General features: G+C 58.8%; 59 protein-coding genes (1 of these 59 only partly in view). 25 read left to right on the top strand and 34 right to left on the bottom strand.

Translation table 11 applies throughout. The annotated features are described in order from the left end of the window. Window positions 1–892 carry the 3' end of a DNA mismatch repair protein MutS gene (gene mutS / locus AC2FLX_RS03160; RefSeq protein ID WP_496875377.1) on the top strand. 1,724 nt of this gene lie to the left of the window's left edge, so the window shows 892 of its 2,616 coding nt (coding positions 1,725–2,616); its start codon lies off the left edge, out of view; it ends in the stop codon at window positions 890–892. 63 nt (window positions 893–955) lie between these two features. Here the strand turns inward: mutS and AC2FLX_RS03155 are convergent, their stop codons facing one another. Both AC2FLX_RS03155 and hrcA read right to left on the bottom strand, forming a co-directional pair. Further along, window positions 956–1,519, bottom strand: coding sequence for a nucleotide exchange factor GrpE (locus tag AC2FLX_RS03155; protein ID WP_480750061.1), 564 nt, complete (start codon window positions 1,517–1,519; stop codon window positions 956–958). Between the two features lie 10 nt (window positions 1,520–1,529). Further along, window positions 1,530–2,594, bottom strand: coding sequence for a heat-inducible transcriptional repressor HrcA (gene hrcA / locus AC2FLX_RS03150; protein ID WP_480750060.1), 1,065 nt, complete (start codon window positions 2,592–2,594; stop codon window positions 1,530–1,532). Window positions 2,595–2,705: 111 nt separating this feature from the next. Between hrcA and rph the strand changes: the two genes are divergently transcribed. The 4 genes from rph to AC2FLX_RS03130 are packed head-to-tail and all read left to right on the top strand — an operon-like array spanning window position 2,706 to window position 5,534. After that, complete coding sequence (gene rph, locus AC2FLX_RS03145; RefSeq protein WP_480750059.1) at window positions 2,706–3,419, top strand: ribonuclease PH; 714 nt, start codon at window positions 2,706–2,708, stop codon at window positions 3,417–3,419. After that, window positions 3,416–4,030, top strand: a complete 615-nt coding sequence (gene rdgB / locus AC2FLX_RS03140) for an RdgB/HAM1 family non-canonical purine NTP pyrophosphatase (RefSeq protein ID WP_480750058.1) — start codon at window positions 3,416–3,418, stop codon at window positions 4,028–4,030. The genes rph and rdgB overlap by 4 nt, the downstream gene beginning before the upstream one ends. Continuing rightward, window positions 4,020–5,177: a radical SAM family heme chaperone HemW gene (hemW, locus tag AC2FLX_RS03135; RefSeq protein WP_496810703.1), complete on the top strand. Its 1,158-nt coding sequence runs from the start codon at window positions 4,020–4,022 to the stop codon at window positions 5,175–5,177. Before rdgB ends, hemW begins: the two co-directional genes overlap by 11 nt. 3 nt (window positions 5,178–5,180) lie before the next feature. Beyond that, the gene (locus AC2FLX_RS03130; RefSeq protein ID WP_496745153.1) at window positions 5,181–5,534 is read left to right on the top strand and encodes a YbaN family protein; all 354 of its coding nucleotides are present in this window, start codon (window positions 5,181–5,183) and stop codon (window positions 5,532–5,534) included. Here the strand turns inward: AC2FLX_RS03130 and AC2FLX_RS03125 are convergent. The 7 genes from AC2FLX_RS03125 to AC2FLX_RS03095 form a co-directional block, all read right to left on the bottom strand. Continuing rightward, window positions 5,524–6,420, bottom strand: a complete 897-nt coding sequence (locus tag AC2FLX_RS03125) for a ParB/RepB/Spo0J family partition protein (protein WP_496810704.1) — start codon at window positions 6,418–6,420, stop codon at window positions 5,524–5,526. The genes AC2FLX_RS03130 and AC2FLX_RS03125 overlap by 11 nt on opposite strands. 21 nt (window positions 6,421–6,441) lie before the next feature. After that, complete coding sequence (locus AC2FLX_RS03120) at window positions 6,442–7,245, bottom strand: ParA family protein (RefSeq protein WP_480750054.1); 804 nt, start codon at window positions 7,243–7,245, stop codon at window positions 6,442–6,444. Then, the gene (gene rsmG, locus AC2FLX_RS03115) at window positions 7,238–7,861 is read right to left on the bottom strand and encodes a 16S rRNA (guanine(527)-N(7))-methyltransferase RsmG (protein ID WP_480750053.1); all 624 of its coding nucleotides are present in this window, start codon (window positions 7,859–7,861) and stop codon (window positions 7,238–7,240) included. The genes AC2FLX_RS03120 and rsmG overlap by 8 nt, the downstream gene beginning before the upstream one ends. After that, window positions 7,858–9,726: a tRNA uridine-5-carboxymethylaminomethyl(34) synthesis enzyme MnmG gene (gene mnmG, locus AC2FLX_RS03110; RefSeq protein WP_496810705.1), complete on the bottom strand. Its 1,869-nt coding sequence runs from the start codon at window positions 9,724–9,726 to the stop codon at window positions 7,858–7,860. Before mnmG ends, rsmG begins: the two co-directional genes overlap by 4 nt. 12 nt (window positions 9,727–9,738) lie before the next feature. Continuing rightward, complete coding sequence (gene mnmE / locus AC2FLX_RS03105; RefSeq protein ID WP_480750051.1) at window positions 9,739–11,025, bottom strand: tRNA uridine-5-carboxymethylaminomethyl(34) synthesis GTPase MnmE; 1,287 nt, start codon at window positions 11,023–11,025, stop codon at window positions 9,739–9,741. Window positions 11,026–11,056: 31 nt separating this feature from the next. Continuing rightward, entirely contained in the window at window positions 11,057–12,328 is a 1,272-nt protein-coding gene (gene rho, locus AC2FLX_RS03100) for a transcription termination factor Rho (RefSeq protein ID WP_480750050.1), read from the bottom strand. 124 nt (window positions 12,329–12,452) lie between these two features. Next, window positions 12,453–12,902 carry a CopD family protein gene (locus AC2FLX_RS03095; protein ID WP_496810706.1) on the bottom strand — a complete coding sequence of 150 codons (450 nt, stop codon included), beginning with the start codon at window positions 12,900–12,902 and terminating at the stop codon, window positions 12,453–12,455. Window positions 12,903–13,310: 408 nt separating this feature from the next. Here AC2FLX_RS03095 and AC2FLX_RS03090 point away from each other — a divergent pair, with 408 nt between their 5' ends. The 4 genes from AC2FLX_RS03090 to dnaQ are packed head-to-tail and all read left to right on the top strand — an operon-like array spanning window position 13,311 to window position 16,051. Then, entirely contained in the window at window positions 13,311–13,910 is a 600-nt protein-coding gene (locus AC2FLX_RS03090; RefSeq protein WP_496810707.1) for a Maf family protein, read from the top strand. After that, a complete protein-coding gene (locus AC2FLX_RS03085; RefSeq protein WP_496810708.1) occupies window positions 13,907–14,740 on the top strand; it encodes a shikimate dehydrogenase in 834 nt (277 codons plus the stop codon). Before AC2FLX_RS03090 ends, AC2FLX_RS03085 begins: the two co-directional genes overlap by 4 nt. Beyond that, window positions 14,737–15,330, top strand: a complete 594-nt coding sequence (gene coaE / locus AC2FLX_RS03080; RefSeq protein ID WP_480750045.1) for a dephospho-CoA kinase — start codon at window positions 14,737–14,739, stop codon at window positions 15,328–15,330. The genes AC2FLX_RS03085 and coaE overlap by 4 nt, the downstream gene beginning before the upstream one ends. After that, entirely contained in the window at window positions 15,323–16,051 is a 729-nt protein-coding gene (gene dnaQ / locus AC2FLX_RS03075) for a DNA polymerase III subunit epsilon (RefSeq protein WP_480750044.1), read from the top strand. Before coaE ends, dnaQ begins: the two co-directional genes overlap by 8 nt. A 27-nt stretch (window positions 16,052–16,078) precedes the next feature. Here the strand turns inward: dnaQ and secB are convergent, their stop codons facing one another. Both secB and AC2FLX_RS03065 read right to left on the bottom strand, forming a co-directional pair. Further along, window positions 16,079–16,588 (bottom strand): protein-export chaperone SecB, encoded by a 510-nt coding sequence (gene secB / locus AC2FLX_RS03070; RefSeq protein WP_480750043.1) that lies wholly within the window; start codon window positions 16,586–16,588, stop codon window positions 16,079–16,081. Between the two features lie 54 nt (window positions 16,589–16,642). After that, window positions 16,643–17,143 carry an FxsA family protein gene (locus AC2FLX_RS03065; protein WP_496806857.1) on the bottom strand — a complete coding sequence of 167 codons (501 nt, stop codon included), beginning with the start codon at window positions 17,141–17,143 and terminating at the stop codon, window positions 16,643–16,645. Between the two features lie 108 nt (window positions 17,144–17,251). Here AC2FLX_RS03065 and AC2FLX_RS03060 point away from each other — a divergent pair, with 108 nt between their 5' ends. Genes AC2FLX_RS03060 through AC2FLX_RS03050 form a run of 3 tightly spaced genes read left to right on the top strand, consistent with a single transcriptional unit; the run spans window position 17,252 to window position 19,535 of the window. Then, a complete protein-coding gene (locus AC2FLX_RS03060; RefSeq protein ID WP_480750041.1) occupies window positions 17,252–17,908 on the top strand; it encodes a Tim44/TimA family putative adaptor protein in 657 nt (218 codons plus the stop codon). Continuing rightward, the gene (gene mltA / locus AC2FLX_RS03055) at window positions 17,905–18,948 is read left to right on the top strand and encodes a murein transglycosylase A (protein ID WP_496745174.1); all 1,044 of its coding nucleotides are present in this window, start codon (window positions 17,905–17,907) and stop codon (window positions 18,946–18,948) included. The genes AC2FLX_RS03060 and mltA overlap by 4 nt, the downstream gene beginning before the upstream one ends. Next, window positions 18,948–19,535, top strand: a complete 588-nt coding sequence (locus AC2FLX_RS03050) for a Smr/MutS family protein (protein ID WP_480750039.1) — start codon at window positions 18,948–18,950, stop codon at window positions 19,533–19,535. The genes mltA and AC2FLX_RS03050 overlap by 1 nt, the downstream gene beginning before the upstream one ends. Here AC2FLX_RS03050 and AC2FLX_RS03045 read toward each other — a convergent pair. The 3 genes from AC2FLX_RS03045 to hslU all read right to left on the bottom strand — a co-directional run bounded on the left by AC2FLX_RS03045 (window position 19,532) and on the right by hslU (window position 23,303). After that, window positions 19,532–20,752 carry an MFS transporter gene (locus AC2FLX_RS03045; RefSeq protein WP_496810709.1) on the bottom strand — a complete coding sequence of 407 codons (1,221 nt, stop codon included), beginning with the start codon at window positions 20,750–20,752 and terminating at the stop codon, window positions 19,532–19,534. The genes AC2FLX_RS03050 and AC2FLX_RS03045 overlap by 4 nt on opposite strands. Further along, complete coding sequence (locus AC2FLX_RS03040; protein ID WP_496810710.1) at window positions 20,749–21,855, bottom strand: alpha/beta hydrolase; 1,107 nt, start codon at window positions 21,853–21,855, stop codon at window positions 20,749–20,751. Before AC2FLX_RS03040 ends, AC2FLX_RS03045 begins: the two co-directional genes overlap by 4 nt. A 140-nt stretch (window positions 21,856–21,995) precedes the next feature. Continuing rightward, on the bottom strand, window positions 21,996–23,303 hold the full coding sequence (hslU, locus tag AC2FLX_RS03035) for an ATP-dependent protease ATPase subunit HslU (RefSeq protein ID WP_496810711.1): 1,308 nt from the start codon (window positions 23,301–23,303) through the stop codon (window positions 21,996–21,998). A gap of 191 nt (window positions 23,304–23,494) precedes the next feature. Here hslU and AC2FLX_RS03030 point away from each other — a divergent pair, with 191 nt between their 5' ends. Further along, on the top strand, window positions 23,495–23,890 hold the full coding sequence (locus AC2FLX_RS03030) for a DM13 domain-containing protein (protein ID WP_480750035.1): 396 nt from the start codon (window positions 23,495–23,497) through the stop codon (window positions 23,888–23,890). A 125-nt stretch (window positions 23,891–24,015) separates the two neighbouring features. Continuing rightward, window positions 24,016–24,864: a class I SAM-dependent methyltransferase gene (locus AC2FLX_RS03025; RefSeq protein WP_496810712.1), complete on the top strand. Its 849-nt coding sequence runs from the start codon at window positions 24,016–24,018 to the stop codon at window positions 24,862–24,864. A 24-nt stretch (window positions 24,865–24,888) separates the two neighbouring features. Here AC2FLX_RS03025 and acdA read toward each other — a convergent pair whose 3' ends face one another. Then, window positions 24,889–26,109 (bottom strand): 3-sulfinopropanoyl-CoA desulfinase, encoded by a 1,221-nt coding sequence (acdA, locus tag AC2FLX_RS03020; protein ID WP_496810713.1) that lies wholly within the window; start codon window positions 26,107–26,109, stop codon window positions 24,889–24,891. A gap of 116 nt (window positions 26,110–26,225) precedes the next feature. Here acdA and AC2FLX_RS03015 point away from each other — a divergent pair, with 116 nt between their 5' ends. The 3 genes from AC2FLX_RS03015 (at window position 26,226) to AC2FLX_RS03005 (ending at window position 30,120) form a co-directional block, all read left to right on the top strand. Continuing rightward, entirely contained in the window at window positions 26,226–27,086 is an 861-nt protein-coding gene (locus tag AC2FLX_RS03015; protein WP_480750032.1) for a LysR family transcriptional regulator, read from the top strand. Window positions 27,087–27,314: 228 nt separating this feature from the next. Then, a complete protein-coding gene (locus tag AC2FLX_RS03010) occupies window positions 27,315–28,754 on the top strand; it encodes an adenylate/guanylate cyclase domain-containing protein (protein ID WP_496810714.1) in 1,440 nt (479 codons plus the stop codon). Window positions 28,755–28,878: 124 nt separating this feature from the next. Then, the gene (locus tag AC2FLX_RS03005; RefSeq protein WP_480750030.1) at window positions 28,879–30,120 is read left to right on the top strand and encodes an MFS transporter; all 1,242 of its coding nucleotides are present in this window, start codon (window positions 28,879–28,881) and stop codon (window positions 30,118–30,120) included. 38 nt (window positions 30,121–30,158) lie between these two features. Here AC2FLX_RS03005 and AC2FLX_RS03000 read toward each other — a convergent pair whose 3' ends face one another. Continuing rightward, window positions 30,159–30,515 carry a hypothetical protein gene (locus tag AC2FLX_RS03000; protein ID WP_496810715.1) on the bottom strand — a complete coding sequence of 119 codons (357 nt, stop codon included), beginning with the start codon at window positions 30,513–30,515 and terminating at the stop codon, window positions 30,159–30,161. Further along, entirely contained in the window at window positions 30,505–31,062 is a 558-nt protein-coding gene (hslV, locus tag AC2FLX_RS02995) for an ATP-dependent protease subunit HslV (RefSeq protein ID WP_496810716.1), read from the bottom strand. Before hslV ends, AC2FLX_RS03000 begins: the two co-directional genes overlap by 11 nt. 198 nt (window positions 31,063–31,260) lie before the next feature. Here hslV and AC2FLX_RS02990 point away from each other — a divergent pair, with 198 nt between their 5' ends. Beyond that, window positions 31,261–31,455, top strand: coding sequence for a DUF1127 domain-containing protein (locus tag AC2FLX_RS02990; protein ID WP_480750028.1), 195 nt, complete (start codon window positions 31,261–31,263; stop codon window positions 31,453–31,455). Window positions 31,456–31,556: 101 nt separating this feature from the next. Here the strand turns inward: AC2FLX_RS02990 and AC2FLX_RS02985 are convergent, their stop codons facing one another. The 12 genes from AC2FLX_RS02985 to regB all read right to left on the bottom strand — a co-directional run bounded on the left by AC2FLX_RS02985 (window position 31,557) and on the right by regB (window position 46,669). Beyond that, complete coding sequence (locus AC2FLX_RS02985; RefSeq protein WP_480750027.1) at window positions 31,557–32,378, bottom strand: class I SAM-dependent methyltransferase; 822 nt, start codon at window positions 32,376–32,378, stop codon at window positions 31,557–31,559. Window positions 32,379–32,490: 112 nt separating this feature from the next. After that, window positions 32,491–32,853, bottom strand: a complete 363-nt coding sequence (locus AC2FLX_RS02980; protein ID WP_480750026.1) for a Lin0512 family protein — start codon at window positions 32,851–32,853, stop codon at window positions 32,491–32,493. Then, complete coding sequence (locus AC2FLX_RS02975) at window positions 32,850–33,200, bottom strand: Lin0512 family protein (RefSeq protein ID WP_496810717.1); 351 nt, start codon at window positions 33,198–33,200, stop codon at window positions 32,850–32,852. Before AC2FLX_RS02975 ends, AC2FLX_RS02980 begins: the two co-directional genes overlap by 4 nt. Before the next feature lie 97 nt (window positions 33,201–33,297). Further along, window positions 33,298–34,665 carry an MFS transporter gene (locus AC2FLX_RS02970; RefSeq protein ID WP_496810718.1) on the bottom strand — a complete coding sequence of 456 codons (1,368 nt, stop codon included), beginning with the start codon at window positions 34,663–34,665 and terminating at the stop codon, window positions 33,298–33,300. Between the two features lie 162 nt (window positions 34,666–34,827). Further along, window positions 34,828–35,148 (bottom strand): thioredoxin, encoded by a 321-nt coding sequence (gene trxA, locus AC2FLX_RS02965; RefSeq protein ID WP_480750023.1) that lies wholly within the window; start codon window positions 35,146–35,148, stop codon window positions 34,828–34,830. Between the two features lie 60 nt (window positions 35,149–35,208). Next, complete coding sequence (addA, locus tag AC2FLX_RS02960) at window positions 35,209–38,571, bottom strand: double-strand break repair helicase AddA (protein ID WP_496810719.1); 3,363 nt, start codon at window positions 38,569–38,571, stop codon at window positions 35,209–35,211. Next, window positions 38,568–41,495 (bottom strand): double-strand break repair protein AddB, encoded by a 2,928-nt coding sequence (gene addB, locus AC2FLX_RS02955; protein WP_496810720.1) that lies wholly within the window; start codon window positions 41,493–41,495, stop codon window positions 38,568–38,570. Before addB ends, addA begins: the two co-directional genes overlap by 4 nt. Further along, entirely contained in the window at window positions 41,488–42,174 is a 687-nt protein-coding gene (locus tag AC2FLX_RS02950) for a nucleotidyltransferase family protein (protein WP_496810721.1), read from the bottom strand. Before AC2FLX_RS02950 ends, addB begins: the two co-directional genes overlap by 8 nt. Beyond that, window positions 42,171–43,175, bottom strand: a complete 1,005-nt coding sequence (locus AC2FLX_RS02945; RefSeq protein ID WP_496810722.1) for an aminoglycoside phosphotransferase family protein — start codon at window positions 43,173–43,175, stop codon at window positions 42,171–42,173. Before AC2FLX_RS02945 ends, AC2FLX_RS02950 begins: the two co-directional genes overlap by 4 nt. After that, window positions 43,175–43,645 carry a tRNA (adenosine(37)-N6)-threonylcarbamoyltransferase complex ATPase subunit type 1 TsaE gene (tsaE, locus tag AC2FLX_RS02940; RefSeq protein WP_496810723.1) on the bottom strand — a complete coding sequence of 157 codons (471 nt, stop codon included), beginning with the start codon at window positions 43,643–43,645 and terminating at the stop codon, window positions 43,175–43,177. The genes AC2FLX_RS02945 and tsaE overlap by 1 nt, the downstream gene beginning before the upstream one ends. A 41-nt stretch (window positions 43,646–43,686) precedes the next feature. Then, complete coding sequence (locus tag AC2FLX_RS02935) at window positions 43,687–45,201, bottom strand: PAS-domain containing protein (RefSeq protein ID WP_496810724.1); 1,515 nt, start codon at window positions 45,199–45,201, stop codon at window positions 43,687–43,689. A gap of 70 nt (window positions 45,202–45,271) precedes the next feature. Further along, window positions 45,272–46,669 carry a sensor histidine kinase RegB gene (gene regB, locus AC2FLX_RS02930; RefSeq protein WP_480750016.1) on the bottom strand — a complete coding sequence of 466 codons (1,398 nt, stop codon included), beginning with the start codon at window positions 46,667–46,669 and terminating at the stop codon, window positions 45,272–45,274. A gap of 89 nt (window positions 46,670–46,758) precedes the next feature. Between regB and AC2FLX_RS02925 the strand changes: the two genes are divergently transcribed. The 3 genes from AC2FLX_RS02925 to AC2FLX_RS02915 all read left to right on the top strand — a co-directional run bounded on the left by AC2FLX_RS02925 (window position 46,759) and on the right by AC2FLX_RS02915 (window position 48,295). Beyond that, a complete protein-coding gene (locus AC2FLX_RS02925; protein ID WP_496745206.1) occupies window positions 46,759–47,379 on the top strand; it encodes an SCO family protein in 621 nt (206 codons plus the stop codon). An 85-nt stretch (window positions 47,380–47,464) separates the two neighbouring features. Next, entirely contained in the window at window positions 47,465–48,019 is a 555-nt protein-coding gene (locus AC2FLX_RS02920) for an ActR/PrrA/RegA family redox response regulator transcription factor (RefSeq protein WP_480750014.1), read from the top strand. Window positions 48,020–48,022: 3 nt separating this feature from the next. Further along, entirely contained in the window at window positions 48,023–48,295 is a 273-nt protein-coding gene (locus AC2FLX_RS02915) for a hypothetical protein (protein ID WP_496745208.1), read from the top strand. Window positions 48,296–48,452: 157 nt separating this feature from the next. Here the strand turns inward: AC2FLX_RS02915 and AC2FLX_RS02910 are convergent, their stop codons facing one another. Continuing rightward, on the bottom strand, window positions 48,453–49,046 hold the full coding sequence (locus AC2FLX_RS02910; protein WP_496745210.1) for an HD domain-containing protein: 594 nt from the start codon (window positions 49,044–49,046) through the stop codon (window positions 48,453–48,455). 207 nt (window positions 49,047–49,253) lie between these two features. Between AC2FLX_RS02910 and AC2FLX_RS02905 the strand changes: the two genes are divergently transcribed. Together AC2FLX_RS02905 and ahcY are read left to right on the top strand one after the other, a co-directional pair. Beyond that, a complete protein-coding gene (locus AC2FLX_RS02905; RefSeq protein ID WP_480750012.1) occupies window positions 49,254–49,568 on the top strand; it encodes a hypothetical protein in 315 nt (104 codons plus the stop codon). A 113-nt stretch (window positions 49,569–49,681) separates the two neighbouring features. Continuing rightward, window positions 49,682–51,076 carry an adenosylhomocysteinase gene (gene ahcY, locus AC2FLX_RS02900; protein WP_496745213.1) on the top strand — a complete coding sequence of 465 codons (1,395 nt, stop codon included), beginning with the start codon at window positions 49,682–49,684 and terminating at the stop codon, window positions 51,074–51,076. A 300-nt stretch (window positions 51,077–51,376) separates the two neighbouring features. Here ahcY and AC2FLX_RS02895 read toward each other — a convergent pair whose 3' ends face one another. The 4 genes from AC2FLX_RS02895 to tsaD are packed head-to-tail and all read right to left on the bottom strand — an operon-like array spanning window position 51,377 to window position 54,126. Then, on the bottom strand, window positions 51,377–51,799 hold the full coding sequence (locus tag AC2FLX_RS02895; RefSeq protein ID WP_496810725.1) for an EVE domain-containing protein: 423 nt from the start codon (window positions 51,797–51,799) through the stop codon (window positions 51,377–51,379). Beyond that, the gene (locus tag AC2FLX_RS02890; protein ID WP_496810726.1) at window positions 51,799–52,068 is read right to left on the bottom strand and encodes a YciI family protein; all 270 of its coding nucleotides are present in this window, start codon (window positions 52,066–52,068) and stop codon (window positions 51,799–51,801) included. Before AC2FLX_RS02890 ends, AC2FLX_RS02895 begins: the two co-directional genes overlap by 1 nt. Window position 52,069: 1 nt before the next feature. After that, the gene (locus AC2FLX_RS02885; protein ID WP_496745217.1) at window positions 52,070–53,032 is read right to left on the bottom strand and encodes an NAD(P)H-dependent glycerol-3-phosphate dehydrogenase; all 963 of its coding nucleotides are present in this window, start codon (window positions 53,030–53,032) and stop codon (window positions 52,070–52,072) included. Then, a complete protein-coding gene (tsaD, locus tag AC2FLX_RS02880; RefSeq protein ID WP_496810727.1) occupies window positions 53,029–54,126 on the bottom strand; it encodes a tRNA (adenosine(37)-N6)-threonylcarbamoyltransferase complex transferase subunit TsaD in 1,098 nt (365 codons plus the stop codon). The genes AC2FLX_RS02885 and tsaD overlap by 4 nt, the downstream gene beginning before the upstream one ends. Window positions 54,127–54,222: 96 nt before the next feature. On the opposite strand from tsaD, the gene AC2FLX_RS02875 reads away from it, so the two are divergent. Then, on the top strand, window positions 54,223–54,936 hold the full coding sequence (locus tag AC2FLX_RS02875; protein ID WP_496810728.1) for a uroporphyrinogen-III synthase: 714 nt from the start codon (window positions 54,223–54,225) through the stop codon (window positions 54,934–54,936). 52 nt (window positions 54,937–54,988) lie between these two features. Then, window positions 54,989–55,263: hypothetical protein (locus tag AC2FLX_RS02870; protein WP_496875374.1), on the top strand; the 275-nt coding region annotated here is incomplete at its 3' end.

Genomic DNA, 55,263 nt, shown 5'->3' with positions numbered 1-55,263 from the left:
CGACACATCCCGCGCCTTTGACATAAAAGGCGGCCGTCACCCTGTGGTCGAACACGCCCTGCGCCAACAAGGCGGGGACGCCTTCATCGCCAACGACTGCGATCTGTCGGCCGAGAATGGCGCCGCAATCTGGCTTTTGACCGGCCCGAACATGGCCGGTAAATCAACTTTCCTGCGCCAGAACGCGCTCATTGCCCTGCTGGCGCAAATGGGCAGCTACGTGCCGGCCGACACCGCCCATGTCGGGCTTGTCAGTCAACTTTTCAGCCGGGTCGGTGCATCCGATGATCTGGCACGGGGGCGCTCGACTTTCATGGTCGAGATGGTCGAAACTGCCGCCATCCTCAATCAGGCCGACGACCGCGCGCTGGTCATCCTCGATGAGATTGGCCGAGGCACAGCCACTTATGACGGCCTCTCCATTGCTTGGGCCACGCTGGAACACCTGCACGCATCCAACAAATGCCGCGCCCTGTTTGCCACCCACTATCACGAACTGACAGCCTTGGCCGGCAGCCTCGAAGGCGTCGACAATGCCACCGTCGCGGTGCGCGAATGGGAAGGCGAGGTCATTTTCCTGCACGAGGTCCGCAAGGGCGCTGCCGACCGGTCCTATGGTGTACAGGTCGCCCAGCTTGCAGGCCTGCCGCCCTCGGTCGTCGAACGCGCCCGCGTCGTACTCGACCAGTTGGAGAAATCCGAACGTGAAGGCGGCAGGCAAAAGGCGCTGATCGACGATCTGCCTCTCTTCTCCGCTGCACCGCCACCGCCGTCGCCAATGCCGAAATCCTCGCCTGTCACTGACATTCTCAAGAATGTCCTGCCCGACGAACTCTCCCCGCGCGAGGCGCTGGACCTGATTTACAAACTGAAAGAGGCGGCCAACACCTGACCGCCCCTTCATCTTTTGAAGAATACTCTCGCCGGAGGCTTGGTCGCGCGCCGGCGAAGCCGATCAGCTTGCTGGCATCGACGACACGCCAACCTGCGCCGGGCGCAGCAAACGGTCATGCAGCATAAAGCCCTCGGCTGACACCTGAATGATGTCACCCGCCTTGGTACCCGGCAAAGGTGCCTCGAACATCGCTTCGTGCATCTGTGGGTCGAACCGATCCCCAACCTCGGGCGAAATCACTTGAATCCCATGTTTCTGGAACACGTCGCGCAGCGCGCGCATGGTCAGTTCCACGCCTTCGATCAGTGCCGCCGAAACGTCCCGCTGCTCTTCGGTTGCCGCTTCCAGTGCACGTTTCATGTTGTCGTAGACCGGCAACATGTCGCGCGCCAGCTTTGATCCGCCATAATTCTCGGCATCCCGCCGCGCTTTTTCGCCCCGTTTACGGGCGTTTTCCGCATCCGCCAGCGCGCGCATGAACTTGTCCTTCAGTTCATCCCGCTCGGCGCGCAGCGCGTCCAGCTCCAGCGCCTCTTCGCTGATTTCCGCCAACTCCTCGGCCAGTTCTTCGGCCTCTGCGGTCGCAATATCGTCCAGAAACTCTTCGTTCTTCGGCTCTGCCATCTTTCCACCTCTAGCTCCGGTCGGAAATCAGCTTTCCAACCAGTTGTGCCGTATAATCCACAATCGGCACGATCCGTCCGTAATTCAGGCGCGTCGGGCCAATCACTCCCACCGCGCCGATGATCTTTCGATCAGCGTTCATATATGGAGACACCACCAAAGAGGAACCCGAAAGTGAGAAAAGTTTGTTCTCCGAACCGATAAAAATGCGCACACCCTCGCCGGTTTCGGTCAATTCCAGGAATTCGGCAATGTCGCGCTTGCGTTCCAGATCATCAAACAAGCTCCGGATACGCTCCAGCTCTGCCTCCTGACCGGTACCGTCCAACAGATTCGCTCGTCCCCGCACGATCAGGCGGGCCGAATCTTCGCCATCTCCATCCCAAAGGGCAAGGCCGCTCTCGACGAGTTCGCGCGCCAGCGCATCGATTTCCTGACGCCGCGCGGCGATGTCGCTCTGCATCATCCGACGGACCTCGGTCAGCGTCCGCCCCTCGATCAAGGCATTGAGGAAATTGGCCGCCTCTCGCATCGAACTGGGCGTCTGTCCCGGCGGCGGCGAGAACAACCGGTTCTCTACATGCCCGTCTGAAAACACCAGCACCACCAACGCCCGATCATGCGCCAGCGACACGAATTCGATATGCTTGATCTCGGCCTCATGCTTGGGCGTCAGCACCAAAGATGCACCGTGCGTCACGTTCGACAAGGCCGATCCGACCCTATCTAGCATGCCGCTGACATCGCCCGCATTATCACCCAGGGTGGCGTCCAGCTTCTGCCGGTCGTCCGCTCCCAGATCGCCAACTTCCAGCAATCCATCAACGAACATACGCAGCCCCATTTGCGTCGGTACGCGGCCTGCGCTGATATGGGGGCTGTTCAACAGGCCCAGATACTCCAGATCCTGCATCACGTTGCGAACCGTAGCGGCGCTGACCTTTTCGCTTAACGTCCGGGTCAGGGTACGGCTGCCAACGGGCTCGCCACTGTCAAGATAGCTTTCCACGATCAACCGGAAAACCTCGCGCGACCGTTCGTTCATCTCGTTCAGGATTTTGTTTGCTTCACTCATCAGCGCCTCTTACTGGGTCGCCATTAAATCGCAGGTTCGGGAAAGGTCAATCGGGGTTGCATCGCCATACGTGCGGGCGGTATCCCGAGACCAGCAAACAAAGGATTTCTCATGCGACCCTCAGGACGAGATTTAAGCGAAATGCGCCCGGTTTCAATCGAGACGGGATTCACCAAACATGCCGAAGGCTCTTGCCTGATCAGAATGGGTGACACCCATGTTCTGTGCACCGCAACCATCGAAGATCGTGTGCCGCCTTTTATCAAGGGCTCGGGGCTGGGCTGGGTCACCGCCGAATACGGCATGCTGCCACGCGCGACCAACACCCGGATGCGGCGCGAGGCCGCGTCGGGCAAGCAAGGCGGTCGGACCGTTGAAATCCAGCGGTTGATCGGCCGCGCCCTGCGTGCCGGTGTCGACCGTGTGGCCCTTGGCGAACGTCAGATCACCGTCGACTGCGACGTCATTCAGGCCGATGGCGGAACCCGCTGCGCCTCGATTACCGGTGGCTGGGTCGCGCTCCGCCTTGCGGTTAACAAGCTGATGAAGACAGGCGATGTAATCTCGGATCCGCTGATCGACCCGGTCGCCGCCGTATCCTGCGGTATCTATGCCGGCCAACCTGTGCTTGACCTCGACTATCCCGAAGACAGCGAAGCGGGCGTTGACGGCAATTTCATCATGACCGGTTCGGGTAAGCTGATCGAGGTACAGATGAGTGCCGAAGGTTCGGTTTATTCCCGCGATCAGATGAACCAATTGCTGGATCTGGCGGAAAAAGGCGTCGGTGAACTGGTTGCCGCCCAAAAGGCCGCCACCGCATGATACGGCACTTCGACGGCGACACACTGCTGGTGGCAACCCACAACAAGGGCAAGCTGGAGGAGATGGCGCATCTCCTCACCCCATTTGGGGTCAAGGTTGTGGGCGCGGGCGAGATGAACCTGCCGGAGCCGGAAGAAACCGAGGATACATTCGTCGGAAACGCCCGGATCAAGGCCCATGCCGCTGCCCAAGCCACTGGCCTGCCGGCGCTGTCGGACGATTCCGGCATCACCATTGACGGGCTGGACGGCGCACCAGGTGTCTATACCGCCGATTGGGCCGAAACCGAAAATGGGCGCGATTTCCTGATGGCCATGGCCCGCGCCCATACCGAGCTTGAGAAGCGCAACGCCCCCCATCCTCGCACCGCCCAGTTTCGCTGCACCCTGGTGCTGGCCTGGCCCGATGGTCATGACGAAGTGTTCGAGGGCATCGCTCCGGGCCACCTCGTCTGGCCCATTCGCGGAGCCGAAGGCTTCGGCTATGACCCCATGTTCGTGCCCGACGGCTATGATCAGACCTTTGCCGAGATGGACCGTTGGGAAAAGAACAAGATCAGCCACCGGGCAAAAGCGGTGGAGAAATTCGTGCAGGGTTGTTTTGGCGGATGATTGGCGCAACGGGGGCTTTGGGCTCTATGTGCATTGGCCGTTTTGCGAGGCCAAGTGTCCCTATTGCGATTTCAATAGCCACGTTTCACGTGAAATCAATCAAAACCAATGGCTTAACGCCTATCTGAGCGAGCTCGAACGCTCCGCCGCGGAAACCCCGAACAGGGTGCTCGACACCATCTTCTTTGGCGGCGGCACCCCATCCCTGATGGACCCCGCCACAGTCGCGGCTGTCATAAACAAGGCGCGTGCCCTGTGGCGGCCATCCAACGACATGGAAATCACGCTCGAGGCCAATCCCGGTTCGGTCGACGCGGGCCGCTTTGCCGCCTATCGCGATGCCGGGATCAACCGTGTGTCGATGGGTATTCAGGCGCTGAATGACGAAGATCTCCGCCGCCTTGGCCGTATACATACCGTCGCCGAAGCACGCGCGGCTTTTGACATCGCCCGCAATTGCTTCGACCGCGTCAGCTTTGACCTTATCTATGCCCGCCAGCACCAGACGCTTGAAGGTTGGCGCGCCGAGCTCACTGAAGCCTTGTCGATGGCCATCGATCACCTGTCGCTTTATCAACTGACCATCGAGGAGGGCACCGCATTCGGCGACCGCTATGCAGTCGGAAAATTGCGCGGCCTGCCCGAGGATGACAGTGCCGCCGACATGTATCTTGCCACGCAACAAGTCTGCGAGGCGCATGGCATGCCCGCTTACGAAATATCCAACCACGCCCGCGACGGCGCTCAATCGCGGCACAACCTGATCTATTGGCGCTACGGCGATTACGTTGGCATCGGCCCGGGCGCGCATGGCCGCCTCACATTGGGCGGGCGCAAATTCGCAACCGAAACCGCCTTGAACCCCTCCGCCTGGCTGAATGCGGCTGCGGCGGGCAACGGCGAAAGCGCCAGAACGGAACTGACCACACAGGAACAAGCAAACGAATACCTCATGATGGGGTTGCGGGTGTCCGACGGCCTAGATGTTGATCGTTATCAACTGTTGTCAGGCAAAACTATGCCTTTCGACACGATATCCCATCTGACCGAAATCGGAATGATCGAAACAGAAGGAAATCGCCTGCGCGCAACTCGTGACGGGCGGGCGGTTCTGAACGCGGTCATCCGCGAGCTTCTGGTGGACTGAGCGATGCACTACATCTGGGCCTTCTTGGGATTGACCTGCGTCGCGCTCGCCATGATCGGCGTGTTCCTTCCGCTGCTACCGACCGTTCCCTTCCTGCTGCTCGCTGCATTCTTCTTTGCTCGCTCCTCCTCGCGTCTGCACACCTGGCTGCTGACACATCGCAGCTTTGGCCCCCTGATCGTCGACTGGCAAACCTCCGGTGCAATCAAAACGCGCGCAAAAAAGGCGGCGACCCTGTCGATCGCCGCCGTCTTTTTGCTGTCGCTTGTTCTTGGCGTTCCCTCCCACGTCCTGATCATTCAGGCCGTGGTCCTGGGTGCGGTCCTGATCTTTATCTGGACCCGGCCTAGCGGCTGAGCTTGGCGCATAGATCGTCCAGCTGATCCAGGTTTTCATAGGTCAGAACGACCTGCCCCGTTTCAGTTCCGGCTTTGTGGTTGATCACCACCTTCATCGCCAGAATCGCCGACAGGTCTTTTTCCAATGCACGCGTATCCGCATCCTTATCGGAATCCGGACCTTTTGCGCGGGACTCACCGGGTTGCCTGTCTCCTTGCTGCTGTTTCTTGACCAGTGCTTCAGTGGCCCGCACCGACAATCCGTCCCGCACAACGATCCGCGCCAACTCGGATGGGTTTTCCGCCGTGATCAGCGCCCGTGCATGACCAGCCGAAAGTTTTCCTTCGATCACCAGCGTCTGAACATCCATTGGCAGCGACAGCAACCGCAAGAGGTTGGCAATGTGGCTGCGGCTTTTACCCAGCGCTTCGGCCATCTTCTCCTGCGTATGACCGAATTTCTCCATCAACTGCCGATACCCGGCGGCTTCTTCCACCGCATTCAGGTCGGCCCGCTGGATATTCTCGACAATGGCGACTTCCAGAACCTCAGTATCGTCAAATTCTCTAACGATAACAGGAACTTCGTGCAATTGCGCCAGCTGTGCAGCGCGCCAGCGACGCTCTCCGGCAACAATCTCGTACCCACCGTCGCCGGCTGGCCGCACGATCATGGGTTGGATAATGCCCTTCTCCTTGATCGAGGCCGCAAGCTCGTTCAACTGCTCCTGCGAAAACGTCCGGCGGGGCTGATTGGGATTGGCCCTTACCTTTTCGATCGGCACCCGCATGTCTGGACGACGCAGCTCGGTCGAGGAATGACCAGCACTGTCATGCGACACATCCGCCATCAGGGCAGACAATCCACGCCCCAAGCCCCGGGGCTTGCTTTTCTTGACGTTCATCTGACCCTCCTTCTCTGCTCGCTATGCGGCGACCTTTTTGTGTTTGCTCACCATTTCCCGAGCCAGATGCCGATATGCCATAGCCCCCAGAGAGCCAGAGTCATATTGCAACACCGGAAGCGCATATGATGGCGCTTCGCTGACCCGAACATTTCTGGGTATCTTGGTTTTAAATACCATATCCCCCAGATTGTCACGCGCGTCCTTTTCCACTTGGCGGGACAAGTTGTTGCGGTTGTCATACATGGTCAACACAACACCTTCGATTCTGAGCTCCGGATTCGCAGTTTGGCGGACCTCTCGAATTGTCAGCATCAACTGTGACAACCCCTCCAGCGCAAAGAATTCGCTCTGTAGCGGCACCAGAACGGAATTCGCCGCAATCATCGCATTCACGGTCAGCAAGTTCAGCGACGGTGGGCAATCGATCAGGACATAGTCGAACCCGAACCGATCCATCGCGGTCTGCCGCAAGGCGTCATGTAACAAAAAACTGCGTTTTTCATTCGAAATCAGCTCGATATCGGCAGAGCTCAGATCCACCGTTGCCGGTACGATATAAAGCCCCTGAATCGTCGTTTCCTGAATGACTGTTTCCAGTGGGGCCTCGTCTATCAACAGATCGTAGGTGGTCCAGTCGCGGCTATCGACGCCCAGCCCCGTTGACGCATTCCCCTGAGGATCAAGGTCGACCACCAGAACACGACACCCAATCTCGGTCAGACCTGCTGCCAGATTGATTGCCGTTGTGGTCTTTCCTACCCCACCCTTCTGATTTGCTACCGCAATGATCCGAGGGCCTGCTGGACGATACAGATCAACCACGTGAGACTCCTTTGATTTTCAGGATAACTGCCTGAGGCTCAGTAATACTAGTAATCGGCTCCGCTTCAAATTTCCATTCTTTGCGGGCGTCGGAAACTTCTTTTTTCCAATTCTCGCCTTTCGGTAACAGCGCCGTTCCGTCTTGCCGCAGATGCCTGTTGCAAAACGACAAAAGCGTTTTTAGGTCGGCAAGTGCTCGCGCCGACAGGATATCTGCGTTCAACGGGTCAATCGCTTCGATTCTTCGGCTAAGCACGGTGCAACTGGCTCCGCATTCACGCGCTGCATTGCGCAAAAATGCTGATTTGCGTTGATCGCTTTCGACAAACGTAAACCTTGTTTCAGGGGACGATTCTTTGGCCAAGATCGCACAAATCATACCAGGAAACCCACCACCGCTGCCAAGATCCACCCAATGTCCCTGCACATCGACGCAACGAAAGACCTGCACTGAATCCAGAATGTGCCTGTCCCAAAGCTCGCTCAGGCTGTTCTTTGACACCAGATTGATTTTCGGATTCCAACGTTTCAACAGGTTGGAAAAGATTTCCAACCGCTCCATTGTTTCACGTGAAACATTCAGCTTGTCCGCTAACTCCGGCGTAATCCCGTTCATGCGCCGCGAACTTTCAGATCACGCCTCAGGCGTGCCAAAATCAGCGTCAGCGCGGCGGGTGTCACCCCTTCGACCCGAGAGGCTTGGGCAATGTTGACTGGACGGGCCGCAGCAAGCTTTTGTTTCAATTCATTCGACAGCCCTTCCAGCGCAGAAAAATCGAACCCATCCGGAATTTCATGCGCTTCATCCCGCTTCATGGCTTCGACATCGCGCTGCTGACGCACGATGTAGTTCGCATAAAGCGCATCGCGTTCTATCTGCCGTCGGATCTCTTCCGGTACATCTCTCAGCCCACCTATCAAGGGCAACAGGTCGTCAAACCCGACATTCGGAAAGGCCAGGATCGCCATGCCGTCCCGGCGGTTGCCGTCCTGATTGACGTCGATCCCCGCACCCCGGATTTCCCGAGGGGTAAAGGTTGTCTCGGTCAACTGTCCCTTCGTTCTTTCCAGCTTCTCCAGCTTATCCTCAAACGCCAGCCTGCGGGTTTCCCGCACACATCCCGTCGCGATCCCAATCGGCGTAAGGCGCTGATCGGCATTGTCCGCGCGCAGGGACAGCCGGAATTCGGCGCGCGAAGTGAACATCCGATACGGCTCAGCAACACCACGGGTAGTAAGGTCGTCTATCATGACCCCAATATAGCTGTTTGCTCGGGTGAAATTCAGCGGCTCCTCGCCCCGAACCTCCAGCGCCGCATTCAACCCAGCGACCAAACCCTGTGCAGCGGCCTCTTCGTATCCGGTGGTGCCATTGATCTGCCCGGCAAGGTACAACCCCTGCACATGTGAAAGGGAAAGACGCGGGCTCAAAACCCGTGGATCGACATAATCATACTCGATGGCATAACCTGGCTGCCGGATCTCCGCATTCTCAAGGCCTTTTATCGACCGCACATAAGCCACCTGAACTTCTTCGGGCAACGATGTCGAAATGCCATTCGGGTAAATGGTGTGATCATTTACCCCTTCGGGTTCAAGGAAGACCTGGTGCGAGTCCTTGTCCGCAAACCGCACGATCTTGTCCTCGATCGACGGGCAGTATCTTGGGCCGACACCCTCGATATACCCACCATACATGGCCGAGCGAGATAGGTTTTTTTCAATGATCTCATGGGTCCGCGCGTTGGTGTGTGTGATCCCACAGGCGATTTGTGGCGCCGTTACCGATTTCGACAGGAACGAAAACAACGTCGGTTCATCATCTCCGTCCTGGCGCTCAAGGATGGACCAGTCAATCGTCCGGCCATCCAGGCGCGGCGGTGTCCCGGTTTTCAAACGCGCCAACGGCAGCTCAAAACAATCCAGTCGCTCTGCCAGCTTGACCGAAGGTCGATCCCCCATCCTGCCACCAGGGCGCGAAACATCGCCAATATGAATGATGCCTCGCAGGAACGTGCCAGACGTGAGGATTACGCATTTCGCAGGTATTTCCGATCCATCTGCCAGAATGACACCTTTAACCCGCCCTTGCTCCATCAGAAAATCAACGGCTTCGCCGGTGATGACCGAAAGGTTTTCCTGCCTTGATGTCTCACGCTGCATAGCGGCCCTGTACAACGCGCGGTCCGCCTGAGCGCGCGGTCCTTGAACTGCCGGACCTTTGCGGCGGTTGAGCAGCCGGAATTGAATGCCCGCCTGATCGGCAACACGCCCCATAACACCGTCGAGTGCATCGATCTCGCGAACCAGATGGCCTTTTCCCAACCCACCAATCGCCGGGTTACAGGACATCACCCCGATATCCGTCTCGGACAAGGTGATCAAAGCCGTACGCACACCCATCCGCGCCGCGGCATGGGCAGCTTCGGTCCCGGCATGACCAGCGCCGATGACGGCGACATCAAACTGTGAATGTTTCACGTGAAACACTCCCTACTTTCCAAGGCAGAAACTTGCAAAAATCTCGTCCAGCAAGTTCTCGACATCTATTCTACCAACAAGTGATTCCAAGGCCCGGATTGCCGTGCGCAGTTCCTCAGCCGCTATATCATAAAGGTCGGGGCCAGAGTCCAGTATAGCCAACGCCTCAGTCAGCGCTATCGCTGCCTTCTTCATTGCAACCCGATGCCGTTCCCGCGTGGCTATACCAGCACTGGTAGTTCGATCTACTAATACATACGAAATCTGGGATATCAGCCGGTCGATACCCTGTCCGGTTTTCCCCGAAACGCCCTTTGTTTCGTCCCCACGAACATCCGCCTTGGGCAAGACGTGAATATCACCGGCCTGAAACGGAATACCCAGCCCATCAACCGTCTCGGTCAGGAAAACCCGTAAGTCCGCCGAATCCGCCCGTTGGCGGGCAAGAGCAATTCCCAAACCTTCCACGTGATCGGTTGTTTCGCGCAATCCGGCTGTGTCCAACAGCGTCACCGGTAGACCCGACAAGTCCATACGAACTTCGATCACATCCCGTGTCGTACCCGCATATTCCGAGGTGATCGCCGCCTCCCGCCCCGCCAGTGCGTTCAACAGTGTGGATTTGCCTGCATTCGGCGGGCCAACAATCGCCACTTCGAACCCGGTTCGAATACGCTCGGCGATTCTGACGCCCGCAACCTCTTTTTCCAGATCAGCAATCACACCAGATGCAAGCGCCCGCACTTCAGGCGTAACATCGGTCGGCACCTCTTCGTCGGCAAAGTCGATCACTGCTTCCAACAACGACGCCGCCCGGATCAGATTGCGTCGCCAGCGTTCCGCCAGCTGTCCAAGCTCTCCGGCCAGAACCGTCTGCGCCTGTTTGCGCTGCGCCTCTGTCTCGGCATCGATAAGATCGGCAAGCCCCTCGACCTGCGACAAGTCCAGTTTGCCGTTCTCCAGCGCCCGGCGCGTGAATTCTCCGGGCTCGGCCAGACGCAGCCCCTCCATATCTGAAAGGCAACGCAGCACCGCATTCACCGCGGCCGTACTGCCGTGGATCTGGAACTCGACAACGTCCTCGCCAGTAAAGCTGGCCGGCCCCTGAAAGGTCAGCACCAGCCCCTCGTCCAGCCGCTCTCCATCCGAAGCATTCAGAACACGCGTCCGCATTCCGCGTGGCGGCAGGTCGCCACCCGTCAGCAACCGCGCCGCGTCATGCGCCAAGGGCCCGGACAGGCGGATGACCGCTACCCCGGCCTTACCCTGTGCGCTGGCCAAAGCGAATATCGTGTCCATTCGAAGGCCTCGCGTCTGTCCTGAGACCGGATCAGGTGTTCATTGAATCGAAGAAGTCCGAGTTGGTCTTGGTCTGTTTCAACTTCGACAACAGGAACTCGATCGCATCCGTTGTGCCCATCGGGTTCAGGATACGGCGCAACACAAAGGTCTTGGCCAGATCGCCCTTGTTGACCAGCAGGTCCTCTTTCCGTGTACCCGACTTGAGGATGTCGATGGCCGGGAACACACGCTTGTCGGCGATCTTGCGATCCAGAACGATTTCCGAGTTGCCGGTACCCTTGAATTCTTCAAAGATCACTTCGTCCATCCGGCTGCCGGTGTCGATCAGCGCGGTGGCGATGATGGTCAGCGAACCGCCCTCTTCGATATTCCGCGCCGCACCAAAGAACCGCTTGGGTCGTTGCAACGCATTCGCGTCAACACCACCGGTCAGAACCTTACCCGAGGATGGGACCACGGTGTTAAAAGCTCTACCAAGTCTTGTGATAGAGTCGAGAAGAATAACAACATCTCGTTTATGCTCGACCAAACGCTTGGCTTTTTCGATCACCATTTCCGATACGGCCACGTGGCGCGTCGCCGGTTCGTCAAAGGTCGAGGACACAACCTCGCCCTTCACCGAACGTTGCATGTCCGTCACCTCTTCGGGGCGTTCGTCGATCAGCAGCACGATCAGATAGCATTCGGGGTGATTGCGTTCGATGGAATGCGCGATGTTCTGCAGGATCACTGTCTTACCGGTCCGCGGCGGCGCCACGATCAGCGACCGCTGGCCTTTTCCGATCGGAGCGACCAGATCGATCACACGGGCCGACTTGTCCTTGATCGTCGGGTCCTCGATCTCCATCTTCAGTCGCTCATCGGGGTAAAGCGGCGTCAGGTTGTCAAACGCGATCTTGTGCTTTGCCCGGTCGGGATCTTCAAAGTTGATCTTGGTGACGTTGGTCAGCGCAAAATAACGCTCGTTTTCGTCCGGCGCCTTGATATCTCCCTCGATCGTGTCACCTGTCCGCAACGAGTATTGGCGGATCATATCGGGAGAGACATAGATGTCGTCCGGGCCCGGCAAATAGTTCGCTTCGGGCGAGCGTAGAAAGCCGAACCCGTCCTGCAGCACTTCCAGCACACCATCGCCACCGATGACCCAGCCCTCATCGGCGCGCTCGCGCAGGATCTGGAACATCATCTCGCCCTTACGCATGGTCGAGGCGTTTTCGATCTCAAGCTCTTCAGCCATCGACAACAGGTCTTTGGGGCTCTTGGCCTTGAGATCGGCAAGGTTCAGGGATTCGGTTGTCATGGTTATACGACCCTTGGCCATCATCAGCGTGGCACAGATATGATTTTCAAACAGGAAGACACTCCGCCCGGACGGGCGTGTTGCGCTCTAGATATGTGACTTCCGGGCCGGAGTCAAACCGGCTTCAGAATTTCAGGATCACCGCCAGAACGATCACCACCATCAGAACAGTCGGAACCTCGTTCATCATCCGGTACTGCCGCCCGGTCAGCCTGTTTCGCCCTTCTGCGAAATCCATGTGCCGCGCCATCAGCCAGTGGTGAAACCAGGTCATCGCGATCACCGCAGCCCCCTTGGCCCAGGGCCACGCCCAATCCCAGGCCACTACACCCGGAGTGAACACCATGACCAGCCCTGCCACCCAGGCCACGACCATCGCAGGTCGCATGATAACCCGCAAAAGCTTGTCTTCCATCTCAAGGAAGATCCTGGGTGCCCCTTCCACGTCCTGTGCCTGTTCCACGTGATAAACGAACAGCCGTGGCAAATAGAACAATCCTGCCATCCAGGAAATCACTGCCATGATGTGCAGGGACTTGGCCCAGGGGTACAGCGTGTAAAGAAGATCGGTCATCAGGGTCCTCGCCGCTCGCTTGGCCCTCCCTAATAAAAAAGAATGTAAAGAGAAAGGATGATGGTTTTGAAGGGGGTTGAAAATCCGTGGATTACTTGTTTTCCCATGCGGTTTTCCCCAAGTGGATCAGGCCTTTTCCGGTTTTCCACAGGCTCAGTACAAAGACGAATATTTTGTTTATATTACAGATGTTTATAGCAAATTTCCTGGTGATCCACCTGAGGGTAAACCACATAAAATTCCGGGATATCCCGGTTGTCCAGAGGTCCCGAGTTATCCTTGTCCCGACTGGATAGAAAATGCGCGAATCCCGGATCTTCTAACCGGAAATCCCGGGGTTGCGTGTCAACCGGAAAACCATACAAACCATTCAAACGAACTCATCGCTTTTCCCACGGGGTTTTCCACATGACTATCCCAATCGTCCTTGCCTCCGGCTCTCAAGTCCGCGCGCAGCTTCTCAGGAACGCGGGCGTGCCATTCATCGCGGATGTGCCGCGCGTTGACGAAGATACCATGAAACGCGCCCTTCTGGCGGAACAGGCCTCGCCCCGCGATATCGCCGATGCCCTGGCCGAGATGAAGGCGCGCAAGATCAGCGATAAAAACCCCGATGCGATGGTTCTGGGCTGCGATCAGGTGCTGGATTTCCAAGGTCGTCTCTTGTCTAAGCCCGAAAGCCCCGATGACGCGCTGGCGCAACTCAGGGAAATGCGCGGTCAGCGGCACATGCTGTTGTCGGCCGCCGTCATCTATCAGAACCGCGAACCGGTCTGGCGGCATGTCGGTCAGGTGCGGTTGCGGATGCGTGACAGTTCCGATGCCTATCTGGAAAGCTACGTAACCCGGAACTGGGACAGCATCCGCCATGCTGTCGGAGCCTACAAACTCGAAGAAGAAGGCGTGCGCCTCTTCACCGCCATTGACGGCGACTATTTTAACGTTTTGGGTATGCCCCTGCTGGAGCTGCTCAATTTCCTGACCTTGCGGGGGCTGATCGACCGATGACCAAGACACGGATACCTCTGGCTGGTGTGATCGGACACCCCATCGCGCATTCCCGCTCGCCGAAATTGCACGGTCATTGGCTAAAAACCTACGGATTGCCCGGTCACTACATCCCGATGGACGTGGCGCCGGAAGATCTGGAACAGGTGTTGCGCACCCTGCCCAAGGCCGGGTTCGTGGGCGCCAACGTGACCGTCCCGCACAAAGAGGCCGCGTTGCGGATCGCCGATCACGTAACCGACCGCGCCAGCCAGATCGGTGCGGCAAACACGCTTGTCTTTCAAGCGGATGGCACCATTCACGCTGACAACACCGACGGTTATGGTTTCATGGCGAACCTGTGTGCCGGTGCACCGGATTGGAACCCGGAAAGCGGCCCGGCGGTTGTCTTTGGTGCTGGCGGGGCCGCCCGCGCGGTCATATCGGCCTTGCTCGGGGCCGGAGTACCGCAACTCATCCTTACCAACCGCACCCGCGCCCGTGCCGAACAGTTGCAAGCCGATTTCGGTGACCGCGTTAGCGTGACAGACTGGAACAGGTCCGGTGACGTGATCGGTGGCGCGGGGCTGGTGGTGAACACCACATCACTCGGCATGGTCGGCCAGCCGGACCTGCTCGTGCCGCTGGATGGGTTGCGGCCTGGTACATTGGTGACCGACCTCGTCTATGCGCCGCTCAAAACCCGTTTGCTCGAAGCGGCGGAACAGGCCGGGTGCGCCACTGTCGACGGGCTTGGCATGCTGTTGCATCAGGCGGTTCCCGGATTTGAACAGTGGTTCGGAAAACGGCCTCAGGTCGATGCCGCCACCCGGGCGGCGGCGCTGGCATGAGTTTTGCGCTAGGCCTCACCGGCTCCATCGGCATGGGCAAAAGCACCACGGCCCAGATGTTCACGGACGAGGGCTGTGCCCTGTGGGATGCGGATGCAGCCGTGCACCGGCTCTATGCGTCTGGCGGGGCGGCTGTCGAACCCATGCGCCGGGCCTTTCCCGACGCCATCGAAAACGGCGCAGTCAGCCGAGCCGCCCTGAAACGGATCATCGGCGAAAACCCCGACGCGCTGAAGATCATCGAACAGATCGTCCACCCCTTCGTGGCCACCGACCGGTCAGAGTTTCGCGCGCAGGCAACGGCCGATATCGTTGTCTTCGACATCCCCCTGCTTTTTGAAACTGGTGGTGACGCGGCGATGGACGCCGTGGCCTGCGTCTCGGTCCCGCCCGAGGTGCAGAAACAGCGGGTAATGGAGCGCGGCACCATGACCGAGGCGCAATTCGAACAGATACGGATGAAACAGATGCCCAATGACGAAAAATGCGCGCGATCCGATTTCGTCATCGTCACCGACACACTGGACCACGCGCGCGCTCAGGTGCAGGATGTCGTCAGGCAGATACGGGCGGGGCTGGCAGATGCGTGAAATTGTACTCGATACCGAAACCACCGGGTTCGATCCCGAAAGCGGTGACCGGATCGTCGAAATCGGTGCCATCGAGTTGTGGAACCACGTCGCTACCGGCGAGACTTATCACGTCTATATCAATCCAGAACGGTCCATGCCTGCCGAGGCGTTCGGCGTTCACGGCATCGGCCCCGACCTTCTGGAACCGCCGCAGAACCCCGAACCCGGGCAGATCACGCTTCGCGACAAGCCAATCTTTTCCAAGGTTGGCCAAGGGTTTCGCGATTTCGTGGGTGATGCAAAGCTGGTGATCCACAACGCCGCCTTCGACATGAAGTTTCTCAACGCCGAACTGGGCTGGATAGGGCTGCCGCACATCCCGTGGGAGCAGGCCATTGATACGCTCGCCATCGCCCGCCGACGGTTTCCCGGCTCGCCCGCCTCGCTGGATGCGCTGTGCCGCCGGTTCAATATAGACAATTCGAACCGAATCCTGCACGGCGCGCTGCTTGACTCGGAAATCCTGGCCGAGGTTTATCTGGAACTGATCGGCGGGCGGCAGCCCGATTTCGGCCTGTCCGCCACAGGCACAAATGGCCCACGCGCAGGCGATGCCGAGGCATGGCGTCCGACGGCCCGTCCAACCCCTCTGCCTGGACGGATCACCGAGGCCGAGCAACAGGCCCACGAGGCATTTCTGGAAAAACTGGGCGAGAACGCCCTGTGGAAACGCGCCTGACCGGCAGGCCAGGCGCACAATCCGAACTCAGGCGTCGGCCTTTTGCGCCTGGGCCTGGCGACGCAGCAACTCGTTGCGATAAAGCTGCACAAAGTCGATATTGTCGAGGTTCACCGGCGGATAACCACCGTCGCGGGTCACGTCGCTGACAATCCGGCGCAGGAACGGGAACAGCATGCGCGGGCATTCAATCAGCAGGAACGGATGCATCTGATCCTCCGGCACGCCTTCGACATGGAACAGACCACAATAGTCGATCTCGAACAGGAACAGAACCTCGTCCATCGCCTTGACCTTCGAGGTCAACTTCAGCTTGATCGACACTTCGTACTGATGGTCGGCCTGCCGTTTCTTGGCATCCAGATTGACCTGCACCTGGATCTCGGGCTGCACTTCGCCTGACACGCCCTTTTGTGCCATCACGTTTTCAAAGGACATGTCGCGAATGAACTGTCCCAGAACGCGCATCTGGACCTGAGGGGTTTGCGGGGCTTGTACGCCTTCGGGCTGGCCGCCCTCGGCACTGTTCTCGGTCATTGAAGTACTCCGGTTTTTTTGATCACCGCTGCTTATCAAGTAACCGTTATCGACTCAATGCCGCCGGCTGTCTCGAATCTGCGAAATTGGGTCATTTGCGGTGTTTTGTGGGTGAACCTCGGTAAACTCTCCGTCAATTATGTCTTCTCGATTGAAACGCGCGCCTCTCGAACGAAAATGCGTCCGGGATTGAGGGTGTATTCGTGAGGGTTGAGTGACTTTGCGCAGATAGTTGAAAACCAAAGATCTGACCGGCGGGATCAACAGCGCAATACCAATGGCATCAGTAAAAAACCCCGGCGTCATCAGGAATGCGCCCGCGATGATGATCATGATCCCATGCATGATCGGTTCTGTTGGGTCGGACATTGTCGTAAAGGCGTTTTGCGCGCGTACCATCATTTCCTGACCCTGTGCTCGGATAAGGGCGGTACCTATAATCGCCGTCAGCACCACGATTGCCAGCGTCGGCCACAGCCCGATCCAACCGCCGACTTTGATAAAAAGGGCGATCTCGATGATTGGCACCAGCAAAAAGGCCAAAAACAGATACATTTGTCACGTCCTTTCCCACATGGCGGGTGGTGGACTTGCCGCCATGTGTCCCCTACATAGTGGTTTAAGGCCCTGTGCACAAAGTCTCTGTTCCGAAATGAGGACAAAATGAATTCACCCCTGATCCAGCTTCTGGTGCTGGCCGGCATCGCCGTTTTCCTGATCTTGCGACTCAGAAGTGTTCTGGGCACGCGGGAAGGCTTTGAAAAACCGCCTGTGCCGCGCCAACCTGCGGGCAAGTCGCGCCGTGATTTCGAAGTGATCGAAGGCGGCCCTGATCAGGACATCATCGACCATGTCCCCGAAGACAGCCCAGAGGCGGAACAACTGGCAGCGATGAAACGGGTCGAACCTTCGTTTTCGGTCAGCGAATTCGTTCAGGGCGCGCGCGGCGCTTACGAACTGATCGTCATGGGGTTCGAGCGCGGCAATCTCGACGAGATTCAGCCCTTCCTGTCGGAAGAGGTGTTCGACACCTTCGTCTCGGTGGTGGCCGACCGCGAAGACAAGGGCCTGACGATCGAGGCCGAATTCGTGGGTGTCCGCGAAACCACGCTGTCGGATGCGAAATTCGACAAGGACAGCAACCGCGCCGAAATCACCATGCGCTTTGTCGGCGAACTGACCTCGGTCGTGCGCGACAAGGGCGGTGACATCGTCGAAGGCAGCCCGAATACCGTCAAGCGGCAAAAGGACAGCTGGACATTTGCCCGCGTGATGGGCAGCGACGACCCGAACTGGATGCTGGTCGCCACGGACGCATGATTGCCGGCCTCCGGTCATTTGTTCTGGCGGGTGCCCTCATGACCGCGGCCAGCGGTGCCGGGGCCGAGCCGACATATGACGTCCTGTCCTTCGACGATCTTGACGGCTGGGCGCAGGACGATCACGCCGCCGCCCTGTCCGTGTTTCTCAACACTTGCGAGGATCTGGGCGATCCAGACTGGCAGGCCCTGTGTTCGATTGCACAGATGCATCAGGGCGATGCGGCGCGGTCCTTCTTCGAATTGTTCTTTCGCCCGATCCTGATCCGGGACGGTAAGGACGCGCTGTTCACCGGCTATTTCGAACCCGAACTCGACGGCTCGCTGCACCGAACCGACAGGTTCCGCTATCCGATCTACCGGATGCCGCCCGAGGCGCGCGAAACCTCTCCGTGGCTTAGCCGCCGAGAGCTTTTGACCAGCGGTGCCCTCGAAGGGCGCGGGCTGGAAATCGCATGGGTCGATGACCCGGTCGAGCTGTTCTTTCTGCAAATTCAGGGGTCCGGCCGCATCCGCCTGCCCGATGGCAACTCGCTGCGGATTGGCTATGGCGGCGCAAACGGGCACCCGTACCGCTCCATCGGAATGGAACTGGTAAATCGCGGCATCTTTGCTGCCCATCAGGTCAGCGCGCAGATGATCAAGAGCTGGGTCAGAAAGAACCCGGCTGAAGGCATCGAATTACTGTATCACAATCCGTCTTATGTGTTTTTCCGCAAGCTGAACCGTGTCGCGCCGCACCTTGGCCCGCTCGGCGCGATGAACCGGTCGGTCACCGCGATGCGCACCATTGCCGCCGATCCCGCCTTTACACCGCTGGGTTCGCCCGTCTGGCTGGAAAAGGACGGCAAGGACCCGATCCGCCGCCTCATGATTGCGCAGGATACCGGCTCGGCCATCAAGGGCGCGCAGCGGGCGGACATCTTCTTTGGCACCGGTGACGAGGCTGGCAAGGCCGCCGGTACCCTCAAGGATCCGGGCCGGATGGTGGTTCTGCTGCCAATCCAGCGCGCCTATGCCCTGCTGCCGGACGATTTCTGATGACCCGGCGCAAACTGACGGCAGAAGAGATTGAGCTCTGGCGCAGGGTCGCAAAAAAGACAGAGCGTCTGCACCCCGAAATACCGCACTCGGTCCACCCCCGGACCCTGCCCAAACCGAAACCCGCAAAACCGCTCCCGGCGCGGGTCGAACCCTTCGACCTGGGCCAGTTCGCCACGCCAAAACCACAGCGGCACGCGCTGAAACCCACGATCACCGAGGATCTGGCTGCCGCGCCGCTGCAGATGGACCGTAAGGCATTCGCCCGAATGAAGCGTGGCAAGCTCAAGCCCGAGGGGCGCCTTGATCTGCATGGCATGCGCGTCGACGCCGCCCATCCGGCACTGGTCCGGTTCATTCTCGGCGCTCAGGCGTCGGGCAAGCGGTTGGTGTTGGTGATTACCGGCAAAGGCAAGGACCGGGATGAGCCCGGCCCCATTCCCACGCCGCGCGGCGTGTTGCGCAACCAGGTGCCGCAATGGCTGCGACTGCCGCCGCTGGCGCAGGCCGTCATGCAGGTAACACCGGCCCATATCAGCCACGGTGGTGATGGCGCCTACTACGTGTATTTGCGCCGTAGCCGCTAAAACGAACGCACCGCGCGGTGAATGCCGACCCGGGTGATGACGCAGACAAAGACGAAATAGGCGGCGATCCCGACAAACTGCGTCTCAAGCCCGATGCCAAGGTCGATCAGCGCCCCGGTCACGCCCGGTCCGATGGCCGACCCCAGCACCATCACCGCCGCCGCCACCGCCTTGATCGAACCAATGTGGCGGGTGCCGTAAAACTCGGCCCAGAACGCGCCCGGCAGCGTGGTATTCGCGCCCGTCGTCAGCGCCAGAAAGAACAGGCCCACCAACGCCCCGCCAATGCTCTGGACAGATGCAAGGATCAGAAAGGCCAGCGCCATTGGCAGCTGATAAAAGGGCATCATTCGCGCCGTGCCCCATTTGTCCAGCGCCCAACCCGCCCCGAACATCGAAAACAGTGACAGCCCGGTGTAAAAGGGAAACAGCGCCACCAGCTCGATATGCAGCCACCCCTTGATCTCGGCCAGGTACACCTGGTGGAAAAAGAACGCCGTAACAAACGCTCCCGGCCCCAAAAGCGCCGGAACCATGAACCAGAACAGCGGATGCGTCAGCGCCTCGCGCCGGGTCCAGTGACGATCCTCCATCCCGGCGGCGGAATAGCTGTCCGACATGCTCTGCGGCGTGCGCTCCTGCGCCAGCAGCCGGACCAGGATCGGCGCCCCCATCAGCGCAACCAGCGCGGCGCCCAGCCACAGGAACCGCCAGTCGATCACCGCCATAAGCGCCACAAAAAGCAGCGGCAACAGCGCCTCGCCAACCGCGAACCCGGTGGTGGCAATGGCCATCGCCCGGCCTCGCGTCGTGGTGAACCAGCGCGCCATGGCGACCATGGCGATATGGCTGCTCATTCCCTGCCCGAAAAGGCGCAGCAGAAAGATCACCACCGGCAACAGCGCAGCCACCGGATTCAGCGCCATTGCCACCGCCGCCATGGCCAGCCCGGCCAGAACCGCCGGTCCCAATACGCGCACCCGAAAGACATCCGTCAGCGACCCCGCCCAGACCATGACCGCCGCCGACACCATGGTCCCCAGCGAATAGATCCCGCCCCATTGCCCGTGGCTCAAGCCGAATTCGGCCCGGATCTCGCCGGCAAAGATCGAAATGAAAAAGGTCTGCCCGAAACTCGACAGAAAGGTCAGCAAAACCCCGGCTGCCAGCCACCGCGCATTCTCGGCAAGATAGCCTGACAGCGACGACAGTTTCATCCGCCGTCATCCACCGGGGCCAGGACAGTCTCTGTCGCTTGCCCCCGCCGCCGTTTTCCCGCCGGGGTCAGGAACCCGATCGCTGCCTCCTCGGGCCGGAACGTATCGCTCAACCGGCGCGCGGAATTCAGGATCGATATCAACGCCGGAGAGGTCGCCGCCACGAAATGAGACGACTCCGCATCGTCGCTAAAGGCCGTCGTGTCGATGATGTCGACCGGATAATCTGCCAGCTGATCGACCGACGCCAGATTGCCCAATCGCTTGCTGTCGTTGGTGCCGCGCAGACGCGCCGAGATGTTCAGCGCCTTGTCCTTCTTGGACACCATCACGACAAACGGCTTGGGTGGGTTGGGTATCCGGTCCATCTGCGATTTGAACACATCCACATCCAGATCCGGAGAGATCAGGACAACACCGTCAAGCGTGCGCGCCGCCCATCCCGGCTCCTTCAGCTCCGCCTGTCGCATCATCTCCATCGTCAATGCCGATCCCATCGAATGCGCGACGATACCGATCTTGCCGACGCCTTGCGCGTCGAGCTGGCGAATGGTCTCTTCCAGACCGTCGCGCGCAAACAGCATGCTGTCGATGTCATAGGCGTATCCGAACGCGCTTGCCCGGCTGGGCCAGGAATAGATCAGCAGCGATCCGGGCATCCCGATATCTTCCGCCAGTTGCGCCGCCCGAAACGCCGTTTCGGTCTGAGTGGCGTTATAGCCGTGCACGAAAATGGTCACATCCCTGCCGGGCCCATTCCGCTTTTCAAGGATGCGCCTCCCCAACTCGGCGGGCGAGTCCAGTTCTTCAAGGCCAGCCAGCACGAATTGCGTGCGCGCGTCAGGCTCGTCATAGGAATAAACCAATTGTCCCGGCTTGTGTGACGGGGGCACCGTCACCGTCATTTCCAGATATTGCAACCGCTCGGCCCTGCGAAACCCATAGGTTCCGTTTCTTTCCCGCGCCCGTGTCGAGGTCGCGAAAACGGTGCGCGGCGCCCCGATCTCCACCGCATCCGGCACAATGACCGAAACGGTTCGGTCCGAACAGGCCGACAGGGTCAGAACTATCAGATAAATCGCCAGCCGCCGCACAGGACTCACTTTCCCGAATCTTGCGCGCCACGCTAGCCGAAAAATGACCGGCGTCCATCCCCCGCCCCGGGTCGCGCTTCTTTCTGGTCTTCAATACCCCGGGGTGAATTGCCCGCAGGGCAAGAGGGGCAGCGCCCCTCATTGCGGCATCAAAGGACGTAACGGCTCAGATCGGTCGACTTGGTCAGCTCGCCAAGATTCTTCTGAACAAATTCCGCATTCACGGTGACCTGCGTTCCCGCCTGATCCGGCGCGGCAAAGGACAGCTCCTCGAACACCCGCTCCATCACCGTGTAAAGCCGCCGCGCGCCGATGTTCTCGATGCTCTGGTTGACCTCCGCCGCAATCCGGGCAAGTGCCGCGATACCATCCTCTGTGAAAGACACATCGACCTCCTCGGTGCCCATCAGCGCCGTGTACTGGCGGGTCAGTGCATTGTCGGTTTCGGTCAGGATTCGTACGAAATCCTCCTCGGTCAGCGCCCGCAACTCCACCCGGATCGGCAGGCGGCCCTGCAGTTCCGGCAACAGGTCCGACGGCTTGGCGATGTGAAACGCGCCGCTGGCGATGAACAGGATATGGTCGGTCTTCACCGGGCCGTGCTTGGTCGACACCGTGGTACCCTCGATCAACGGCAGCAGATCGCGCTGCACGCCCTCGCGGCTGACATCGCCGCCGCGCACATCCGTGCGGGCGCAGACCTTGTCGATCTCATCCAGAAACACGATCCCGTTCTGCTCGACCGCCTCCAGCGCGGCGCGGGTCACCGCCTCGTCATCCAGCAGCTTGTCGGCCTCTTCCCCGATCAACACCTCGTAACTTTCGGCCACGGTCATGCGCCGCTTGGTGGTGCGGCCGCCAAAAGCTTTGCCGAAAATGTCGCCCAGGTTCATCATGCCCATCTGGCTGCCGGGCTGGCCGGGAATGTCGAACATCGGCATCGGGTTTGAATGATCCGCGACTTCCAGCTCGATCACCGTGTCGTCCAGCTCTCCGGCCTTCAGCTTCTTTCGGAACATCTCGCGGGTGCCCTCGCGCGCATCCTCGCCCGCAATCGCCGAGATCACCCGCTCTTCGGCGGCCTTGTGGGCGCTGGCCTTGACGTCCTCGCGCATGTGCTCGCGGGTCTGCAGGATGGCGGCATCGGCCAGATCGCGCACGATCTGTTCCACGTCGCGGCCGACATATCCCACTTCGGTGAACTTGGTCGCCTCGACCTTGATGAAGGGCGCGCGCGCCAGCTTGGCCAGTCGGCGGCTGATCTCGGTCTTGCCAACACCGGTGGGTCCGATCATCAGGATGTTCTTTGGATACACTTCTTCCCGCAGGTCATCGGGCAACTGCTTGCGCCGCCAGCGGTTGCGCAGCGCCACCGCCACGGCGCGCTTGGCGTCCTTCTGTCCGATGATGAAACGGTCAAGCTCCGAAACAATCTCGCGCGGGGTCAGGTCGGTCATCTGCTCTCAATCCGGTTGTTGCGCCCCGGAACCTAAGCATGAGGCGCGGAAACGCAAGCCGATCACGAACAGATCACGGAAAAACACCGGTTTTCACCGGATGGTGACCGCCCCTTACATCCGCCGCGGAAATATCCAATTTGCGCTCAAGGCAATATCAGCCTGCTAGAAACCAAGGGAGACAGTATCCAATGATGAATCGCCGCTCACTGCTTATGGCCGCCGCCGCATCCGGCGTGGCACTGACCGTTGCCGCCCCGACCTCCGCCCTGGCCGCCGAAGCAAAGGGCAAATTCGAAGGCCGTTCCAACCACGAAACATCCGGTTCGGTGAAACTGATCAAGCAGGACGACCGCTATATCGTCGAACTGGGCCGCGATTTCTCGCTTGATGGCGGCCCCGATCCGCGCGTGGCCTTCGGCAAGGACGGTCACTATGACCCCGACACCAAGCTGGGCGCGCTGCTCAAGCTCACGGGCAAACAGCGCTATGCCGTGCCGCCGACCTTGGATGTCTCCAAGTTCAACGAGGTCTACATCTGGTGCGAAGTCGCCGGTGTTCCTCTGGGCGTTGCCGCGATCCACTAAGGGCGCCGCCACTCACATCATGACGCCCTGGGGGGGTCGGGCCTTGGCCCGGCCCCTTTTCATTGGCGGCACACGCAAAACGAACCTGTGTTATGTTGGCTCAGGTGCAGGGTTTGAGGTGCGTGATGGCTGACAACAAGGAACAGGCAGATTACTGGAGCTCGGCTTCGGGCCTGAAATGGATAAGGTTCGAAGAAGAACTGGACGCCGTGTTTGACAACGTGAACCGGGAACTCATCCACCGCCTGCGTCCGAAACCGGGTGAACGTGCGCTCGACATCGGTTGTGGAACCGGCGCAACCGCCAGAGCATTTTCGCGACATCTCGCCCCCGGCGGCGCCATCACGGCGCTGGACATCTCCGAACCGCTGCTGGCCCACGCAAAATCCAAGGCGGGTGGAACAGCTGTAAAATCGCAATACAGCCTGCTGGATGCGCAATCCGATACGATCCCCGGCGCGCCATTCGATATCGTGACGTCCCGGTTCGGGGTCATGTTCTTTTCCGACCCGGTATCGGCCTTCGCCAATATCCGCGCCCATCTGCGCAAAGGTGGCCGGATGGTGGTCGCGGCTTGGGCACCGATGAAAGACAACCTCTGGTTTCAGGCCCCGTGCCAGGCCGCGATCAGCCAGCTTGGCCCGCCCGATCCATCCGTTCCGAACGCACCGGGGCCGCTTGGATTTCAGGACATCGGTCACGTGCTCGACATCCTGAAACGCGCGGGTTTCGAGGACGCAACGGGCGAGGTTGCCGAGATCACATTGGCTTATCCGGGATCGGTGGCGCAGGTGGCCGCGCTGGCCTCCAACATTGGTCCCGCTGCCCGGATACTGAAGAAATACAACGGCGGCCCAAAGGACATTCAGGTCATTCAGGCACAAGTGCTTGAGAATTTTCGCGCCTTCGAGGGTCCGGACAGCGTCAACATACCGGCCCGCCTCAACTTCTTTCAGGCAACAAATACCGGGTGAACCACGTCGCCAAAACCCGCCGACCTATTCTGCGGCAAAACCCTGAGCTGTGATGCCTGCGCTTTGATATCCGTCGCGGGTTTGCGGGCACTTGATGCCCAAGGCCGAGCTGGCGATCTGGTTGCGCAGGATCTGCGCCGTTCCGCCACCGATCGTGAACATGCGAACATCCCGGTACATCCGTTCCAACGGCTCCCTGTCGCTGTACCCCCGCGCGCCAAACATCTGAAGCGCGTCGTTGACAACCTTGATTGCCATTTCCGTGGCAAAAAGTTTTGCCCGCGCCGCTTTTGCCATATCGGGAAACCCGTTCCCGTCCGGGCCGCAGGAACGCGCGGCGTCATGCAGCAAAAGACGTGCGGCATGGATCTGCGTATCCATGTCGGCCACCATCCATTGCAACCCCTGGAACTCGGCCAATCGGCGGCCGAACTGCTCCCGCTGCAAAAGGTATTGCTTTGCGCGACCCAAGGCGCCAGCGGCAACGCCCATCGCGATGGTCCCGGCGCCGACCCTCTGCGAATTATAGGCATTCATGAGATCCGAAAACCCGCGCCTTAGACCAGAGGGCGGTTTCAACAGCCACTTTTCGTGCACCTCAAGATCGTCAAACCGCAACTCTGCCTCGGGCATCCCGCAAAGTCCAAGCGTGTGTTCGCGACCGACGATCTGGAATCCCCTCGGCAGGTCCGCTTTGATCGGATCGGCAAACACGATGAACCCGCCAATACCCAGATACTCGCCGCCTTCATCCAGAACGCGCGCAAAGATCAGGTGAAGCTTCGACACGCCGCCGCCCGTGATCCAGTGCTTTCGCCCGTTCAGAACATAGGTGTCTCCACGTTTTTGCGCGGTTGTCCGCATCTCGGTTGCCGCACTGCCGGCTTCGGGTTCCGTGATGCAGATCGCCGGCTTGTCGCCCGCCAGAACATGCCGGGCGCAGAACGCTTTCTGCTCTTCGGAACCATAGGCCATGACGGCGCTTATGCCGCCCATGTTGGCCTCGACCACCACGCGCGCCGTCAGCGTGCAGGCCCTCGCGATTTCCTCGACCACCTCGACCACGTCAAGGAAACTCGCGCCCTGGCCGCCCAGTTCCGTCGGGATCGTCATGCCCATGATGCCGGCATCCGACAGGGCCGAGACGTTGCTCCAGCAATAGCTGCGCGTCCTGTCCCAATGGGACGCGCGGCGTTCAAATTCCAAGGTCAGTTCTCTGGCGGTTGCAACAAGCGGTTGGGTCATCGAAACGGCTCCTGCGAGCATCGAGTTCACGGAAATGTGATTGTCTCAACCTAGCAGACCTTTTATTTCATTCCTATCGTATAAAAGTGGACTAATAATTCAAGAATATTGAAATAATGCACACACGATCCCTCAGAAGCCTAACCAGGATCTCGCAGGTTCGCTCGTTCAGCGAAGCAGCGGAACAACTCGGCATGACGCTGTCCGCCCTTTCCATGCAGATGAAAGCTCTGGAAGAGGCGCTGGGCGTGGATCTGTTCGACCGTTCGGTAAGACCGCCGCGCCTGACCCCGATCGGCCGCGCCATCGTCGAAGAAGCAACGCCCCTCCTGCGGCACGAAGAGAAACTGATCGAAATCTGCCGTCCCAGCGACGATCTGGTTGGTCGGTTCCGGCTCGGGTTTGTCACCACGGCAGCCGTCCGATTGCTGCCGGGGTTTCTGCGGATGGCCAATCGGGACGTACCGCGCGCCGCGTTCGATTTCGAAACCGGGTTGTCCGCCACATTGCAGGGCAAGGTTGTCTCGGGCCAGTTGGATGCCGCCGTCATAACCGATGCCGACGGGCTTCCCGACCAGTTGTCATCTCACGTCCTGCGGCAGGAGCCCTTTGTCTTTGCCGCCCACGGCTCACTGCTTGCAGACGGGCTTCCCGGTCTCTTGTCCGACAGCGCTTTCTTCCACTTCATGCCCGATACCGGGATCGGAAAGCTGATTGCCAAAGCCATGCTGGAACAAAAGCGTCCCACCGATGCAAGGACAATCGTTCTGGATAACCTCGAAGCCATCATGGAATGTGTTTCGGCCGGGCTTGGCTTTACCCTGCTTCCCGTTCCGGACGTGGAACGCTACCGCATCCCCGAAGTGAAAACGCTCAAGGCACCAGCAACGCTTCAGCGCAGGCTGGTCCTCGTCACCGCGTGCGACAGTGTCCTGGCCCGGCGCTCTGCCCGTCTCGCGGCCTTGTTCCGTGAATGATGGGTGTCAATCAGGAACGGTCAGTTTGCCCAAGCCCGGTTTCGGCTCTGAAATGGACAATATTCGGCCCGACAGCACCAGAATACCTGGCTGCTTCAACGTTTGGCGGGCAACGAATACCGGTTGATGCGGCCCGCGATGTCGCCGCGCATTCCCGAAAATTGGGAAATCCCCCGATGCTCGTATACACTGGTTGAAACTCGATCCGTGTTCATTCTGGGGGGCGCGATGCCGCGGCATGAGACATCAGACAACTCCAAAGGCGACAGGCAGAACCTGATCAAGCCAGACCTCGCAGACGACACGCTGAACAAAAAGCTGAAGGACGCTCTTGATCGTCAGGCCGCCACGTCGGAAATCCTTGACGTGATCAGCCGCTCGCCGAACGATACGCAGCCCGTTTTCAACGCCATAGTCCGCGCCGGTCTGAAACTTTTTCCCGATGCCACCATCAGCATCGCACTTCGCGACGGCAACGAAGTCAAAGCGGCTGCAATCGCCGGCCCCGATCAGGCGGGGGTCGAGGCATGGCGCGGCCGCTTTCCGGCGCCGCTTCATCCCGAAACAATCCACGGCCACGTGATCCTGAACGGCAAGGCCATCGACATTGCCGACGTCGCCGATGCGCAGGACATGTTTCCGATGGGTGCGGGCAACTTTCTGGCCTCCGGCTATCGCGCCGTCACGATGATGCCGATTGCCCAGGGCGACACGACAGTCGGTGCTCTGGCCGTTCTTCGACTGACGACAGGCGGGCTCACGACCCAGCAGTTCGACATACTGCAAACCTTTGTCGCACAGGCAAATATCGCCGTCGAAAACACCCATCTGGTGACCCGGATGAAGCAGGCCAACGCCGCGCTGCAACACCTGTCGAGCCAGCTTTCCAAATACATGCCACCGCAGCTCTACCAGTCGATACTGGACGGAGGGCAACAGGTCGTGCTCGAATCCCGCCGCAAGAAACTGACAATCTTCTTTTCCGACATTGCCGATTTTTCCGAAATCACCGACCAGCTGGAAGCCGAAGAGCTGACCGCCCTGTTGAATGAATACCTGTCCGAGATGTCCTTGGTTGCGCAGGATCACGGGGCCTATTTTGACAAGTTTATCGGCGACGCAATGATGTTCTATTTTGGCGATCCGGAAAGCCGCGGGGCCAAAGAGGACGCATCGGCCTGTGTCAGAATGGCCATTGCCATGCAGCGCCGATTGGCTGAATTGCAGGCCGGCTGGCATCGACGGGGCCTGATCGACCGGCCATTTCAGGCCCGCATGGGCATCAATACCGGATATTGCACCGTGGGCAATTTCGGCTCTGACGACCGAATGGACCACACGATCATCGGATACGAGGTGAATCTGGCCGCAAGGCTGGAAGCCGAGGCCGATCCGGGCGGGATACTGCTGGCCGCGGAAACCTATTCCCTTGTGAAAGATTGGCTGCCTGTCGAAGAGCGCGAGCCGATCACGGTCAAGGGCTTTCGCCATCCCATACGCATATACGCGGTGCGGGGGCTCCACGAACTTGACGAACCGAATTCGAATGTCCTCCATCACGAAGGCAAGGGTTACGACTTTACCGTTGATCGCAGCCGGATGGGCCCGGATTCCCGACAACAAGCTTTGGCAGCGCTTAGGCGCCTGCTTTCCGAACTGGATGGTTGACCCTTTGCCGGGCGGCATCTTTGCGGGCCATTCACCGCCACATGCAACGGCCAGGCCTGACCGCTAGGTGAAACCAACCGGTGCTGCTACACTGCCCATCAGGGCTTCAGACCGGAGGGGCAGCATGTCAACCATTGCCAAGATTACCTTGTTGTTTGTTGTGTTTGTCGATCTCATCGGTCAGGGCCTTGTCTTCCCGATCATCAACTCGATGATCATGGAACCGACATCAAGCTTCCTGCCTCATGACACCCCCACCGGCAGCCGCCATTTCTATTACGGCCTCGTCATCGGGTGCTTCTTTCTCGCGTGGTTTCTTGGTGTTGTCTACGTCTCCAAGGTGTCCGATTCCATCGGGCGCAAGAATGCGCTGCTCATCTGTCTTGGCGGCGCATTGCTGGGTTATGCCCTGACCATCCTGTCGCTTTATCTCAACAGCCTGCTGTTGCTGATCATCGGCCGCAGTGTCACCGGCTTCACCGCCGGAAACCAGCCCATCGCGCAGGCCGCGATGATCGACGGCAGCACCGATGCCGCCGACCGTGACCGCAACATGGGCTATATCGTGACCGGTGTCAGCTTTGGCCTCGTCGGTGGTCCGATCATCGGTGCGATCCTGTCCGACAAGGCGCTTCTGGGCGGCGCTGCAACTTTCAAGACACCGTTTTACGGCGCTTTCGTTCTGGTGCTGATCGCCATTTTTCTGGTTCTTGCCTTCTTCAAGGACACCCGCGCCGAACGCGCGCCCTTCGTGTTTCGCCCGCGCGACATCACCGACAGCCTGCTGGCGATCGGAAAACACCCGTTATTGCTGAAACTCATGCCGGTCTATTCGCTGTTCATGATCGCGAACGTGACCTTTTACGTCTTCGTCGACAATTTCCTGACCAGCGCCTTCGGATACGGCGTGCTTGGCGGCAGCATGGCGATGGTCGTCATCGGCTTTGCGCTGGCCTTCTCCTCGACCTTCCTGGTGAAACCGGCACAGGAAAGGTTCAGCAAGCACGCCATCGTCCGAACCTCGCTGGTGGTCATGATGATCTGCGGGCTGGCCTTTGCCTTTATCCCGTCCGCCATTCTGGTTTATGTTCCGGTCTTTGGATTCTATTTCCTGTTTGGCGTGTCGTATCCGACCTTCCTGGGGCTTTTGTCCTCCAGCGTCAGCGAGTCCGATCAGGGCTGGGTGATGGGCGTCGGAACCGCCGTTTTCTGTCTGGCCGGTGGCGTCATGTCCCTGATCGGCGGCGGCTTGATGAGCATCGATATCCGCCTGCCCTACTACATCGTGATCGTCGCCGCCGGGCTGGGCCTTATCGGCATGTACCGGCAATGGAAAACCAAAGACGTCAAGGCGCTGCTGGCCTGACAGGGTAAAGCGAACCAAAAACCCGTAAACGGCTGTTATTATTGGTCTTCTTCAAGATCTTCTTCTTCTAACGCTCGAAGCTCTTCCTTTAGTGGTGCACGTCTAATAAGCGCCCAGCCTTCTTTCTTTGACTTTTTCATAATGGCACCGCGTGCTTCAATTTCAATCAGCAAGGTTCTTGTTTCATCGAGCGTGCAGCCAATCGTTCTGCTGAGTTTATCTATTGATTTAAAACGATATTTTGGGTCTTTCAACATAGACTCTAGAAGCCTCTTGCGCGGTTCTTTCCAATCGTTTTTGTGTTTCCGCGCCCGGTACCCTTCAAGCACGATGGGGCAGACAATCCCACCAACTATACCTCCAACTATAGCCACCAAATGTCGTTCATGATCCAATCGTCTCGACCGTCAGATTGCCGTTGGTGTAAACGCAGATATCGGCGGCGATCGCCATCGCTTCGCGCGCGACCTGCTCGGCGGTCTTGTCGCTGTCCATCATCGCGCGTGCGGCCGCCAGCGCAAAATTGCCGCCCGACCCGATCGCGGCCACGTCATGCTCGGGCTCCAGAACATCCCCGGCCCCGGTGATCACGAACAGATCCTTGCCATCAGTGACGATCAGCATCGCCTCAAGCTTTTGCAGGTACTTGTCGGTGCGCCAGTCCTTGGCCAGCTCGACCGAGGCGCGCGCCAGCTGGCCCGGCGTCGCCTCCAGCTTGGCCTCCAGTCGTTCCAGCAACGTGAACGCATCCGCCGTCGACCCGGCAAAGCCAGCGACAATCTCGAATCCGCCCGGGCTCAGCCGCCGCACCTTGCGCGCGGTGCCCTTGATCACGGTCTGCCCAAGGCTGACCTGACCGTCCCCCGCAACGACGATTTCGCCGCCCTTCTTGACGCCGATGATCGTGGTTCCGTGCCAGCCGGGAAAGTCGCTGTCTGCCATGAATGCCTCCGTATCTCTTGCCCGCAGTATATGGGCCGGTCGGCGATTGGGCGCAACCGTCATGGCACGCGCGTCAAAGATATGCACAAAATGCAATTCGGGGCTGACGAGCGGGCATTTGTGAATCTCGATCCATGATCCTAGATGGGGATCACAACCGATGAAGGATCGGCTGTTTCACTTAGAAGGATCGCGCAAATGGCAACCACCGCAAATATCCATGCGCCGCTCGGAGCAGTCACCGTTCTCCACGTAGTGGACGCACTGATCGACGTTAAAAACACCATCGTCGAATGGAACGAAACCCGTAAGACCCGCCGGGAACTGACGAAACTGTCCGACGCCCAGCTGGATGACATCGGTCTGACCCGTGCAGACATCGCCAAGATCTGATCTGCATCATGATTGGATACAGCTAGAATGGCCGCTCGAAACCGGGCGGCTTTTTCTTTTGCCAATCCGCCAGATCCAAACCTGCAATCGCCCGGCGCGGATCACGCCTTGCAGATATAGCTGACGGTCAGCATCCGCCGCTCCTTCAGCCCGCGCAGCTGGTTGCGCGTCATGTCCCGAAACTCCGCCCCGAACAACAGCTCCGTCGTAACAGGCAGCGGCTTTGCCATGTCGGATTGCGCGGTTCTGGCCTCCAGCCACTCAAGGCTTTCTTTGGTTGAATCGATCGCCTGCACGATTTCAAACCCGGCACCGGCAAGCAGGGCTTCCATCTCGTCCGGGGTTGCCAGATGACTGATCGAGGGGTCCCGCGCCCAGGGCGCCGGATACAGCATGTCCCCGCCATCTCCCTGCAGAATGTCATAAACCGCGAATGTCCCTCCCGCCGACAGAACCCGGTGGGCCTCCTTGTACATCCGCATCTTGTTTTCAATGTTCATCGCGACATGCACGGTCACGACGGCATCAAACGCGTGATCATCAAACGCAAGGTTCAGCGCATCGCCCTGCTGAAACGTGGTATTGCCCGACAGCCCAACCCAGCGCGACAGCTCGGTTGCCGCCTCGCAAAATTCCGGAGTCAGGTCGATACCGATCACCGGACAACCGACAACCTCGGCAATCGTGCGTGACACCCCCCCAAGCCCCGAGCCGATATCCAGAACCTTCGATTCTTCGGTCAGTGTCATGCGGTCAATCAGCTCCAGAGTTGCCGCCCGGCCGCGAAAGTGAAACTCATCGACGGATTCAAGGTCCGATGGCCTCAATTCATGCGGCTCCAATCCGTTCCGCCGCAAACCTTGGGCGATCTTCCCGGCCAGACCGCCGCCGCCGTCGTAGTGGCTTGAAACTCGATCTGTCATGCACTGGCCCTCCCCAAAAATGTCACCCGATACCAGCCGATCAAAAGCGGGAATCTTTCCCATTTTAGCTCAACCTGATCGTATTTGCTGCACCGCGACCACACGGCCCCGATCAGCTCAGCCGATACTTCCCCGCCATGTCCGGCAGAAACGCCTCGACCGCGGCGGTGGCAACCACGTGGCATGTTCCGGCCCCGGCATCCCTGACATTCAGACCACCTTTGACCGCCCGCACCTCGGCCCGGCCCCGTGGCAGGTCGGACGCAACCAGGTCGCAATCCACCTTGTCGGGTTCCTGCACACCGATGGTCACCTGAACCCGCATCTCGGCATGATCCACGCCCAGTTTCGAAAACAGCGTGATCGATGAATGATGCAGCGCGTCCTGCACCGCCCGGCGCGCGGCCTTGGTATAGTCCTGACCATACAGGTCGTTGCCGGTTCCCATTTCCAGAATGATACGTCTTTCGGTCATGCCGCAGGCTCCATGTCAAACGAGACAACAATCGCCGCATTGGCGATCACGGTGCGCCCGTCAGTATGCGGCTTGTCGATATCCAGACCGCCTTCGGTCACGGTGATGCTGGCTTGACCATAGGGAAACACCGCCTTCAGCACCGCAACATCGACCAGATCGGGGCGCTGCACGCCGATCTCGGCATCGATGATCATTGCCTCTTTCGCAAAGCCGAACAGTTCGGCCATGTTGACCGAGTTGTGCCACAGCGCGTCTTTCAGCGCGCGTTTCGCCGCCTCGGTATAGTCCTCACGCCTCAGCGATGTACCCATCCCGAATTCCACCAGCACCCGTGTCTTGGCCATGCCTGCTCCTGCCTTCTGTTGCCGGGCCACAATGCACGTCCGCACGGCATCCTCAAGGGGCCAGACCTTGCGGCTTGATCGGTCCAGTTTCAAACGCTCATCCGGGTTCCGGTTCGTCTGTCGCCGGTGTGGCGCGATCCAGCGCGATCAATCCATACAGGAAAACGCCCGCCGCCAGTATAGCGGACACCGTGAACACCGATGTTATCGAACCGGTGGACGTATAAACGGTGCTGCATGCCGCGATCCCGATTGTCCCGCCCATAAGCTGACAGGTCATGGTGACACCGCTCACCTGCCCATGCATGTGTTCCGGCACCGAAAGCAGGACCGCGCGTCGGGGCGGAACGAACAGAAAGGTCACGACCATGCCCCAGAAAAACAACCCGGACATGATCAGCAAGAAATCCTGCAGGGCAAGGCCGATGGCAAGAACCGACATGGAAATGGATGCCCCCGACGCACCAACCAGTGATGGCATCCGCGATCCGTATTTGTCCGCCAACTTCCCCGTAACCGTCGCCACGATGATCTGCGGCACCACGGCGGGCAACAAGGCGGCCCCCGCCTTGAACGGCGAGAATCCCATGACCGTTTGGAAATACATCGCCCCAAAAACAAGCATCACGATCTTCACGAACTGGGCGGTGAAGATAACCAGATTCGACGCAAGAAAATTCGGGCTTGCAAACAGTTCGACCGCAATCAGCGGGGACTCGGCCCGCCTTTCGTGACGCACGAACTGAACCAGCAAAACCGCTCCAAGGAAAAGCGGGATCAGCGTGTCCGGCTGTGACCAGCCGCGATCGGGCCCCTCCATGATGCCAAAGATCAACAACACCAGGCCGGCAATCAACAACAAGAACCCGACCAGGTCAAAGCGGGTGTCCTTAGCGTTCGGCGTGTCGTGCCAGAACGCCCAGACGATGGCAAACACGACCAGCACGATCGGAGGATTGATCCAGAAAATCCATCGCCACGACAGATATTCGGTCAGCAGACCCCCGACCATCGGCCCCAGCGCCATGAAGCAGGTGCCGATGGTGCCATACAGCCCCAACGCCATACCACGCTCTTTTTTCGGAAAGGAATGCGTGACCAGAACAAGCGAAAGCGGAAAGATCATTGCCGCCGCAACGCCCTGTGCAGCCCGCGCAAAGATCAACGCGCTGCCACTTTCGGCAAACCCGGCAAGGATCGACGTCGCTCCGAAAAACAGCAACCCCGAGTTCAGCAGAACTCGCGCTCCGATGATATCCCCGATTTTCCCGGCAGCAGCGGCCAGACCCGCAAGCATCAGCAGATAGACATTGACCACCCAATGCGCATGCAATTGGGACAGGCCAAGGTCGCGCCGGATGGTCGGCAACGCGACGCCGATGACGGTTTCATCCAGCAGCACCACCCCAAGGATGGCACCCATCGCCCCAAGTATCCACCAGCGTCTGTTGTCGTGCGTTGCCATGATGAAAGCGATTATAGCACGAGAATGCGGGCGGCCGTTGCAACGTGAAAGCCCGCAAATGAATTGTACAAAATGGACAAGGCCCCCTGAAAACCCGGTACAATTCGTACAAAAAAGAAGCGCCCGGTTGGGCGCTTCACCTAATTCGGGTTTTGGCCGGGCTCAGATCGACTCGTCGATCCAGCTCTGCAGTGCCGCTTTCGGCGCAGCGCCGGCGCGGTTCGACACGACCTGACCATCCTTGAAAATGAACAGCGCCGGAATGCCGCGAACACCCATTGCAGCAGCCGAGTTCGGGTTGCTGTCGACATCGACCTTGGCGATTTTCACCTTGCCGCCATACTCAACCGCCAGCTCTTCCAGAGCGGGGCCAATCTGTTTGCAGGGACCACACCACTCGGCCCAGAAATCTACGACAACGGGAACATCCGAGTTCTTGACCTCGGCATCAAAGGTATCGTCAGTGACGGCTACGGTGGACATATTCTGTCTCCTGAATGGAATGCGCTTGGGAAATGAAAGTAGGTCCGCCACTATGGGAGGTCAAGATATCTTGGTGCGCCCAAGTGCATCACTCACAAGATCGTGGGGCAACCACATCAGACTGGCGGTGCGGGTCCACAGGATTGCCGTGCGGATCGTCTTTCCGGGATAGATCTGCGCCAGCGCCTGGGCATAGGCCCCCATCTGTCGCAACAGGCCCTCGGGGCAGGATTCCGGGGCATCCGGAACTGTCGCATTCGTTTTGAAATCAATGGCCTGCACGTCGGTTTCCGTTACGATCAGCCGGTCGATAACGCCATGCATCCGGCCCGAAAACAGCTTTGCGGTCACCGGAACTTCGGCCAGTGTGTCCGGCGCGAATACCGGTGCAAGATGCGGTGCGTTCAGCACCGCCGCGGCCTCTGCTCTCAACTCCTCGCGTTCGGCCTCTTGCATATCGGGCAACAAACGAGCGCATAGCCGGGCCTGATTTTCAGGGGCGATTCCCGGCAGATGCTCCAGCAGCAAATGGATCCGGGTCCCCCGCAATTTGGCCGCCTCTTCATCCAGCCCCAGATCCCCCGGCAGCGCCTTCGCGCCGCCCAGATCCGAAGGGCTAATGGTTTCCGACGCCATTTCGACCAAAGGCGCGGAACGCCGGAAAACCTCTGGCAATTCTATTTTGGCTTCCTCCGGTGAAGCGACATTATCCGCAAAGGGCAACCCATCCCAATTGCCATGTGACAGCCGCCGGATCCCGGAACCCTCGACGATAGTGGCGCCAGCCCGATCCATTGCCGCTTCGACCATCTGGTACCAGCTAGTCCCGTCCTTGCCGACATCGCCCGCCGCCGCAACAATTAACCACTTTTCGACCCGTGTTAGAGCCACATACAAAAGACGCAACCGTTCGGCAATCTGTTTGGCCTGCGCCTCTTCGCGTGCCTGCGCGACGATCCTTGGCGAAGCGTCCCGAGACACCCTCCAAAGCGGTGCGCCCTCGGCCCGCATCACTTCGTCATCCGTTGGCGCCCTGCGCGCACCCGTATCCGGCAAGATCACGATCGGCGCCTCCAGCCCCTTGGCACCGTGAACCGTCATCACCCGGATCATGTCACCCACTCCGCTCATCTGGCGCTTGATTTCCAGGTCGTCGGTCTGCATCCAGACAAGGAAACCCGTCAGGCTTGGGATATCCGTCCGTTCATAAGCCAGCGCCTGACTGAGCAGCGCGTTGATTCCGTCCTCGGCCTCGGGCCCCAGCCGCCCCAGCAGTTTTCGACGCCCGTCGTGGCGCGTGAGGATGCGCTCGATCAGATCGTAGGGCCTGAGAAAATCGGTCTGGCCCCGCAGATCATTGAGCACCGCGAGCGTTCCCGGAAACTCGCTTTCGCGTTGGCGCAGTGCGGCCCAGAGGTATTTCTCCTTGCGTGCATGCGCCAGATTGAAAAGCTGCTGCTCGGACCAGCCAAACAACGGTGATTTGAGCACAGTGGCCAGAGACAGGCTGTCCTCGGGCGTGGCAAGAAAGCTCAAAAGCGCTGCCAGATCCTTTACGGCCAGTTCCGCGCCCACTTTCAAACGGTCGGCGCCCGCAATCGGCAGGCCTGCGGATTTGCAGGCGCGAATAATCTCGGCAAAGAGGTCCGAACGGCGCTGCACGAGGATCAGGAAATCGCCCGGTCGCACCTTGCGGCGAACGAATGTGCCGGGTGTGTCACCGTCTTCGGGGATGGTTTCACCACGCTCGATCATCGCCTTGATCGACTGGGCCACCTGCTCGGCAAGTACGACCGTATGGTGCCGCGCGCTGGGCCGGTCGACCGGATCGGTCCAATCGCCATCCTCTTCATCATCGACCTTTTCGACCACCGGCCACAGGTCCACCCGCCCCGGCAAGTCGGCCTTGAACGCGCGATGCAGAGCGTCTTTGTGAAATCCGGCATCAGCGCGATTGTCGAACACCAGATCCACCAGTTGCAGGATGGCCGTGGATGAGCGGAAGGAGAATTCAAGCGTCAGATTCTCCAAGTTAGAGCCTGATTCTGAAAGTTTTCGGCCAAACGCACCCTGCATCCGATCAAAGGCCTGCGGATCGGCGCCCTGAAAGGAATAGATCGACTGTTTCTTGTCGCCGACGACAAAAATCGTGCGTTCGACATCCGTGCGGGCACCTTCCCCACTGGTGAATTCCTGCGCCAGCTTTTCGACAACGTCCCATTGTTCCGGGCTGGTATCCTGTGCTTCGTCCACAAGAATGTGGTCGATACCGCCATCCAGACGATACAGCACCCAGGCCGCGACCGCGGGGTCGTTCAACAGCTGCCGTGCTTTCAGGATCAGGTCGTCGAAATCCAGCCAGCCACGCAACTGCTTGCGCCGCTCGTATTCCGGCAGGAACGCGGCGGCGAATTTGTGCAGGGCCAATGATTTCTGCGCCGCAACCAACGCCAGCCGCCTTTCACGCGCGTTCTCAACCCGGAGCATCAGCGACTCAAGCGCCGGCATCGCGTCAGTCAGTGTTCCTTCCCGCAGGGCTTTTGTGGGAAAGCCGCCTATCTTTGCCGTGAAAGGTTCTTTCGCGCCTGCGCCGGTCAACAGCACGTCTTCCAGAATAGGCAGCCCAGCCAGCGTTGCGTCTGTGAATCCGGCAAGTTTCGACGCAGCCTTGGCGTTGTTGCCGCCACTTTCGGTCAGCGCAGGCAGTAGCGACCGAATTAATTCAACTTCGCCGCCTAGGTACACGTGATCCAGCAGGCGTTGCTCATTGAAGCTTTCGGGTAGGTCAAACAGGCGCAGCAGATCGTCCCAAGTACAAGGATCGGCAAACAGGTTACGGTTTGTCGTGATTGCCTGTGTCAGCTTGTCAAAACCGGTATCGGTGACAAAACGCGCAACCGCGTCGATTAGCGGTGCTTGCGGGCCATCGGCAAAATCCTCGACGATTTCTTCGCGCAGCAAGGCGGCGGCCCGATCTTCCATCTCGGTAAACTGAGGGCTGACCCTTGCCTCAAGCGGAAAGCGGCGCAAGAGCGAGGCACAGAAAGAGTGGATGGTCTGGATCTTCAGGCCACCCGGTGTTTCGATGGCGCGGGCGAACAGCGTGCGGGCGTGTGCCAGACGGGCAGGATCGATCGCATGCTCGACACCCAGTTCTGTTAGCTCTGACAAAAGCTTGTCGTCGTCCAGCATTGCCCATTTCCCCAGCCGTTTGAACAACCGGTTCTGCATCTCGCTGGCCGCTGCCTTGGTATAGGTCAGGCACAGGATGTGTTGGGGCTGCACGTCGCTCAGCAAAAGCCGGGCAACACGATCGGTCAGCACCCGCGTCTTGCCCGACCCTGCGTTGGCCGCCAACCAGGTCGAGGCATTGGGCCGCGCCGCCTGCACCTGCCGCTCGGTCGCTTCGTTCCGAGGGGTCATGTCAGGTCCTCCGGGACGGGATTTGCGGTTCGGTCCCATTCACCGAAACGGGCCAGGTGATCGTAGTCGCCAGTGTCGGAATCCTTGTGCAGCATTCGGCGCGAGGAATATCCCTGATCAGGCTCTAAGTAAGCGGAAATCAGTTGTTTGAGTTCCGAAAGAACCTTATCGGCCGGTTCTTTTTCCAAGGGCGCCGGAACTTCCTTGTACGTCCCGCCCATGCCGATGAAAACGGCCTGAGCCACCGGCATCGGATCGAACCCTTCAAACCCGCCCTCTTCTGCCAGCGCGGCCTCGATCAGCAACTGTTTGTCGAATTTCGATTGCTGGTTTTCGGTTGGGGGCATACCGGTCTTGTAGTCGTATATCCGTAACGACCCCCGCGCTGTCTGATCAACCCGATCGGCCCGCCCTACGAGCGTGAAATCCAATGGATCGAGGCGTTTTTTCATCTTGGCCTCGAACGCAACAGGCCCGGCATCGCTGCGGCGGGTGATCTCGGCGGCCAGAAACGCGTCGGCAATCCGCGCCAGACGCGCCAGCCATAGCTTTCGCGCCGTTGGCCAGGCTACATGTTCCAACAGCAAGGTTTCTGCGCGTTTCAGAAACGCATCACGTGTCAAAAGCGCGCCATCCAGAACGCTGTCACGGATGAATGCTTCGAGAATTTCGTGGATCACAATCCCTCGCAGCAAGGCATCCGGCGCCTGAACCAGCGGATCGAGCGGTTTCAGCGACAGCACGTGACGGGCATAGATCGCGTACGGATCCCGGATCAGCTTCTTGATTTCGGTGACCGACAGCTGCGTCGGGCGCGTCGATACGGGCGGCCGCGGAGAGGGGCGCGGGGCCGGATCCAGACGCGGTGCCTCTTCCAGCTTTGCCGCCCAATCCAACCATTGACGGCCGCGAGCACGCATAGCGTCCAGAGCGTCGGGGCCATCCGCGTCTGGCAAACCCTGTAACAGGTTGATCAGTCGGTTAAGCCAGCGCGAAGGCACCGTTTCGGCGTCGTCCGAGCGACTGGCACGGGTCAACCAGACTTCGGGTGCGGCGATGGCCTGTTGGAAATCGTGGGCCGACAAGCCGATCCTCCGTTCGGGCAGCAGCAACCCCGCCTTGTCGCGCATCTGACGGTTCAACCAGGGGTCAGGGGTGGCGGCCTCGGGCCAGCTCCCTTCGTTCAGGCCGCCGAGAATGAGCAGGTCGGCCCCCTGCACCCGCGCCTCAAGCGTACCCCAGATCATGATGCTGGAATGAGGCGCGTCGCGGTCGCGCACCTCTTCGCCCGCTAGCAGCGCGCCAAGAAGATCGGCAAAATCGCGAGCGACCATGGTACCACCATGCGCGGCCTCGTCCTCCAGCGACGTGATCACAGCAAGCGCCTTTTGACCGGCGTTCATGTCCCAGAGAGTTCCCCCCTCACCTGTGCTTCCTGACGAAATCTTCTCGGCCAACTCGCGCAAGCGGTGAACCCAGTCGGCCAGCGGCAGCTCAACGGTCACTTGCTGATCGCAGAAATGCGTGGTCAGCCATTGCATCCAACCTTCGGGCATTTCTTTGCGGATCGCGAAACCGGTAAGGCTGGCGCTGTCAGGATAAGGCGGGCCATTGCGGCGCAGGTCGAGTTCAAGATCACGGGTGTGCAACAGGTGCGCGCCACGCTCACCGCCGGCGTGACACAGGGGATGCTTCAACAACGTCAGAAGCGCTTCACCATCCAGCCGATTGACAAACAGCCCGGCAACATGTCGCAAGAACCGTCCCGGAGGCGAAAGCTGAAGTGGTAAACCGGCACTGTCGTCAGGCACAATGGCCCAGCGGTCCAGCGCGGCGCTGACCTGTCGTGTCAGCATCCGGTCGGGAGTGATCAGCGCTGCCGTCTGACCGGTTTCCGCCGCCTGTCGTAGACGCAGGGCAATGGCCAGCGCTTCGGCACGGGGAGATTGCGCCTCGACCAGCGTCACGTTGGCGGTTGCGGGGACCAGGTCGACCAAGTCTGGGCCTTCGGCCATCCAGGCGTCAGTGACCGGGGCAGGGCGCAAAGCCAAGGAAACCAGACGGTTGCGGGCAGGCGATGGGGGCGCGTCATCCGTCCAACGGGTGATTTGGTGCGGTTCGATCCCCAATCCACGCATCAATTTGCGAAACCGGAATTGCGGGTGATCTTCGGACAACAACGCGTCATCCAGACCAGACCAGACGTAATCTGGTTGGTCAAAGTCGAACCCGGGCAGAACCAAAGCGCCTTGCGGCAAGCGAGCCACAGCCTGCATCAGCATCAGCGTGGTCCCGCGCGAGCCGGTCGATCCAGCCAGTACTATCGGATGGCGCGGCGGATCTGCCTGCCAACGGTCAATCAGGTCTTCAACAACCCGCCGTTGCCGCGCCTGAACGTCCTGCGCGTCGTCCCCGGAAGTGATGAACTGGTCGGCGATCGAGATAAAAGTCTGAGCCCGCGCCCAGTGCCCGGACATGTCGCTGACATCCAACTGTTGGATGGCTTGGGGCAATACACCTTCGCCCTGCATTTCGTCGATCAGCGTCGCAAGGCTGTCGGCCAGATCGTAAAGCGAGGCGCGGGCCGCTAGATTCGGTTGTTGGTCCAAGAGCTTGCCGATCAGTTGCGTCAATTCCAACCGGCGTCGCAGCGGCGGGATTGCCGGCGGTAATCGGGACAGATCCGCGCTTTCGCCCAGATCAGTGATCAAACTCATGCGTGGCAACAGACAGGCTGGACCCGCGTCGAACAGGTTGCGCACGCGACGCGCCATGCGGCGGGTGTTGACGACCACTTGCGCCCGCGCCAGCGTTTCGGGTGGCAGATGTGCGGTGCGCGCCATCAGCCCGGTCACAAGCGCCTTTGGGAAATCCACGCCGGGCGCGACAGCAAATACGCGCGGGCTGGCGTTGGCTTCAAACATCGGCGAGCAACTCTTCGGCCAGGGTAATGCCCACAGGATGGCCGACGTCGCACCAACGACCCGGATATCGGAGCGCAAACAGGCGGTTCTGCTGCTGCATCACGTCCCATAACATGTTGAATGAAAAGGAAGACTCCGTGAACTGTGCCAACCCTTCGGTCTTGGTGATCTGTATGCCGCCATAGATAAGGCCAGGGCCGCGCCGAATGCGACCCTCGGCGTCAGCCATGAAATCTCCGGCGCCGGAATGCCCCAGCGCATGTGCCACCGGTATACACATCAATAGCGCATCCATGATGTCAGGGTTCCACGCGGTGCGCAGCATTTCCAGCGGGTTTGGGCCGGCCCAGATTGCGTCGGTGTTCAGAGTGAACACTGGATTGGCACCCAGAAATGGCAACGCAGCCCGAAGACCACCACCGGTATCCAGAATCTCGGGCTCTTCTCGCGACAACAAAACGCCACGGGGTACCAAATGCGCAGCCAGCTGATCCGGTAAATAGTGCAAGTTTGCCACAATGCGGTTCAGACCCGCGGCCCGAACCAGATCCAGCGTGTAATCGATCAGCGGGCGGCCTGCGACCTTGATGAGCGGCTTGGGTGTGTGCTTGGTCAGCGCGCCCATGCGCGTGCCGAACCCTGCCGCAAATAGCATCGCTGCATCCGGGCCGTAGGTCATTTGTTTCGCAACTTTTCGAGGTTTTCCGGTGTCGGTGGCGGGAGCGTTTCGCGCAGGAAACCGGCGACTGAAGCCAGCGCAGGGTTCTCCAGATCGCGCATCAAGAGCGCCCATGTCGCAGGAATGAGATCAACATATCTCGGCTTGCCGTTTTCGGTTGCCAATCGGGCGAACACGCCAAGGATCCGGAGGTTCCGTTGCGCGCCCAAAACGGCATAGGCAGTTCGGAAATCATGATCGTTCGATCCGGTGGCCTCGACATAGTGATTGATCATCTTCATCTCGACACCTGCTGAAACTTTACGGCGAACATCCTGAAGCAGGGACACGAGATCGTACGCCGGATGGCCCAGCATGGCGCATTGGAAGTCCAGCAAGCCAACGCGACGCACGCCTTCACGATCCGGCAGCCAGATCAGGTTTTCGGCGTGGTAGTCTCGTTGAATAAGAACCTTGGGGCCTTGCGTCTCGCGCAGCAGTATGTCCGAAAACCGGTTTTCGAACCGTTCCAGGGTATGCTGGTTTACCTCTTGGATGATGCCAAAGGCATATTTTGTGAAAGCCAGCGCTGCAAGTTCGGTCATCAGTGTCGGGTCATAGCTGTCGAGCGGCGGCAGCGGTGCCTGATGCAATTGTACAAGTACGTCCGTCGCGGCCTCGTACAATTCGGGTTCAAGCTCCGATTCTCGTTCGAGAACGCGCGCGAACAGGTCGTCACCCAGATCTTCGAGCAAAAGAAAGCCGTTTTCGGAATCCTCGGCGTAGATCTGGGGCGCGCTCAACCCCACGGACAACAGGTGGTTGGCAATTGAGACGAATGGGCGGACGTCTTCTCCCATGTCCGCAGGAGCATCCATAAGAACCGCGGTGCGACCTGTTTCGGGATCGGTCAGGCGTTTGTATCCGCGGTTGGAGGCATCCCCGGCCAGCGGTGCAGAAGTCGCGTTTGCCCAATCGGTCTGGGCAATGAAGGTTTCGGCCAGAACCTTTCTGTTCGTCATTAAAGTATCTCCAAAAGCAGGTTCCATTTCGGATCAGACCATGTGACCCTCAGGTGCCGGGTTTCCTCGTTTTCCGGGTCCGTTTCAAACAGCAGCCTCAATGCGCCGGCAGGTTCGAGCGGACCCAGTTTTTCCGGCCATTCGACAAGGCAGATCGAGGTTTCAAATGCGTCGGTCAATCCCAGTTCCTCAAGCTCGTCGATATCGGTCAATCGATACAAGTCCGAGTGCCAGATTTCACCTTTCTGCGTGTCATAAGTCTGAACAAGGGTGAAAGTTGGCGAAGGGACATCTTCAGTTTCGATCAGCAGTGACTGGATGAGGCTGCGGGCGAAATGAGTCTTGCCACTGCCAATCTCGCCGGCCAGCAACAAAACGTCGCCGCGTGTCAGTTCGGCCCCCAACAGGGCGGCAAACGCGGCAGTGTCGTCCGCGGTCGCAAGAGTGATTTGGTACGGGGCAGGCGTCATGGCGCCACAATGGCGTCGGCGGGACCCCGCTGCAAGCAGGTTCAGGTGCAGGCTTGCTCCGGTACAGATACGTCAGGCGGTTCCGCCATAACAGCAAACCGAACAATGGTCGCGCCATTCTGAATGGGGCTGACCGTGCAAGACACCGGCGTTCCATCCCGCAGACTGACGCACGCCGACCACTCGGCACGCTTGTCGCTGTCGGTGACGAAGTTGCGGATCTCTCCCCAGACCGGTGTGGCAAGGCACTGATCTTGCCAAGTTCGGGTTATTTCCTGGACACTCTGTTGGATTAATCCTGCGTCCGGTTCGGTACCCCAAAGGTGGTAATAGGCGCAGTTGGAAAAAGCTAACGACCCATCCGGTGAGAACACAGCGATTGCGTCAGCAAGCTTGTCGAATATCGCCTGGACCAGTTCCAGTTCGGCACGAAACTGTCGCGTCAGGGTTATCTCGGCGGTGATGTCTTCGAACAGGAACGCAACAGCGCCGTCGGGATGTGGCCGGCCGCTGACACAATAGACCGACCCAGAAGGCAAGGACCAAGTTTCCTGAAAACTGCCATCAGTGGCCGCTTCGAGAAGATCGTTCATTTGCTTTCGCCACCCGCCATAATTCTTGGGTTCCGGCATCATGTTTTGATTTCTCAAGCGGTCGAAGAAAGTAGAGATTTTTGGCCGGCAGCTCAAAAAATCCGCAGGCAGCGAGGTCAGATCAACCAAAGCTGGATTAAACAGGGCCAGTTGCCGGTTGCGATCAAAGATAGCTAAACCGATCGAAAGTTGTGCAAAGGTTTTTGCCAATGTTTGTACGAACTTGCGCTGGGCGACCTCGGCCTCCACGATTGCGTTGATATCGACGGCATAACAGAGGGTTCCCTCGTCATGGGGAACGATCGAAAGGTCGAACCACAACTTTCTCTCGGTATCACCGATCGTCAGCGAGAACCGGTATTTTTTCCCGGGCTGCATATCCTCGTCCGCGTCTGGAAACATAGGCGCGGTCAGGTCGGTGTCTTTGCCGCGAATCTTGCGGGCCAACGACACATAGGCGGTGTTGCACCAGCTTACCGTGTTCTTGTGATCTGTCAGCCAGACCGGATAGGGAGCCTTGTCCATTGTCAACCGCAGAGGCGTATTAGAGCTGTCTTGCACTTGGCGCCCTTCGTGCTGCTCGGGCAGGTCACGGATTTGCACGCGCACGATCCCGTCTATCCATTCGCACAAAACGTCCTGCATCAAGATGCTGTTGATTGCGGGAACCACGATCGTACCTGCGACGCAGACATCTTCGGGACTTTCCGGAAACGCGGGAAAATTGCGTCTTAACAATCGCCTCAGACCACCCCAGTCCGTGACGTCTTCGTGCCCAGCCAGCGCGATGTCGGAATGCGTAACCAGATCATTCCCCGCAAAGAGGAAAACCGAATTGTGCAGCATGTCGGGCGACAAAAGCCCATAGGCCATATTTCGGGACCGCTTTCGCGGTGCCAGCCACAGGACGGCAAGGACCGAAGACACAGTGCAAAGCCCTGCCAGCAGGAGCCAATCAACCATCAGTGAATGCTGCGTAATTCCGTACGACCATGAGTGATCCTTGGGCAGGAATGGTTAATGGTTCGTTAACTCAAATCGGGATCTGCTGATTGTGCCCGGACGGAACCGGGTGATCTCCGGTTTGTGCATCGATCAGGTTTCTCGGCCAGATAACCTTAACGATGGCGCCGCGGCGGTCGGACAAGTCGGTGAGAGTTTGGTACGGATCGGCGCCGTTGGCGAATTTCAGTTCGGCACCACTGCGTTCCAGCAATGTTTTCGCGATGAACAATCCCAGACCCATGCCTTCATATTCCGGGCGCTCCTTGTGGTCGGATTCCGCGCGGCGCTTGCGCACGAAAGGATCACCGATTCGACCTATCATGTGGTGCGGATAACCGCGTCCGTCATCCATGATGTTGATGATGATCCAATTGTCGGTCCATTCCGCTTCGACCCAGACATTCTTGCGTGCAAAATCCACCGCATTCTGGATCAGGTTTCGAAGCCCATGAATGATCTCGGGCTTGCGCAGGATCGAGGGTTGCTGCACATCGCCACCAGCACTTGGGCCTTCGTGAAAATGTACGATCTTTCCACGGTTCACATGCGGTTCGGCGGATTCGTGGATCACCGTCGACAAAGGCGCCTGACGCAGATGCAGATCATCCTTTCCCGCTCGCCCCATGTTGCGAAGGATATCCCGGCATCTGTCCGCCTGTTCGCGGATTAGAACCGCGTCTTCGCGCAGCTCTGGCCGGTCATCAAGTTCTTCGATAAGTTCAGAGCTCGCCAGTTTGATGGTTGCCAGCGGTGTTCCCAATTCGTGTGCTGCAGCGGCAACAACACCGCCGAGATCGGTCAGCTTTTGTTCCCGCGCCAGCGCCATGTGGGTCGCTGCCAGTGCCTCGGACATGGATTGAACCTCGGAACTGATCCGATAGGAGTATCCTCCCAGAAACACGATCGCGATAACGATGGCGGCCCAGTTGCCGAACACGAATATGTCGGGAATTCGCAGGATAAAGCCCATGTCGGTTCTGAGGGGCAGGTGAAAAATAGCCAAAAGCGTCACTAGAATGACCGCCACCGCGCCAATGATCATGGTCGAACGCAAGCTCATCACGTTGGCCGAAATGGTCACCGGACCCAGCAACAACAATGCAAACGGGTTGTGCAGACCTCCCGTGAGATACAAAAGGAATGCCAGTTGCAGCAGGTCGAACAATACCATCAGAAAGTTCTCGAACTCTGACAGCCGTTTGTTCTCGGGAAACAGAAAAATCGCGACCAGGTTGCCCATGACCGAGATTCCGATGGCAAAATAACAAAGCCCCAGTTCCAGTTGGAGGTCATAGAACCGCTGTGCGACGGTGATTGCGATGATCTGACCGGCGATAGCCACCCAGCGCAACAGAATAAGCGTTCGCAGGCGAATCCAGCTGCTGCGCTCTTGTCCGCGCCAAAGGCTCATATTGGAATTCGGCATCGGTTGATTATGTCCTGTTGCAACGGCTGAATACCTTGATAGGTGTCTGCCGCAAGACGATCAACAACCCATACCTCAGGTACCGCTCCATGACCCGTTTTTATGCCATCATTGCCGCCGCTATTTTACTTGTCGTCCTGGGCGCCACTTGGGTTTTGACGCTTGGGCGCGGATCGGATGATCAATTTGCTCAGTGCCGCTCCAGCCAGATTGCCGGGGGTGCAGGTTCGATCGGCGGCCCGTTCGAACTGGTCAACGCCAAGGGCGAAACCGTGACCGATAAGGATGTGTTAACCGGACCGTCGCTTTTGTATTTCGGCTATACGTTTTGCCCGGACGTCTGCCCGCTTGATACCTCACGTAACGCCGAGGCTGTCGACATTCTTTCAGAGCGCGGCCAAATAGTGACGCCGGTCTTCATATCGATCGACCCGGACCGGGACACACCAGAGGTGGTCGGCGATTTTGCCCTGAATCTGCACGAGCGGATGATCGGCCTGACGGGTTCGCCGGAACAGGTCAAGGCAGCCAGTAAGGCTTACAAGACCTATTACAAGGCGCATGACAAGAGCGACGAATACTATCTCGTCGATCATTCGACCTTCTCTTACCTGGTTTTACCCGAGCACGGTTTTGTCGAGTTCTTCAAGCGCGATGAGACTCCTGAGCAGATGGCCGACAAGATCGGCTGTTTTCTGGGTAACATGTAAGTGCGATAGGGCGTTTGACCTTTGCCGAGGGGCTGGTAATACTCGCCGATAGGGCAAAGACCGAATAATCGCAGAAAGAAAGAGCATGGCCGACACTTCCCAGCTTGAAATCGGACCCGACAAGTCGCTTTTGCTGGTAGATGATGACGAACCGTTTCTGCGGCGTTTGGCCAAAGCAATGGAGAAGCGCGGGTTTGAAATTGAAACCGCGGCGTCGGTTGCGGCAGGCCGCGCCATCGCAACTGCTCGGCCGCCCGCATTTGCCGTCGTTGACCTGCGGCTGGAGGATGGCAATGGTCTGGATGTCGTTGAAGTGCTGAGAGAAAAGCGCCCGGATTGCCGGGTCGTGGTGCTGACCGGATACGGCGCCATCGCGACCGCCGTCGCGGCCGTCAAGATCGGTGCCACGGATTATCTGTCGAAACCGGCCGATGCGACCGACATCACCAACGCGCTGCTTGCCAAGGGCGACGAGTTGCCGCCGCCGCCGGAAAACCCAATGAGCGCGGACCGTGTGCGGTGGGAGCATATTCAGCGGGTTTACGAACTGTGCGACCGGAACGTCAGCGAAACCGCCCGCCGCTTGAACATGCACCGCCGGACGTTGCAGAGAATTTTGGCGAAGCGTAGCCCTCGGTGAGAGTTGAAACTTCCGCTTCTATTTACTGTGGTATTGGTCGGATCAGTTTTCCAAGTACGCGCGGCATGTATTGATGCGGGAAATCCAACCTTTGCTCAGTATCCGCGAACAGTTGGTCATTGCGTTGAAGGCGATTGCCAGACCGCCTTGCTGACGAGGGATTGCGGTAACGTCCGCTACTTGGCGCAAGAGTTTGAAACAGGCCAAAGCGAATGGCTTTTCCGAATAGTGTTCAATGAAATCGGTGACGAAGACGATGAGTTTTTTATCATATGAGATGGAGTTGAGCTGTCAAAAGATGACTACTCGAGTTTGCCCTGCAATCCCATTTCCAATCGTGATGATTGTTCGCTTATTATCGACGTGCTTGGAAGTTCATCTAGGTAACTCAGGCAGCAGAATTATCCGCAAACGCTTTTCATAAACCAAGCGACTAGAGTTTTCCCAACAACTCCGCATGCCGATCGGTATACGCCTCCCGTACTTCAATCGGTGGTCTTAACTTGATTTCCAACCCTTCCATCACGGCTTTATCCGGTCGCCCAAAAAACTTCGTCGCCTCGGTCTCGGAAAAGCCGGCGATCTGGGTTGCCTCCATCCAGGCGCTGATTTTGTCGGCGCGTTTGATCTGTTTCTTGATCGTTGCGGGGATGACGGCGGGCAAGCCGAACCGGATGTGAATGGCTGCGGCGAGGCGATCGTCGAGATCACCATAATCCGGCCCAACGGCGGATTTAACAGGCGAGATCATGTCGCCGATCACGTATTCTGGGGCGTCGTGCAGCAGCGCGGCCAAGCGCCATTTGACCGGAGCCTTCGGTGCGATGCGGCCAAAAAGCTCCTCGACCAGCAGCGAATGTTCGGCCACGGAATAGGCGAAATCGCCATCCGTCTGACCATTCCAGCGTGCAACGAAGGCGAGGCCGTGGGCGATATCCTCGATCTCGATATCGACTGGCGTCGGGTCCAACAGATCCAGGCGGCGGCCCGACAGCATTCTTTGCCACGCTCTGGGTTGTGTTGCCATTCTGCCATGCCCCTTTTGCCTTGCCGTGGTGATGCCACAATTGCAGCGTAGCCTGTATTTCATCCTGATCACATGCTGCCAACACCTTCTTGAAGGGACGTGCTTTGAACCGGCGCGCGTGGATCACGATATCAAGTGCAGAGGGGGGCGTGCATTCCTCCCGGCGCGTCCTCCTCAGATCGAAACGTGTATCGAAAGGAGAACGTCATGTTCAAGCGCTTGTTGGGCCTTACCCTTGCATTCGGCATGGCAGCAACCGCGCCACCCGCCTTTGCCGCCAGTTGTGCGATGCGGGATACCATTGTTGCCAACCTGAAAGAAAAATTCGCTGAAGAATTGACATTTGGCGGATTGCAAAAGACCAGTGGTGCGCAATCCGTCATGGAAGTCTGGTCTTCGAAGGAAACAGGCACATATACCGTGCTTTTGACTCAGGCCAACGGGATTGCCTGTGTTGTCGCCGCAGGCACGGATTTCTTCGAAGCCATTCCAAAAATCGAGGCTCAGGGCACACCAAGCTGAATTGGATACAAGAACACTGTGGGATAGATCGGTTGTCAGGTTGACAAAGTTGCCATGCCCGCCGGTGGATGTTATGCGCTGCGCGGATGAGCTTTGTCGGAATGGAGCAACCGATGCCCGCAGACTATATCGTTAAGGATATTTCGTTGGCCGAATATGGCCGCAAAGAACTGGATATCGCCGAAACAGAAATGCCGGGGCTGATGGCCTTGCGGGCAGAATACGGTGAAAGCCAGCCATTGAAAGGCGCCCGTATTGCCGGATCGCTACATATGACCATTCAGACTGCCGTTCTGATCGAGACGCTGGTTGCGCTGGGCGCGGATGTGCGCTGGGCATCATGCAACATTTTCTCGACACAAGACCATGCTGCTGCTGCGATCGCTGCAAGTGGAACGCCGGTGTTCGCCGTCAAGGGCGAAACGCTCGAGGAATACTGGGATTATGCCGACCAGATATTCCAGTTCCCCGAGGGCGGCGCAAACATGATCCTTGACGATGGCGGCGATGCGACGCTGTACATTCTGATGGGTGCACGGGTCGAGGAAGGTGAGACCGACCTGATCGAAAATCCGCAATCGGAAGAAGAAGTCGCGCTGTTCGCGCAGATCAAGAAGCGTTTGGCAGAAAGTCCGGGCTGGTTCGTCAAGCAACGCCATATGATCAAGGGCGTGTCCGAAGAGACCACTACCGGCGTGCATCGCCTGTACAAGATGATGGAAAAAGGCCATCTGCCGTTCCCGGCGATCAACGTTAATGACAGCGTGACCAAGTCGAAGTTCGACAACAAGTACGGCTGCAAGGAATCGCTGGTCGACGGTATCCGCCGCGCCACCGACACAATGATGGCGGGCAAGGTTGCCGTCGTCTGCGGGTATGGCGACGTTGGAAAAGGCTCTGCCGCCTCGCTGCGCGGAGCTGGTGCCCGGGTGAAAGTGACCGAGGTTGACCCGATCTGCGCGCTTCAAGCGGCGATGGACGGTTTCGAGGTGACTCTGCTGGAAGACGAAGTTGCATCTGCCGATATTTTCGTTACGACGACAGGCAATAAGGACGTGATCCGCATCGAGCATATGCGCGAGATGAAAGACATGGCCATCGTCGGAAACATTGGTCACTTCGACAACGAAATTCAGGTTGCGAACTTGAAAAACCACAAGTGGACCAACATCAAGGAACAGGTGGACATGATCGAGATGCCTTCGGGCAATCGCATCATCCTGCTGTCCGAAGGCCGCCTGCTGAACCTTGGAAACGCAACCGGCCATCCGTCGTTTGTGATGTCGGCCTCGTTCACTAACCAGGTTCTGGCCCAGATCGAGCTCTGGACCGGAGGCGAGGATTATGACAACCAGGTCTATATTCTGCCCAAGCACTTGGATGAGAAGGTTGCGCGTCTGCATCTGGATCGGATTGGTGTCAAGCTGACCCAACTGCGCGCCGATCAGGCGGACTATATCGGGGTCAAGCCGGAAGGCCCGTTCAAACCAGACCACTACCGCTATTGATCCGACAGAAATCGACTTTGAGTGCCGCCGGAGCATTTCGGCGGCGTTTCGCGTTTATTGGAGAATTTGGATTATATTTTAGATACTTAAGGTTTGCCCAAGTGGCACTGGATCGGCTATGAAGTGAACTAAGACCAGGACGGTCAGGACCAGAGTTTTCAAAACGCGTGTGGTGAAATGGGAGCACGCGGGGTGGGGAAGGTTCTGATGCGTCAGGACCTTCCCAAATTCTCGAGTAGCGCTGTTCGGGCGAAAATTAAGTTCGTGCTACCAGTCGATCCGTGCCATCAGCGAAGTGCGTCAATCCGGCATCGTCTGCCCTAACGCACAGACCCGTCGCCATTCCGCTTCGGTTACAGGTTGCACGGACAGTCGTGAGTTTTTTACCAGCATCATATCCGACAAAGCCTCATCTGCCTTGATCTGATCCAGCGTAACCGCGGCTTCAAACGGACGTACCGCCTTGATGTCGACGCATTCCCAGCGTGGATCGCCGGCCTTGCTATCCGGATGAACCTCGGCGCAAACCTCGACAATGCCGACCACCGCTTTTTCGGTTTGTGAGTGATAGAAGAAGCCCCGGTCGCCAAACTTCATCTCGCGCATGAAATTGCGGGCCTGATAGTTGCGCACGCCGTCCCATTCTTCGCCCGCCTCGCCCTTTGCGAATTGTTGATTCCAGCTCCAGGTCGAGGGTTCGGATTTGAACAACCAATAGGCCATCAGCCGATCACCTTTTTCCACGGTATCAATTCGACGGATTGGAACAGCCCGGCTTTGGCATAAGGATCGTTGTCGGCCCAGCTTTGGGCTTCGGCCAAGTCTTCGACATCCAGAACGATCAGCGAACCGACCATTTGGTCACCGTTCAGCAAGGGACCGGCCTGCGACACCACACCGGTCTCTCCGATATAGGCCAGATGGGCGGCGCGATTGTCAAGCCGGGTTTGCAGGGAACCATCCTTGTCCCGGGCAATCAGGGCAATCAGCATGTCATTCCTCCTTGAGGGGTCGGTTGAGTAGATATCGAATGGCTTCGGCGACGCTGTATTCACCGCCGCTTAGTTCGGCTACGGCCGTGCTGATAGGCATGTCGAGGCCTTGTTCGCTTGCAAGCTGCGCCACGGCGCGGGCGGTTGCGACGCCTTCGACCGTTGTTGCGCTGTCGAATGTTTCGTGGCGGCCAAGGGCCAGGCCGAACCGATAGTTGCGGGATTGTTCCGAAGAGCAGGTCAGCACCAAATCGCCCAGACCGGACAACCCCATGAGAGTTTCGGGACGGGCGCCTTTCAGGCTGGCGAACCTCTGCATCTCGGCAAAGCCGCGTGTCAAAAGAGCTGCGCGCGCGCTTTCTCCCATGCCTTCTCCGATGCAGGCGCCGCAACCGATCGCCATAACGTTCTTTAATGCACCGCCGAGCTCCGCGCCGACCGTATCCGTCGTGCGATACAGCCGCAGATTCGAGGTTGTGAGTTCGGATTGCAGTGTTGCTCCCAAATCCGCATCCACACAGGCCAGTGTCAGCGCGGTTGGCAGGCCCTTTGCTATGTCACGGGCAAAGCTTGGGCCGGTCAACAGGGCGGGGCGGGCGTTGGGTAACGTCTGGGTAATGACCGAAAGCGGACCCACACCGGTGTTCAGTTCGATTCCCTTGCAGCACGCAACCAACAGGTGACTGGAAAGACATTCGGCATGGTCGGTCAGCGCCTGACGCAGTCTTTGCATGGGGATCGCCAACAACAGGGTTTTATTGGCCGCCGCTTCGGAAAGATCCGAGGTGATGTTCAGCGTGTCGGGTAACGACACCCCGGGAAGGCGGAGGGCGTTTTCGCGGGATTTTCGCATCAAATCCGCCTGTTCTTCCGAACGGGACCACAGGGTTACCCGACCATTACCGGAAAGCGATATCGCAAGCGCTGTTCCAAACGCCCCCGAACCCAGCACAGCAATACTCATGCCTTGGCCCCCTTTTTGCCGCTGCCCAGCAAGGCAGGGCTGGATTGATCCAAGGGCCATCGCGGGCGGGCGGTCAAACTAAGATCGTCGCACACACCTGCCCGAAATCGCTCCATCCCGGCATAAGCAATCATGGCGGCGTTGTCAGTGCAAAGATGCAGGGGTGGAGCGATAAAACGGGCACTATGCTCTAGGCAAACGGTCTCTAACGCAGCGCGAATCGCGCAGTTCGCTGCAACACCCCCTGCCACGGCGACAACGGGATCCGCCGGGCCTTCTTTCAGATACAGGGCCAAGGCACGTCGAGTCTTTTCGGCCAATGTGTCGACAACAGCATCTTGAAAACCCCGACACAGGTCGGCGCGGTCTTGCCGGGTCAACCCGCCTTTTTCTCCAACGATCTGATCGCGCATCCGCATCAGGGCAGTCTTGAGGCCGGAAAAGGACAGGTTGCAATCCGGGTGATCAAGCAGGGGGCGGGGAAAGCGAAAACGCTTGGGATCTCCCGTTTTAGCCTGGGCCTCGACCGAAGGCCCACCGGGTTGCGGCAGTCCCAGCAAACGGGCGGTTTTGTCAAAGGCCTCGCCCGGCGCGTCGTCGATCGTGCCACCCAGACGGGTGAACCTGTCCGGGCTGAGCGCGATCAGATATTGGCAATGTCCTCCGGACGCCAGAAGCATCAAATAAGGATAGTCCACTCCATTGGTCAGGCGCGGCGTAAGCGCATGTCCGGCCAAATGGTTTATTCCGATCAGCGGCAGGCCGGTAGCAGCGCTCAGGCCCTTGGCGCACATCACGCCTGACATGACGCCACCGATCAGCCCCGGTCCGGCAGTCACCGCGATTGCATCCATATCTGTTAGAAATAGACCAGCATCCTCCAGGGCTTGACGGACGCAAACATCCAGTTTCTCTGCATGTGCCCGAGCTGCAATTTCAGGCACGACGCCGCCAAAGGCGCTATGCAATTCGGTCTGGCCATAAACGACTGAAGACAGGATTTGCGCAGGTTCTCCCTCGGTCTGACGCACGACGGCCGCTGCAGTATCGTCGCAGCTGCTTTCCAGTCCAAGTATCGTAAAAGTTTGCGCCATCGACCCGAACCGTTGCATCATGATCGAAAGCCGGGGTATCACCCCGCGCGCATTCAAACAATCCCGTGACTAATCGCTTTGCACATACGCCTGTTGATGACCCGTCCCCGCGCCGCCTCTGAAAAGTTTGCAGCGCAACTGCTTCCGGTTTTGTCGGCGGATGTAGACGTCATTATCTCTCCGCTTATCGATATCCAACCACATCGCCAGGATATTGACCTTGGCCGTTTCGCAGGTGTCATCTTCACATCTTCAAACGGTGTTGCCGCTACGGCGCGGTTGTCAGGTGACCGACAATGTCCGGCTTTCTGCGTGGGCCCGGCGACAACTGACGCCGCAAACAAAGAAGGGTGGCAGGCAATTATGGCCGGCGAAACAGCAGGAGAGTTGATCGCAGACCTGGTTTCCCGCCGACCCAAAGGACCACTGCTGCATTTGAGAGGCGAACACGGTCTCGGCGATGTCGCCGTAACCCTTTCCAATTCCGGATTGCCAACAGAGGAGCAGGTTGTTTACCGGCAAATACAGCTTGGATTCTCTGATGCGGCACGCGCGGCGATGGTTGATGATCAACCCGTGCTGGCCCCGATCTTTTCCCCAAGAACCGCGCGACATTTTGCCGATCAATGGAAAGGCACGGCCCCGCTATGGGCGGCGGCAATAAGCGAAGCAGCTGCGAAGCCTCTGGAATCGTTGAATATTCAGGGTCTGGTTGTTAGCAAGTATCCAAACGCCGAAGGAATGCGCGCCGCGATTAAAAAGCTTGTGAGTGATCGTATGCGGGTTGAGAGCGCTCGGAACGCGGATTAACCTGCATTGGTCTGTGGGTTCTAAGTATTTGAGAATCAAGGGGGAGCTGACGGTGGCCGGCAAAAAGAAGACAGATGAAGACCACGACGCGATCCCTGCAACAGATGACGCAACCGACGACCAGAGTTCGCACTTTTCGGCAGGTGCGACTGAAAACACCGTTGACGATGCTACAGCCTCGGAAGATTTGACCTTCGAAGCCGAAGCCGAAGCCGAAGCCGAAGCCGAAGCCGAAGCCGAAGCCGAAGCCGAAGCCGAAGCCGAAGCCGAAGCCGAAGCCGAAGCCGAAGCCGAAGCCGAAGCCGAAGCCGAAGCCGAAGCCGAAGC

Source organism: Ruegeria sp. YKSF57 (assembly GCF_059612585.1).
This window is presented reverse-complemented; position numbering and strand designations above follow the sequence as displayed.

Coding starts and splice junctions, on each gene's coding strand:
- trxA (WP_480750023.1), bottom strand. CDS start 35,148: ATGTCCACCGTAGCCGTCACTGACGATACCTTTGATGCCGAGGTCAAG.
- AC2FLX_RS03090 (WP_496810707.1), top strand. CDS start 13,311: ATGACTATCCCAATCGTCCTTGCCTCCGGCTCTCAAGTCCGCGCGCAG.
- AC2FLX_RS03010 (WP_496810714.1), top strand. CDS start 27,315: ATGCCGCGGCATGAGACATCAGACAACTCCAAAGGCGACAGGCAGAAC.
- AC2FLX_RS02970 (WP_496810718.1), bottom strand. CDS start 34,665: ATGGCAACGCACGACAACAGACGCTGGTGGATACTTGGGGCGATGGGT.
- addA (WP_496810719.1), bottom strand. CDS start 38,571: ATGACCCCTCGGAACGAAGCGACCGAGCGGCAGGTGCAGGCGGCGCGG.
- dnaQ (WP_480750044.1), top strand. CDS start 15,323: ATGCGTGAAATTGTACTCGATACCGAAACCACCGGGTTCGATCCCGAA.
- regB (WP_480750016.1), bottom strand. CDS start 46,669: ATGCCGAATTCCAATATGAGCCTTTGGCGCGGACAAGAGCGCAGCAGC.
- AC2FLX_RS03130 (WP_496745153.1), top strand. CDS start 5,181: ATGCACTACATCTGGGCCTTCTTGGGATTGACCTGCGTCGCGCTCGCC.
- rho (WP_480750050.1), bottom strand. CDS start 12,328: ATGACAACCGAATCCCTGAACCTTGCCGATCTCAAGGCCAAGAGCCCC.
- mltA (WP_496745174.1), top strand. CDS start 17,905: ATGATTGCCGGCCTCCGGTCATTTGTTCTGGCGGGTGCCCTCATGACC.
- tsaD (WP_496810727.1), bottom strand. CDS start 54,126: ATGGCGCAAACTTTTACGATACTTGGACTGGAAAGCAGCTGCGACGAT.
- AC2FLX_RS03045 (WP_496810709.1), bottom strand. CDS start 20,752: ATGAAACTGTCGTCGCTGTCAGGCTATCTTGCCGAGAATGCGCGGTGG.
- AC2FLX_RS02920 (WP_480750014.1), top strand. CDS start 47,465: ATGGCCGACACTTCCCAGCTTGAAATCGGACCCGACAAGTCGCTTTTG.
- AC2FLX_RS02935 (WP_496810724.1), bottom strand. CDS start 45,201: ATGGTTGATTGGCTCCTGCTGGCAGGGCTTTGCACTGTGTCTTCGGTC.
- AC2FLX_RS02890 (WP_496810726.1), bottom strand. CDS start 52,068: ATGCTGATTGCCCTGATTGCCCGGGACAAGGATGGTTCCCTGCAAACC.
- AC2FLX_RS02910 (WP_496745210.1), bottom strand. CDS start 49,046: ATGGCAACACAACCCAGAGCGTGGCAAAGAATGCTGTCGGGCCGCCGC.
- AC2FLX_RS02975 (WP_496810717.1), bottom strand. CDS start 33,200: ATGGCCAAGACACGGGTGCTGGTGGAATTCGGGATGGGTACATCGCTG.
- AC2FLX_RS03060 (WP_480750041.1), top strand. CDS start 17,252: ATGAATTCACCCCTGATCCAGCTTCTGGTGCTGGCCGGCATCGCCGTT.
- AC2FLX_RS02950 (WP_496810721.1), bottom strand. CDS start 42,174: ATGACCTACGGCCCGGATGCAGCGATGCTATTTGCGGCAGGGTTCGGC.
- rdgB (WP_480750058.1), top strand. CDS start 3,416: ATGATACGGCACTTCGACGGCGACACACTGCTGGTGGCAACCCACAAC.
- rsmG (WP_480750053.1), bottom strand. CDS start 7,861: ATGAACGGGATTACGCCGGAGTTAGCGGACAAGCTGAATGTTTCACGT.
- AC2FLX_RS02945 (WP_496810722.1), bottom strand. CDS start 43,175: ATGACGAACAGAAAGGTTCTGGCCGAAACCTTCATTGCCCAGACCGAT.
- hslV (WP_496810716.1), bottom strand. CDS start 31,062: ATGGCAGACAGCGACTTTCCCGGCTGGCACGGAACCACGATCATCGGC.
- addB (WP_496810720.1), bottom strand. CDS start 41,495: ATGTTTGAAGCCAACGCCAGCCCGCGCGTATTTGCTGTCGCGCCCGGC.
- AC2FLX_RS03085 (WP_496810708.1), top strand. CDS start 13,907: ATGACCAAGACACGGATACCTCTGGCTGGTGTGATCGGACACCCCATC.
- ahcY (WP_496745213.1), top strand. CDS start 49,682: ATGCCCGCAGACTATATCGTTAAGGATATTTCGTTGGCCGAATATGGC.
- AC2FLX_RS03030 (WP_480750035.1), top strand. CDS start 23,495: ATGATGAATCGCCGCTCACTGCTTATGGCCGCCGCCGCATCCGGCGTG.
- AC2FLX_RS02905 (WP_480750012.1), top strand. CDS start 49,254: ATGTTCAAGCGCTTGTTGGGCCTTACCCTTGCATTCGGCATGGCAGCA.
- tsaE (WP_496810723.1), bottom strand. CDS start 43,645: ATGACGCCTGCCCCGTACCAAATCACTCTTGCGACCGCGGACGACACT.
- AC2FLX_RS03155 (WP_480750061.1), bottom strand. CDS start 1,519: ATGGCAGAGCCGAAGAACGAAGAGTTTCTGGACGATATTGCGACCGCA.
- AC2FLX_RS03050 (WP_480750039.1), top strand. CDS start 18,948: ATGACCCGGCGCAAACTGACGGCAGAAGAGATTGAGCTCTGGCGCAGG.
- AC2FLX_RS02885 (WP_496745217.1), bottom strand. CDS start 53,032: ATGAGTATTGCTGTGCTGGGTTCGGGGGCGTTTGGAACAGCGCTTGCG.
- mnmE (WP_480750051.1), bottom strand. CDS start 11,025: ATGGACACGATATTCGCTTTGGCCAGCGCACAGGGTAAGGCCGGGGTA.
- secB (WP_480750043.1), bottom strand. CDS start 16,588: ATGACCGAGAACAGTGCCGAGGGCGGCCAGCCCGAAGGCGTACAAGCC.
- AC2FLX_RS02875 (WP_496810728.1), top strand. CDS start 54,223: ATGACCCGTCCCCGCGCCGCCTCTGAAAAGTTTGCAGCGCAACTGCTT.
- AC2FLX_RS02980 (WP_480750026.1), bottom strand. CDS start 32,853: ATGACCGAAAGACGTATCATTCTGGAAATGGGAACCGGCAACGACCTG.
- hslU (WP_496810711.1), bottom strand. CDS start 23,303: ATGACCGACCTGACCCCGCGCGAGATTGTTTCGGAGCTTGACCGTTTC.
- AC2FLX_RS03025 (WP_496810712.1), top strand. CDS start 24,016: ATGGCTGACAACAAGGAACAGGCAGATTACTGGAGCTCGGCTTCGGGC.
- acdA (WP_496810713.1), bottom strand. CDS start 26,109: ATGACCCAACCGCTTGTTGCAACCGCCAGAGAACTGACCTTGGAATTT.
- rph (WP_480750059.1), top strand. CDS start 2,706: ATGCGACCCTCAGGACGAGATTTAAGCGAAATGCGCCCGGTTTCAATC.
- hrcA (WP_480750060.1), bottom strand. CDS start 2,594: ATGAGTGAAGCAAACAAAATCCTGAACGAGATGAACGAACGGTCGCGC.
- AC2FLX_RS02990 (WP_480750028.1), top strand. CDS start 31,261: ATGGCAACCACCGCAAATATCCATGCGCCGCTCGGAGCAGTCACCGTT.
- AC2FLX_RS03005 (WP_480750030.1), top strand. CDS start 28,879: ATGTCAACCATTGCCAAGATTACCTTGTTGTTTGTTGTGTTTGTCGAT.
- AC2FLX_RS02985 (WP_480750027.1), bottom strand. CDS start 32,378: ATGACAGATCGAGTTTCAAGCCACTACGACGGCGGCGGCGGTCTGGCC.
- AC2FLX_RS02925 (WP_496745206.1), top strand. CDS start 46,759: ATGACCCGTTTTTATGCCATCATTGCCGCCGCTATTTTACTTGTCGTC.
- coaE (WP_480750045.1), top strand. CDS start 14,737: ATGAGTTTTGCGCTAGGCCTCACCGGCTCCATCGGCATGGGCAAAAGC.
- AC2FLX_RS03065 (WP_496806857.1), bottom strand. CDS start 17,143: ATGTATCTGTTTTTGGCCTTTTTGCTGGTGCCAATCATCGAGATCGCC.
- AC2FLX_RS03015 (WP_480750032.1), top strand. CDS start 26,226: ATGCACACACGATCCCTCAGAAGCCTAACCAGGATCTCGCAGGTTCGC.
- AC2FLX_RS03095 (WP_496810706.1), bottom strand. CDS start 12,902: ATGACCGATCTTCTTTACACGCTGTACCCCTGGGCCAAGTCCCTGCAC.
- AC2FLX_RS02895 (WP_496810725.1), bottom strand. CDS start 51,799: ATGGCCTATTGGTTGTTCAAATCCGAACCCTCGACCTGGAGCTGGAAT.
- AC2FLX_RS03125 (WP_496810704.1), bottom strand. CDS start 6,420: ATGAACGTCAAGAAAAGCAAGCCCCGGGGCTTGGGGCGTGGATTGTCT.